At 51.5% G+C, this 57,671-nt stretch carries 56 protein-coding genes (1 of these 56 running past the window's edge); 30 read left to right on the forward strand and 26 right to left on the reverse strand.

Annotated elements, in window-relative coordinates; translation table 11 throughout:
• Positions 1 to 190: 190 nt before the first annotated feature.
• The 10 genes from xerC to CWO84_RS10690 all read right to left on the reverse strand — a co-directional run bounded on the left by xerC (position 191) and on the right by CWO84_RS10690 (position 9,186).
• Positions 191 to 1,084, reverse strand: coding sequence for a tyrosine recombinase XerC (gene xerC / locus CWO84_RS10645; RefSeq protein WP_033156984.1), 894 nt, complete (start codon positions 1,082 to 1,084; stop codon positions 191 to 193).
• Between the two features lie 5 nt (positions 1,085 to 1,089).
• Complete coding sequence (locus CWO84_RS10650; RefSeq protein ID WP_101052636.1) at positions 1,090 to 1,779, reverse strand: DUF484 family protein; 690 nt, start codon at positions 1,777 to 1,779, stop codon at positions 1,090 to 1,092.
• Positions 1,776 to 2,606, reverse strand: a complete 831-nt coding sequence (dapF, locus tag CWO84_RS10655) for a diaminopimelate epimerase (protein WP_323131740.1) — start codon at positions 2,604 to 2,606, stop codon at positions 1,776 to 1,778. Before dapF ends, CWO84_RS10650 begins: the two co-directional genes overlap by 4 nt.
• A gap of 2 nt (positions 2,607 to 2,608) precedes the next feature.
• The gene (gene lysA, locus CWO84_RS10660) at positions 2,609 to 3,859 is read right to left on the reverse strand and encodes a diaminopimelate decarboxylase (RefSeq protein ID WP_101052638.1); all 1,251 of its coding nucleotides are present in this window, start codon (positions 3,857 to 3,859) and stop codon (positions 2,609 to 2,611) included.
• A 3-nt stretch (positions 3,860 to 3,862) separates the two neighbouring features.
• A complete protein-coding gene (locus CWO84_RS10665; protein WP_084153286.1) occupies positions 3,863 to 3,988 on the reverse strand; it encodes a lipoprotein in 126 nt (41 codons plus the stop codon).
• Positions 3,989 to 4,129: 141 nt separating this feature from the next.
• A complete protein-coding gene (pilQ, locus tag CWO84_RS10670; protein WP_101052640.1) occupies positions 4,130 to 6,373 on the reverse strand; it encodes a type IV pilus secretin PilQ in 2,244 nt (747 codons plus the stop codon).
• Between the two features lie 2 nt (positions 6,374 to 6,375).
• Positions 6,376 to 6,933, reverse strand: coding sequence for a pilus assembly protein PilP (locus CWO84_RS10675; protein WP_101052641.1), 558 nt, complete (start codon positions 6,931 to 6,933; stop codon positions 6,376 to 6,378).
• Positions 6,930 to 7,556, reverse strand: coding sequence for a type 4a pilus biogenesis protein PilO (locus CWO84_RS10680; protein WP_033156771.1), 627 nt, complete (start codon positions 7,554 to 7,556; stop codon positions 6,930 to 6,932). The genes CWO84_RS10675 and CWO84_RS10680 overlap by 4 nt, the downstream gene beginning before the upstream one ends.
• A complete protein-coding gene (locus tag CWO84_RS10685; RefSeq protein ID WP_033156772.1) occupies positions 7,553 to 8,125 on the reverse strand; it encodes a PilN domain-containing protein in 573 nt (190 codons plus the stop codon). The genes CWO84_RS10680 and CWO84_RS10685 overlap by 4 nt, the downstream gene beginning before the upstream one ends.
• Positions 8,125 to 9,186, reverse strand: coding sequence for a pilus assembly protein PilM (locus tag CWO84_RS10690; RefSeq protein WP_020483743.1), 1,062 nt, complete (start codon positions 9,184 to 9,186; stop codon positions 8,125 to 8,127). The genes CWO84_RS10685 and CWO84_RS10690 overlap by 1 nt, the downstream gene beginning before the upstream one ends.
• A gap of 303 nt (positions 9,187 to 9,489) precedes the next feature.
• Between CWO84_RS10690 and CWO84_RS10695 the strand changes: the two genes are divergently transcribed.
• A complete protein-coding gene (locus tag CWO84_RS10695) occupies positions 9,490 to 11,760 on the forward strand; it encodes a penicillin-binding protein 1A (RefSeq protein ID WP_240618025.1) in 2,271 nt (756 codons plus the stop codon).
• A 71-nt stretch (positions 11,761 to 11,831) separates the two neighbouring features.
• Here the strand turns inward: CWO84_RS10695 and rpmE are convergent, their stop codons facing one another.
• The 3 genes from rpmE to nhaD form a co-directional block, all read right to left on the reverse strand.
• Positions 11,832 to 12,032, reverse strand: coding sequence for a 50S ribosomal protein L31 (gene rpmE / locus CWO84_RS10700; protein WP_081607938.1), 201 nt, complete (start codon positions 12,030 to 12,032; stop codon positions 11,832 to 11,834).
• A gap of 294 nt (positions 12,033 to 12,326) precedes the next feature.
• Complete coding sequence (locus CWO84_RS10705) at positions 12,327 to 13,634, reverse strand: MFS transporter (protein ID WP_101052645.1); 1,308 nt, start codon at positions 13,632 to 13,634, stop codon at positions 12,327 to 12,329.
• Positions 13,635 to 13,968: 334 nt separating this feature from the next.
• Positions 13,969 to 15,276, reverse strand: a complete 1,308-nt coding sequence (nhaD, locus tag CWO84_RS10710; RefSeq protein ID WP_240618034.1) for a sodium:proton antiporter NhaD — start codon at positions 15,274 to 15,276, stop codon at positions 13,969 to 13,971.
• 212 nt (positions 15,277 to 15,488) lie between these two features.
• Here nhaD and CWO84_RS10715 point away from each other — a divergent pair, with 212 nt between their 5' ends.
• Both CWO84_RS10715 and CWO84_RS10720 read left to right on the forward strand, forming a co-directional pair.
• Positions 15,489 to 17,141: a nitrite/sulfite reductase gene (locus CWO84_RS10715; RefSeq protein ID WP_101052648.1), complete on the forward strand. Its 1,653-nt coding sequence runs from the start codon at positions 15,489 to 15,491 to the stop codon at positions 17,139 to 17,141.
• Complete coding sequence (locus CWO84_RS10720; RefSeq protein ID WP_033156777.1) at positions 17,128 to 17,583, forward strand: DUF934 domain-containing protein; 456 nt, start codon at positions 17,128 to 17,130, stop codon at positions 17,581 to 17,583. Before CWO84_RS10715 ends, CWO84_RS10720 begins: the two co-directional genes overlap by 14 nt.
• A 110-nt stretch (positions 17,584 to 17,693) precedes the next feature.
• On the opposite strand, the gene CWO84_RS10725 is transcribed toward CWO84_RS10720, so the two are convergent.
• Positions 17,694 to 19,058, reverse strand: coding sequence for a S41 family peptidase (locus tag CWO84_RS10725; RefSeq protein ID WP_033156778.1), 1,365 nt, complete (start codon positions 19,056 to 19,058; stop codon positions 17,694 to 17,696).
• 37 nt (positions 19,059 to 19,095) lie between these two features.
• The gene (locus CWO84_RS10730; protein WP_101052650.1) at positions 19,096 to 20,328 is read right to left on the reverse strand and encodes a peptidoglycan DD-metalloendopeptidase family protein; all 1,233 of its coding nucleotides are present in this window, start codon (positions 20,326 to 20,328) and stop codon (positions 19,096 to 19,098) included.
• 369 nt (positions 20,329 to 20,697) lie between these two features.
• Between CWO84_RS10730 and CWO84_RS10735 the strand changes: the two genes are divergently transcribed.
• The 21 genes from CWO84_RS10735 to lpxC all read left to right on the forward strand — a co-directional run bounded on the left by CWO84_RS10735 (position 20,698) and on the right by lpxC (position 41,730).
• Positions 20,698 to 21,009 (forward strand): metalloregulator ArsR/SmtB family transcription factor, encoded by a 312-nt coding sequence (locus CWO84_RS10735; RefSeq protein ID WP_033156780.1) that lies wholly within the window; start codon positions 20,698 to 20,700, stop codon positions 21,007 to 21,009.
• Between the two features lie 35 nt (positions 21,010 to 21,044).
• Positions 21,045 to 21,479 (forward strand): rhodanese-like domain-containing protein, encoded by a 435-nt coding sequence (locus tag CWO84_RS10740; protein ID WP_033156781.1) that lies wholly within the window; start codon positions 21,045 to 21,047, stop codon positions 21,477 to 21,479.
• Between the two features lie 33 nt (positions 21,480 to 21,512).
• Entirely contained in the window at positions 21,513 to 21,986 is a 474-nt protein-coding gene (secB, locus tag CWO84_RS10745; RefSeq protein ID WP_033156782.1) for a protein-export chaperone SecB, read from the forward strand.
• A 5-nt stretch (positions 21,987 to 21,991) separates the two neighbouring features.
• Entirely contained in the window at positions 21,992 to 22,993 is a 1,002-nt protein-coding gene (gene gpsA / locus CWO84_RS10750) for an NAD(P)H-dependent glycerol-3-phosphate dehydrogenase (protein ID WP_033156783.1), read from the forward strand.
• A 393-nt stretch (positions 22,994 to 23,386) separates the two neighbouring features.
• Positions 23,387 to 23,854: a division/cell wall cluster transcriptional repressor MraZ gene (gene mraZ, locus CWO84_RS10755; protein ID WP_033156987.1), complete on the forward strand. Its 468-nt coding sequence runs from the start codon at positions 23,387 to 23,389 to the stop codon at positions 23,852 to 23,854.
• Between the two features lie 5 nt (positions 23,855 to 23,859).
• Positions 23,860 to 24,789, forward strand: a complete 930-nt coding sequence (gene rsmH, locus CWO84_RS10760) for a 16S rRNA (cytosine(1402)-N(4))-methyltransferase RsmH (protein ID WP_101052652.1) — start codon at positions 23,860 to 23,862, stop codon at positions 24,787 to 24,789.
• Positions 24,789 to 25,061, forward strand: a complete 273-nt coding sequence (gene ftsL, locus CWO84_RS10765) for a cell division protein FtsL (protein WP_101052653.1) — start codon at positions 24,789 to 24,791, stop codon at positions 25,059 to 25,061. The genes rsmH and ftsL overlap by 1 nt, the downstream gene beginning before the upstream one ends.
• Positions 25,062 to 26,789, forward strand: coding sequence for a penicillin-binding protein 2 (locus CWO84_RS10770; protein ID WP_033156785.1), 1,728 nt, complete (start codon positions 25,062 to 25,064; stop codon positions 26,787 to 26,789).
• Positions 26,786 to 28,246: a UDP-N-acetylmuramoyl-L-alanyl-D-glutamate--2,6-diaminopimelate ligase gene (locus CWO84_RS10775; protein WP_101052655.1), complete on the forward strand. Its 1,461-nt coding sequence runs from the start codon at positions 26,786 to 26,788 to the stop codon at positions 28,244 to 28,246. Before CWO84_RS10770 ends, CWO84_RS10775 begins: the two co-directional genes overlap by 4 nt.
• Complete coding sequence (murF, locus tag CWO84_RS10780) at positions 28,243 to 29,607, forward strand: UDP-N-acetylmuramoyl-tripeptide--D-alanyl-D-alanine ligase (RefSeq protein ID WP_101052657.1); 1,365 nt, start codon at positions 28,243 to 28,245, stop codon at positions 29,605 to 29,607. The genes CWO84_RS10775 and murF overlap by 4 nt, the downstream gene beginning before the upstream one ends.
• Entirely contained in the window at positions 29,607 to 30,689 is a 1,083-nt protein-coding gene (gene mraY, locus CWO84_RS10785; RefSeq protein ID WP_033156788.1) for a phospho-N-acetylmuramoyl-pentapeptide-transferase, read from the forward strand. The genes murF and mraY overlap by 1 nt, the downstream gene beginning before the upstream one ends.
• A 2-nt stretch (positions 30,690 to 30,691) precedes the next feature.
• Positions 30,692 to 32,062, forward strand: a complete 1,371-nt coding sequence (murD, locus tag CWO84_RS10790) for a UDP-N-acetylmuramoyl-L-alanine--D-glutamate ligase (protein ID WP_101052659.1) — start codon at positions 30,692 to 30,694, stop codon at positions 32,060 to 32,062.
• The gene (gene ftsW, locus CWO84_RS10795) at positions 32,056 to 33,222 is read left to right on the forward strand and encodes a putative lipid II flippase FtsW (protein WP_051669999.1); all 1,167 of its coding nucleotides are present in this window, start codon (positions 32,056 to 32,058) and stop codon (positions 33,220 to 33,222) included. The genes murD and ftsW overlap by 7 nt, the downstream gene beginning before the upstream one ends.
• Complete coding sequence (gene murG / locus CWO84_RS10800) at positions 33,219 to 34,283, forward strand: undecaprenyldiphospho-muramoylpentapeptide beta-N-acetylglucosaminyltransferase (protein WP_033156790.1); 1,065 nt, start codon at positions 33,219 to 33,221, stop codon at positions 34,281 to 34,283. Before ftsW ends, murG begins: the two co-directional genes overlap by 4 nt.
• Positions 34,280 to 35,707, forward strand: a complete 1,428-nt coding sequence (gene murC / locus CWO84_RS10805) for a UDP-N-acetylmuramate--L-alanine ligase (protein ID WP_051670001.1) — start codon at positions 34,280 to 34,282, stop codon at positions 35,705 to 35,707. Before murG ends, murC begins: the two co-directional genes overlap by 4 nt.
• Positions 35,707 to 36,585, forward strand: a complete 879-nt coding sequence (murB, locus tag CWO84_RS10810; RefSeq protein ID WP_033156791.1) for a UDP-N-acetylmuramate dehydrogenase — start codon at positions 35,707 to 35,709, stop codon at positions 36,583 to 36,585. Before murC ends, murB begins: the two co-directional genes overlap by 1 nt.
• On the forward strand, positions 36,582 to 37,532 hold the full coding sequence (locus CWO84_RS10815; protein WP_033156792.1) for a D-alanine--D-alanine ligase: 951 nt from the start codon (positions 36,582 to 36,584) through the stop codon (positions 37,530 to 37,532). Before murB ends, CWO84_RS10815 begins: the two co-directional genes overlap by 4 nt.
• Complete coding sequence (locus CWO84_RS10820) at positions 37,519 to 38,262, forward strand: cell division protein FtsQ/DivIB (RefSeq protein WP_084153290.1); 744 nt, start codon at positions 37,519 to 37,521, stop codon at positions 38,260 to 38,262. The genes CWO84_RS10815 and CWO84_RS10820 overlap by 14 nt, the downstream gene beginning before the upstream one ends.
• A 20-nt stretch (positions 38,263 to 38,282) precedes the next feature.
• A complete protein-coding gene (gene ftsA / locus CWO84_RS10825; RefSeq protein ID WP_020483769.1) occupies positions 38,283 to 39,509 on the forward strand; it encodes a cell division protein FtsA in 1,227 nt (408 codons plus the stop codon).
• A gap of 23 nt (positions 39,510 to 39,532) precedes the next feature.
• Positions 39,533 to 40,693: a cell division protein FtsZ gene (gene ftsZ / locus CWO84_RS10830; RefSeq protein WP_033156793.1), complete on the forward strand. Its 1,161-nt coding sequence runs from the start codon at positions 39,533 to 39,535 to the stop codon at positions 40,691 to 40,693.
• A 110-nt stretch (positions 40,694 to 40,803) separates the two neighbouring features.
• Positions 40,804 to 41,730: a UDP-3-O-acyl-N-acetylglucosamine deacetylase gene (gene lpxC, locus CWO84_RS10835; RefSeq protein WP_033156794.1), complete on the forward strand. Its 927-nt coding sequence runs from the start codon at positions 40,804 to 40,806 to the stop codon at positions 41,728 to 41,730.
• A 72-nt stretch (positions 41,731 to 41,802) separates the two neighbouring features.
• Here lpxC and CWO84_RS10840 read toward each other — a convergent pair whose 3' ends face one another.
• The 4 genes from CWO84_RS10840 to CWO84_RS10855 are packed head-to-tail and all read right to left on the reverse strand — an operon-like array spanning position 41,803 to position 45,741.
• Positions 41,803 to 42,267, reverse strand: a complete 465-nt coding sequence (locus CWO84_RS10840) for a DciA family protein (RefSeq protein ID WP_033156795.1) — start codon at positions 42,265 to 42,267, stop codon at positions 41,803 to 41,805.
• A complete protein-coding gene (locus CWO84_RS10845; RefSeq protein WP_051670003.1) occupies positions 42,264 to 43,907 on the reverse strand; it encodes a hypothetical protein in 1,644 nt (547 codons plus the stop codon). The genes CWO84_RS10840 and CWO84_RS10845 overlap by 4 nt, the downstream gene beginning before the upstream one ends.
• 25 nt (positions 43,908 to 43,932) lie before the next feature.
• Complete coding sequence (locus CWO84_RS10850; RefSeq protein ID WP_033156796.1) at positions 43,933 to 44,298, reverse strand: membrane protein; 366 nt, start codon at positions 44,296 to 44,298, stop codon at positions 43,933 to 43,935.
• A 3-nt stretch (positions 44,299 to 44,301) separates the two neighbouring features.
• The gene (locus CWO84_RS10855) at positions 44,302 to 45,741 is read right to left on the reverse strand and encodes a UbiA family prenyltransferase (RefSeq protein WP_101052661.1); all 1,440 of its coding nucleotides are present in this window, start codon (positions 45,739 to 45,741) and stop codon (positions 44,302 to 44,304) included.
• 290 nt (positions 45,742 to 46,031) lie between these two features.
• Between CWO84_RS10855 and CWO84_RS10860 the strand changes: the two genes are divergently transcribed.
• Together CWO84_RS10860 and CWO84_RS10865 are read left to right on the forward strand one after the other, a co-directional pair.
• Positions 46,032 to 46,787, forward strand: a complete 756-nt coding sequence (locus tag CWO84_RS10860; protein ID WP_240618026.1) for a pentapeptide repeat-containing protein — start codon at positions 46,032 to 46,034, stop codon at positions 46,785 to 46,787.
• Positions 46,788 to 46,800: 13 nt separating this feature from the next.
• The gene (locus CWO84_RS10865) at positions 46,801 to 48,198 is read left to right on the forward strand and encodes an amino acid permease (protein WP_101052663.1); all 1,398 of its coding nucleotides are present in this window, start codon (positions 46,801 to 46,803) and stop codon (positions 48,196 to 48,198) included.
• A gap of 403 nt (positions 48,199 to 48,601) precedes the next feature.
• Here the strand turns inward: CWO84_RS10865 and CWO84_RS24160 are convergent, their stop codons facing one another.
• The 7 genes from CWO84_RS24160 to speA all read right to left on the reverse strand — a co-directional run bounded on the left by CWO84_RS24160 (position 48,602) and on the right by speA (position 54,884).
• Complete coding sequence (locus CWO84_RS24160) at positions 48,602 to 48,964, reverse strand: hypothetical protein (protein ID WP_205800368.1); 363 nt, start codon at positions 48,962 to 48,964, stop codon at positions 48,602 to 48,604.
• A gap of 18 nt (positions 48,965 to 48,982) precedes the next feature.
• Complete coding sequence (locus CWO84_RS24165) at positions 48,983 to 49,297, reverse strand: hypothetical protein (protein WP_133120667.1); 315 nt, start codon at positions 49,295 to 49,297, stop codon at positions 48,983 to 48,985.
• On the reverse strand, positions 49,281 to 49,544 hold the full coding sequence (locus CWO84_RS10875; protein ID WP_101052665.1) for a hypothetical protein: 264 nt from the start codon (positions 49,542 to 49,544) through the stop codon (positions 49,281 to 49,283). Before CWO84_RS10875 ends, CWO84_RS24165 begins: the two co-directional genes overlap by 17 nt.
• A 566-nt stretch (positions 49,545 to 50,110) precedes the next feature.
• Complete coding sequence (locus tag CWO84_RS10885; RefSeq protein WP_101052667.1) at positions 50,111 to 51,430, reverse strand: UDP-glucose/GDP-mannose dehydrogenase family protein; 1,320 nt, start codon at positions 51,428 to 51,430, stop codon at positions 50,111 to 50,113.
• Between the two features lie 16 nt (positions 51,431 to 51,446).
• Complete coding sequence (locus CWO84_RS10890) at positions 51,447 to 52,313, reverse strand: NAD(P)-dependent oxidoreductase (RefSeq protein WP_101052669.1); 867 nt, start codon at positions 52,311 to 52,313, stop codon at positions 51,447 to 51,449.
• 71 nt (positions 52,314 to 52,384) lie between these two features.
• Complete coding sequence (locus CWO84_RS10895; protein WP_101052671.1) at positions 52,385 to 52,993, reverse strand: GDSL-type esterase/lipase family protein; 609 nt, start codon at positions 52,991 to 52,993, stop codon at positions 52,385 to 52,387.
• Positions 52,994 to 53,057: 64 nt separating this feature from the next.
• The gene (gene speA, locus CWO84_RS10900) at positions 53,058 to 54,884 is read right to left on the reverse strand and encodes a biosynthetic arginine decarboxylase (RefSeq protein WP_240618027.1); all 1,827 of its coding nucleotides are present in this window, start codon (positions 54,882 to 54,884) and stop codon (positions 53,058 to 53,060) included.
• An 83-nt stretch (positions 54,885 to 54,967) separates the two neighbouring features.
• Between speA and speE the strand changes: the two genes are divergently transcribed.
• The 4 genes from speE to CWO84_RS10920 all read left to right on the forward strand — a co-directional run.
• Entirely contained in the window at positions 54,968 to 55,813 is an 846-nt protein-coding gene (speE, locus tag CWO84_RS10905; RefSeq protein WP_033156805.1) for a polyamine aminopropyltransferase, read from the forward strand.
• A 252-nt stretch (positions 55,814 to 56,065) separates the two neighbouring features.
• Positions 56,066 to 56,980, forward strand: coding sequence for a GGDEF domain-containing protein (locus CWO84_RS10910; RefSeq protein ID WP_101052675.1), 915 nt, complete (start codon positions 56,066 to 56,068; stop codon positions 56,978 to 56,980).
• A gap of 163 nt (positions 56,981 to 57,143) precedes the next feature.
• Positions 57,144 to 57,581: an exosortase system-associated protein, TIGR04073 family gene (locus tag CWO84_RS10915; RefSeq protein WP_033156807.1), complete on the forward strand. Its 438-nt coding sequence runs from the start codon at positions 57,144 to 57,146 to the stop codon at positions 57,579 to 57,581.
• A 35-nt stretch (positions 57,582 to 57,616) separates the two neighbouring features.
• On the forward strand, positions 57,617 to 57,671 hold the beginning of the coding sequence (locus CWO84_RS10920; RefSeq protein WP_033156808.1) for an OmpA family protein. It continues 641 nt past the right edge of the window; only the first 55 of its 696 coding nucleotides appear in the window; its start codon is at positions 57,617 to 57,619; its stop codon lies beyond the right edge, outside the window.

Consider the following 57,671-nt stretch of genomic DNA (forward strand, 5'->3'; position numbering starts at 1 on the left):
TTTGTCAAATTTATTTTTAAGCCATTTCAAAAACCGAAACCAAAAAAACAAACCCGCCAATCAACAACCTCAAACCCGCCGAACCAAGTCGACCGCTTCACCGCTAAAACTTAAAAGCCAGAGCAGTGAAGAGCCGCTCATTCTAATCACCCATCATCCTCGCGTCAAGAACTTTTTTATTCAACAGCCTTCAACCCTTGCGCGAGCGCGGATGTGCTTGATCATAAACAGCCGCTAAATGTTGAAAATCCAGGTGCGTGTATATCTGAGTAGTCGATATATTGCTATGCCCTAACAACTCTTGCACAGCCCTAATATCTTTACTGGCTTCAAGCAAATGGCTTGCGAACGAATGCCTCAACATATGAGGATGAAGGTGCTCGGCTATTCCTTTTTTTTTGCCCCAACGATCCAATCTAAGTTGCACGCTTCTTTGAGATAATCGAAGCCCCTTCAGGGAAACAAACACTGCCTGCCACTCCCCCTCAGGCCGACTTGCCAGCCAAACCTTAAGCGCATCAAGTGCTTTACTACCAACCGGCAATTGCCTTTGCTTGCCGCCTTTACCAAACCGCACCCTCAAAAAGCCTTCGCTAAGATTGATGTCTGACAAATCAAGCATTACCAACTCGCTCAGTCGCAACCCAGATGAGTAAAACAATTCAAACATCGCCAAATCGCGGATTTCCAAAATCGAATCCGGCGTCGCATTTAACATCCCCACAACCTGATCGACATCCAAAACATGTGGCAACCTTTTTGAAACTTTGGGCGCTTGCACATGCTGGGCAGGGTTATGCTCCACTTGCTTGGCTTTGAGTAAAAATCGATAAAAACTGCGTAAAGCAGCGAGTTCGCGCTGAATCGTCTTGCTACCGATACCGTTTTTATGACGCCCGGCAATATAATTCCGTACATCACGATCCTGAACTTGCTGCCAAAACATGAGCTCTTGCCTAGAGCAAAAACTTTGAAAACGTTTTAAATCCCTTTGGTAGTTTGTTGACGTATGATCTGCAACGCGCTTTTCCGAAACCAAATAGCGAAAATACTGCAGCAATGCCTCATCCGCTTCGGTATGCATGACAATCAATCCGTTTGGTGTAGCAATGATATAAAACGAGTCCCGATAATCTCACTCATTTGAGTGAGAAATATGCTGCCCATACTATAGTGAAAGCGCGACTCATCGCGACTGCCGATCGCCAACAGCCCATCAAGCTGCGTAAACACCATAGGAATGATCGCACACGAGCGAACTTCCGCGGCCACGTCGCCAAACAAAAACCTCGCTTGCGCTAAGGTCGGCCGACCGCATTTCGGCTGGTTTGTGGTTAATTCATTGGAAAAATGCTTCAAGTTAGCATCATCAGCCCCAACGAATAAATTACTGATAGGCGAGAGCGGTTGTTCTTTAATGATTTTAATGGATACGAAATCAGTGAAAAAACATTCAGCCAACACCTCACTTAAATTTGCTACCGCGTCCTCCAGGGTATTTGCTTCCAACATGGCCAGAGTCAACTCATGCATGCGATTGAACGAAGCGTCATTTTCCCGGGCAATATCGATCAACGCGGTCAATTGATTTTCTTGCTCCTGATGCTTCGCCCGAAAAATTTCAAGTTGCTTGGATATTAGCGATATTGCATTACCACTGGGATGTGGGATATGCATCTTCTCCAGCAAATCCAAATGATTTTGGAAAAACTCGGGATGTTCTTGCAGATAGGCCTTAACGAGGGCTTCGGTCAATAAGACTTTTGGTTCACTGCTCATAACTTTATTTGTCCTTCGAATACCGTAGTCGCGGCCCCCGTCATCATGACAGGATGACCACTACCAAGCCAGCTAACGATTAATTCCCCGCCAGGCAGTTGAACCTGAACATCCTGCTCCAACAAACCTTGCTCGATACCGGCCACAACAGCAGCGCAAGCCCCGCTGCCACAAGCCAGCGTTTCGGCTGCGCCACGCTCGTAAACTCGCAACTTGATTTGTCGACGATTAACAATTTGCATGAAACCAATATTAGCTCGCTCCGGAAACAGCTCATGACTCTCCAACCTAGCGCCGATAGATGAAACTGGCGCGCTGATTACATCATCAACCTGGATAACCGCATGAGGATTCCCCATAGAAACAGCTGCGAATGCAACTTCTGTGTCCGCCAAAGTCACTTTATATAACGTGGACTGTTCGGAAACCTTTAGCGGTATTTGCTCAGGCTCCAGTGCGGGAACTCCCATGTCAACGGTGATCAAACCGCCCGCATCGAATCGAAGCGTCAGTTGTCTCGCGTCTGTATCAACAATAATTTCGTCTTTATTACTTAATCCTTTGTCGCGCACAAAGCGTGCGAAGCAACGCGCACCGTTTCCACATTGCGCAACCTCGCTACCGTCAGCATTGAAAATCCGGTATTTAAACTCGGCGTTATCGCTAACCGGCTTTTCCACCAATAACAATTGATCGCAGCCCACGCCAAAATGGCGATCCGCCAAAAATCGAATCTGTTCGGTCGTCAATTGTATTGGCTGGTTTATAGCGTCGATCACGACAAAATCATTGCCCAAGCCCTGCATTTTGGTGAAATTAATCATCATCGCTACTCAGGTAAAAGCTGCTCGCCAACCCATAGTTGCTCCAGAGTTTCTCGGGATCGAATAAGATGCGTTTTATCGCCATCCACCATTACCTCCGCCGCTCGTGGCCTCGAGTTATAGTTTGAACTCATCGTAAACCCGTAGGCTCCCGCTGAACGAACCGCCAATAAATCGCCTTGTTTCAACTTTAACGACCGCGCTTTACCCAGAAAGTCACCTGTCTCGCACACCGGCCCCACGATGTCCCAATCCAACTCGGACTGATCGCTTTCGGTATTCGCCGGAATGATTGCCTGCCACGCCCCGTATAAAGCCGGCCGGACTAGATCATTCATGGCCGCATCCACAATAGCAAAATTTTTATTCTCCGTTGGCTTGAGGTATTCCACTCTGGTTAACAATATTCCCGCATTGCCGACGATGGCGCGCCCCGGCTCTAATAGAATTTCAAAACTCCGTCCCGCTAAACGCTGCAGCAGAGCTGCAATATATTCAGAAGGTTGCGGCGGATGCTCATCGCGATAACAAATACCCAGCCCGCCCCCTAAATCGAGGTGGTGCAATTCAATACCTTCCTCTTGCAGTTCATCGACTAACGCCAACACCCTATCCAGCGCATCCAAAAACGGCACTGTTTCAGTTAGTTGGGAGCCAATATGGCAATCGATACCGACTATTTGGATATTCGGCATCTGCGCGGCACGCCGATACTCATGAATGGCTTGCTTGATATCGATCCCGAATTTATTTTCTTTCAACCCGGTGGAAATATAGGGATGCGTCTTGGCGTCAACATCCGGGTTGACCCGGAAAGACACGGGAGCAATAACACCCAGCTCACCGGCTAATCGGTTGATCCGATCAAGTTCGCCGCTGACTTCAACATTAAAACAGCGTATACCTATTTTCAACGCCGCTAAGATTTCGTCCTCGCGTTTACCGACACCGGAAAACACAATTTTGTCAGGACTGCCGCCCGCAGCTAGCACGCGCTGCATTTCGCCAAGCGACACGATGTCGAACCCAGACCCAAGTCGCGCCAGCACGTTGAGAATCGCAATATTTGAATTGGCTTTTACGGCATAACAAATAAGGTGCGGGTGCCCGGCAAAGCCTTGATCGAAGGCTTGCCAATGCCTCTCCAAGGTCGCGCGCGAATAGACATAGCAGGGAGTACCGTAGTTTTCGGCAATTTTGTCAACAGGAATGCTTTCGGCAAACAGCTCGTGTTGCCGATAATTAAAAAAATCCATGGCTTATTTATCTTGTTTCGGTACGTAAATTGGCGGCGGGCTATCCGGCATATATAAGGGCCCGGTTTGACCGCAGGCTTGCAGCAACAGCGCCCAAAGAACTAGAGTTAAAATTTTGTTTGTCGTCATGTTCGTAACGATTATCGGGTGAATGCGGAATATAGCATAGCCGACAGCTTAAAAGAACGAACGCAAGACAGCCAACCAATCTCGGCAAGCCACAAAAAAAGGGGCATGAAGCCCCTTTTTGTCGCTAGGCCAGACGAAGACTCACTTTATCGTCATCGACTCTTTCACCACTTTAGGCGTAATAAACACCAACAACTCTTTTTTGGTATCGTTTTTTACACTTTTCTTGAACATCCAGCCAATCACCGGTAAATCCGACACCCAAGGCACAGTATTGTAAGATTCCTGAACAGTCGACTCATAGATGCCGCCCAACACTACCGTCTCGCCATCTTCAACTTGAACTTTGGTTTTCAACTGCCGGGTATCGATAGGTACCGTTGCGTTACCGCCTGTAGCCAAAGGTGTTCCCGGCGAATCTTTTTTGATGTCGAGCAGCATGATAACACTGCCGCTTGGCGTAATCTGCGGCGTGACATTCAGCTCCAACACCGCATCGACCAGCTCCGTCACCGGACCAGTCGCCTGGCTTTGGGTTTGATACGGAATCTGCACACCTTGTTTGATTGAAGCTTGCACCATGTCGCTAGTCATTACCCGCGGATTGGACACCAACTCGCCTTTACCATCGTCTTGCAATGCACTGATCTCAAGGTTCAAAAGATAATCCGCTCCGCGTGCCAAGGTCAAGGCCAAAGCACCTCCGCTAGAAGCTGCCAATGCAGATCCCAAATCCGACAGAATTTGCGAATTTTCGCTAGTTTCCGCACCACTGGCCGTCATTCCGTATTGCGTTCCGCTATTTACGTCGGCTTTATGAGCCACCCCAAATTTGGTACCCAAGTTCTGCGCAAACGAAGTATCCGCTATGACGATTCGCGATTCGATCAACACTTGGCGCACAGGCACGTCCAATAGTTTGATCATTCTGCGTACATCTTCCATAGCCTTTGCCGTATCCTTGACAATCAGCGTATTGGTTCTGGCATCGACAATCGCCGTACCGCGTGGCGATAGCAATCGCATACTTGCTGGACCGCCACCTTGGCTATTCTGGCCGGAACCGGCCTGTTGCGACGCGACGGAACTACCACTACCACCGCCGCAACCACCACCTCCGCCACTGCTTGCACCTGCACCGGACTGACCACCTTGCGAGCTATTCCCCACCCCCATTAATACACCGCAAATCTCCCCTGCTTTTGCATAATTGATCTGAATATTTTCGGTTTTTAACGGTTCCAACTCTTCGAATATTTTTTTCGAATCCAGCTCCTCCTGCTCGATTTTCATGATCTCAGCAACCGGCGCCACCATCACCACATTGCCGTTCTGTCTTTTTGCCAAGCCTTTGGATTTTAAAATCAACTCCAAAGCCTGATCCCAAGGTACATCGTTTAATCTAAGCGTGACATTGCCCGCGACCGAATCAGCAGCAATGATATTCAGCTCGGTAAAGTCGGCCAGAATTTGCAACACCGAACGCACTTCGATATCTTGAAAATTCAATGACAACTTATTGCCGATATACGGGAATTTTTCTTTTTGCTGCGCTTCTTTTTCCGCCGGTGTCAACGGCCGAAACTCAACCGTCAATAAATTATCGGACTGATAGGACGAGTAATCGTAATTACCCTTGTTAGGTGTTATGACAATGTTGACGCTATCGCCTCTGGGAGAGGCTTCGATTTTTTGTACAGGTGTCGCAAAATCGGATACGTCAAAACTTTTAACTAAAGACTCCGGCAACTTGGTGTTTAGGAAACTTAAAACCACTTTACCGGCATTTTGTTTAGCGTCCACGACAGTATTTGCCGCAGATAAACCCAGTAGCAAACGTCCCTCACCGTTTGGCCCGCGTCGAAAATCAATACTTTTTATGTTTTGTTCCGGCAAAAATTTACTAATTACCGAATCCTTCGCGACAGGCGCTTGCTGCACGGCTCGGTTTACCGCAGCAACGGTCCCGCTGGACTTCAACACCACATAAAATTTATTACCCTCGATTTTGGTTTCATAAGGCACTTTTTCTACCAAATTGATAATAACCCGAGTCCGCCCTGAAGCCTCAACCACATATACCGTGCCTGCAGCACCTTGATTGATCGGAAAGCTTTTTTTTGCCAGATTACTTTTTACGCCGGCAAAGTCCAATGCGATTCTGGAAGGGTTATCGGTCTGGAAGATTTTCGGCTCCACTATCGGACCATCCATTTCCAGTTGCACTTGCACTTGGTTTCCGGCCAAGGTGGAAAACTCCAAGTTGTTTATCGCTCCATCATCGGCGTGCACCAGCGCAACATGCACAAAACAACTCAGCAACACTGAACACCAGAAACCGAAGCCGGCCACTTTCCATCCGTTTTTATTTTGTTTAATACTCATTTCTATAACCCTTTTTCATCGGCCAATGCTAGTGAAGACTGTTGTTCGCGCCAAGTGCCCGGTTTATCAGGTACGATTTCCATTAGCTCTATTTTGTCGTCAAGAATACGCAGTATCTTGCCGTAATTTTGCCCCATGTGATGCCCAACCTGTACGCGGTGGATAGTCCCATCTCTAGCTCTTACCAAACCCCAATAGCCTTTGTCGTTACGTAGCGTTCCAACCATGCGCAGACTGTCCAGAGGGTAGGCTTCCAACTCTTCCTTCCGGCGTTCTATATCAGGTCTAATACCGTTGATACCGGAGACGTCGACATTGCTATCGTCATCTTTTCTTTCAATTGACCTAAACGGATCCCTCAATCCATCGGGCTTGAATATAAACGATTCAACCACTTTAATTTCAGGCAAGGGTTCGATAGCAGACTTGGGACGAGCTTTTACCTCTTCAATATATTTGGTCAAATCGCTGACATCGTCGCCACCGCATCCGACCATCCCAACCAAAAGCAAACTCAACATCGGCAGGGTCGGAAACACTTTCACACCGACGCACCTCATTGTCCTCTCCTTTTCTTAGCAGCCGGTCCGCCGGCGGCTTGCGCTGTTTCGCCCTCGTTATAGGTTTTTATCGTTGCCGTCATGCTCATACCATCTTTGCCTTCTTTACCCATCGGCGTCATGACCACATCGTGCACCGTCACAATCCTGGGTAGGGAAGCTAAACCGCTGACAAATAATCCCAGCTCTTCATACTTCCCGACGACATGGATACCAATTGGTAATTCAGAATAAAACTCTCTGTTAATTTCGGTACTGGGTTGGAACAATTTAAACTCTAGGCCACTTGCCAATCCGGTTTGGGAAATATCAACCAACAAGCTGGCAACTTCAGCTTTGGTAGGCATCTGCTTCAGCATCTCACCTAGCGACGCTTCGATTTGATCCAGCTGATCGCGGTAATCCTGGAGATTGACAGCCTTTTTTTGCTTAACTTCAAACGCACTTTTCAAACTCTCTTCTTGTTTTTCAAGCACATCCAATTCATCCAACTGCGGCACCGTCACAAAGTAAATGCCAGCCGCCGCTGTTAATACCGCAAACATAAGAATGACGATGATTTTTAGTGGCGTTGGCCAGCTGCCCGCCGAATTAATGTCCCAATTGATTTCAGACAAATTCATTTGACGGCTCCTGGTTGAGGCTTATCGACCTTCTTACCTTGCTTGGCAGTTAGGGTGAAGTCATTCATCTGCCCATCCTTCTTACCCTCGCCCTTGATAACAGTCAGTACCGAGGTATTCATCCACGGCGAGTTATCGATAGCCCGCATATAAGCAGACACCCGCGCATTCGATTCCGCCTTCCCATCCAGCGTCAAAACCGCTCCTGCCTGGGCAAACTTCGTCAGGTAAATACCATCCGGCGTGGTTTTGGCCAATTCATCGAATAAATGCACCACCTCGGGACGGCTTTCCTGCAACTTTTGGATGACTTCAATTTTGGTCAATAACCGGTTTTTCTTATCTTCAATTTCTTTGATTTCTTGAATTCGCTTATCCAAGATGGCTATTTCGTTTTGTAGTAGCGTGTTTCTGCGGGTCTGATACTCTTTAATCCCTTCGATATACATATAGACCACGACCAAAATCAGTGCTGTCACCAAAATACCGGCACCAATACCCGCCACAAAATCCTGCTGCTTTTTTTTACGCAGCTCTTCTCGCCAGGGGAGTAAATTAATTCTTGCCATTAATCGAAACTCCTTAGCGCTAAACCGCACGCTATCATCATCGCAGGCGTATCGTTGCTCAGACTTTGCGGTTTGACCCGATTAGAAAGCGCCATATTGATAAATGGATTGGCAATGTAAGACGGGATGCCGAGGTCGCGTTCCACCAATTTGTCCAAACCCGCGATTGACGCGCAACCACCGGCAAGTACCAAGGCATCGACGCCGCGATTGGCGCTAGAGGAAACAAAGAATTGCAACGATCTGGCGATTTGCTGCAACATGGCTTTTTTGAAGGGCTCCAGCACATCCGTGACGTAATTGTCCGGCAAGCCGCCGTGCTTCTTGGCCAAACCGGCTTCTTCATACGACAGGCCATAGCGGCGCTGAATCTCTTCAGTTAGTTGTTTTCCGCCAAAGCCTTGCTCCCGGGTATAAACAGTTTTACCTTCATGCAGAATGTTCAGAGAGGTCATGGTTGCGCCAATATCGGCGATGGCGACAGTCATATTGCCGGCACCTTCCGGTAACTGATCCGCCAACAAGGAAAACGCATTTTCCATCGCGAAAGCTTCCACATCGACGACGACAGCCTTCAGGCCGGCATAGGCCAGCGCAGCCACCCTGTCTTCAATGTTTTCCCGTCGAGAAGCCGCCAGCAACACATCAACCATATCCGGGTTATTTTTGGTGATGCCCTGGACTTCGAAATCGAGATTGACTTCGTCCAGCGAATAAGGAATGTACTGATCCGCTTCTACCATGATCTGCTCCTCCATGTCCCTATCAGACAAGGAGGCGGGCATCGAAATGATTTTGGTCATCACCGACGAACCCGCAACCGCAACGCTCGCCTGCTTTGCCCGAGTACCGGATTGCTTGACCGCCGCTTTTATTACCGCGCCGATTTGCTCTATATTGGTGATGTTCTTATCGACTATCGCATCTTGAGGTAAGGGCGCCACCGAGTAACTTTCTACCCGGTAACGAGCACCGACCCGGCTCAATTCCAACAATTTAACCGCAGCTGTACTAATATCCACACCCAGCACAGCCGACGGATTCCTGCTCAACCAGCTCATGAATGAACCCTTTTTAGATCGAATATGATTGAATTTGGCTCAAGCATGCTCAGACGAGGTGCAGAACCCACATGGGTCAGAAGTATAGTAGGTTTTTTTAATTTCATCCTCTTAGATAAACCACTTTATAAGTAACTTTAGGTTGTTCCTATTATCAAAAGGGTTTATTTTGACCGGCAATTTGTATTTTAGCAGTGCGTTTGAATTTCAGTGCCCATTAAGAAAGCTCCCAAACCCAAGTCTCTGATCAAGACACTTTTTAAGTGGCTGGCCTTCTTCTTTTTCGCTTTTATCGGCACATTTATGATCGCCACTTATTTTTTCCTAATCGAACTCGATAAGGAACTGCCGGACATCGACCAGTTACAACATGTTCAATATCAAATGCCGTTGAACATCTACAGCCAAGACAATCTATTGATAGCTCAGTTTGGCGAGAAGCGCCGAATCCCGATCAACATTGAGCAAGTACCGCTGCAATTGATCAAGGCGTTTATCGCTGCGGAAGACGACCGCTTTTACAAACACAACGGCGTGGATTTCAAAGGCCTGCTGCGAGCGGTAAGCCAATTAGCCCTCACCGGCAAGAAGCGCCAAGGCGGCAGCACCATCACCATGCAAGTTGCCCGCAATTTCCTGCTGAGTAACGAAAGAACCTATTTACGTAAGCTCAAGGAGATCATTCTTGCCCTGAAAATAGAGCGGCAATATTCCAAAGATCAGATTATGGATCTTTATTTGAACAAAATTTATATGGGGCAACGTGCCTATGGCGTCGCAGCGGCCGCGCAAACCTATTATGGTAAAGATATTTCCGAGCTAGCCCTTCACCAGCAAGCGATGATTGCCGGCTTGCCGAAAGCGCCGTCCATTTACAATCCCATAGCCAATCCTCAGCGCGCTATAGAGCGACGGAACTACGTGTTGCGCCGAATGCTGGATTTAAACTATATAAGCCAGAGCGATTACGAAATTGCCGTGCAAGCAGTTGATAATGCGGAGATTCAGCCGATAAATGTCGAGCTACAGGCGCCATACATCGCGGAAATGGTTAGGCAAGAAGTTATGTCCAAGTATGGCGAGACAGCCTATACCTTGGGTTTGAAAATTTTCACCACCATCCCTAGTCAATTTCAGTTAGCAGCAGAAGACGCTTTGCAAAAAACCTTGCATGAATATGACGAGCGCCACGGCTATCGCGGTTTTCCACATAAAAATACACAAAAAGGCGGCGCTCAACTGACCGACAACGTTATCGGAGACACTCGGCAAGCCCTGATAACAGCAGTGGCCGATTCCGGGGTTACCGCAAGACTTTATGACAACACACAGATTGTCATCGCCTGGAAAAATATTGAATGGGCAAGACCTTATCCGGAAAAAAATATTGGCTCCGCCAAGGCTTTTCTTAAACCGAACGACATCATCTGGGTTAGAGAATTAGCAAAAGACGAATGGGCGCTGACGCAGATTCCGGGAGCTGAGGCTGCTTTCGTAGCACTCAATCCTAACAATGGCGCGATTCTGGCACTATGCGGCGGCTTTGATTTTTATCACAGCAAATATAACAGGGCTACACAGTCCAAACGCCAACCGGGCTCGGGATTCAAGCCTGTTATTTATACTGCCGCCCTGGAGAAAGGCTTCACCGCGGCCAGCATCATTAATGACGCGCCCATCGTAATCGAGGACCCTTCGCAAGAAAACGACTGGCGTCCGGAAAACTATAGCCGCCGCTTTCTGGGTCCGACATCATTGCGGGTTGCGCTCCGGGAATCGATCAATCTGGTCTCAGTGCGATTGCTGCAGGAAATCGGAATACCTCAGGCAATCGATACAGCCATGCGCTTTGGTTTCGATAAAGAACAATTACCCGGCACACTGTCTCTGGCCTTAGGTAGCGGCTACGCCTCACCGTTGCGCATGGCGTCGGCCTATGCCGTATTTGCCAATGGCGGCTTTTTGGTAAAACCCTACCTCATCGAACGCATCGAAGATCACAAAGGTAACCTGTTATTCCAGGCCAACCCACCCCTGGCGTGTGCCGATTGCCCCGACCAAGACCCGCCGCCACCAAACCGCGCGCCGCGCGCTATTTCAGCAAAAATCAATTTCCTGGCAAACAGCCTGCTAAGAGATGTTGTACAGCGCGGTACGGCAACTCAGGCCAAACAATTGGGCCGTAACGATTTGGCGGGTAAAACAGGCACCACGAACGAACAGAGAGACGCTTGGTTTAACGGTTTTGCTACCGATATAGTGGCCTCTGCATGGATAGGCTTCGATAATTCATTACCGCTTGGGCATGGCGAGACTGGCGGAAAAGCAGCCTTACCGATGTGGATTAAATTCATGAAAGCCGTACAACAAAACTTCCCGGAAAAACCATTAACCCAACCGAATGGGATAGTCCAGGCTTACATCAACCCAGCAGACGGGTTATTACTAGATCAAGAAGCGAGGGGAGGCATTTGGGAATATTTCAGCGAAGAAACCGTACCAACGGCAAAATCGGCACCAAAAACTGAAGAACCCGAAGAGGATGAATTATTTGCAGAAGAAGCGTTATTTTAAAACACTTCGTATAACTGGGAAGAATCTGGCCGCCAGTTGACCGACGGCCGAACAAGACTTCTCGAAAACTATTATTTTCCGAATTTTTTGCGGAATTTATCAACACGGCCCGATGTATCAACGACGCGTTGTTTACCGGTATAAAACGGATGGCAAGAAGAACACACCTCAATGTGTAAATCCGAGGCCAGCACAGAACCGGTTTGAAAAGTATTGCCGCACCCGCAAGTTACAGTAATTTGTTTATATTCTGGATGTATTTCTGGTTTCATAGCGCTCACATACCCGTTCCGGGCTACATACTTGATAGAGAACTGCTTATGATACGATCTCGACAGGCAATCTGCAACACAAAAACAGTGTTAAACACTAACTCAACGCCTCAGACCATCACCGCTAATCACCAGTCCGCATCAATAACATATTAAAACCCCAGCAGGCAGTGCCGGATTGAACCGGCATCACGAACAGGCGCTCAAAACAGGATAGCGCTTTTGAAAGCCTACTAAACATTTCGTGTATTTTGCTATCAAATCAGGGGGCTATCAATACTTTAGTCACAAGGACTATCGCTTGATGTTCTGCACGCGCCAAAGCAGCAGCAATAGCAGCAGCGGCGGCACCGCGGTCAGGCCAGTAGCCACAAACGCAGTAGCATAGGCTCCGGGTAACCCGTATATGGGCGTGAGCGTTTCGACCGCAACCCCGGAGAATCCTTTCAGGAATTTGCCAAGCAAGGCGTAAGTTGACGACAGCATGGCGTACTGAGTGGCGGTGTAGCCCAAACTGGTCAGGCTCGACATATAAATTACCAAGGCGACGCCCGCGAAGGCCTGGGCAAAAGCGTCGAGCGTCATGACTGCGGCGAAAATCGCTGTGTCAGCGTTGACGCTGAGCAAGGCGAATGCCGCCGTGCCAAATCCCTCGAACACAAGCCCTGCGATCAGCGTTGGCAACAGGCCGGACCGCACGGCACTGAGACCTGCCGAGGCAATACCGAAAAAGGTGGCAACCAGCCCGAACGAACCTCGCACCCAGGCCACCGTGTCCTTGGAAAACCCGAGATCATGATAATACGGGTTGTACATTGGCCCCATCACGAAATCAGGCAGGCGATACAGCGCCACCATCAGCAGCATAAGCAGCCCTGCAACCTTGTGATTGACGAAAAAGTCGATAAACGGGCCAATGATCGCATCGGCGAGGCCGCGCAAGGTCCATAGCGGAGACTTCTGGCGCCGCACCACATCAGCGCGGACTGGCTCAGAGGCACACAGGGTTGCCACGGTGCAAAGTGCCATCAACACCGCCATGGCAACATACGACATGCTCCACCCGACACGGGCCGCCGCAGCAATGATCAAGGCGTCGGTAATAATGAGAGCGACACGGTATCCGACCTGCGCCGCCGAAGTCATCAACCCCACGTCGGCGTCGTCGGACGCGGATTCGATTCGCCAAGCGTCGATGGCGATGTCCTGCGTGGCTGACGCGAAGGCCGTCAACAACGCGAAGGCACCAATAGCCGCCAGCCCGCCTGCTGTCCCGACAGCGGCCATACCCAGCAGACCGATGGCGATCAAAATTTGGCACAGCAGTATCCAACCGCGACGACGCCCCAGACGGCCCAGCAGCGGCACATCGATATGATCCACCAGCGGCGACCAGTAGACCTTAAAGGCGTAAGCAAAGCCAACCCAGGACATGAAACCGATGGCAACCAGGCTCGTGCCGTCATCCCGCAGCCAGTAGCCGAAGGTATTGGCTGTCAGCAGGAAGGGTAGGCCCGAGGCAAAGCCCAGCGCCAACATGACGGCCACCTTGGGCTGCTTGAGCTCATGAATCACTTCCAAAGCGGAGCGCTTGCGGCGCACAACGGGGGTTGATTGGGTTGCGGGCGACGGCTTCTCAGCCGAATTAGGGGGGATGTGCGTCGGCGTGCTCATGCAGGAATAGTAATTTAATCGAGTAAGGCCCTACACCCACCAGAGTAAAAAAGCCTATAACCAACAGATAATCCTGTCCATCGGCCAGCCAAACCGATACAGGCGAAGAAACCAACTAGAAAGGAAGTCCGGCTGAAACCGAGAAATACCACACTCAGAACACGCCACTGCGTAAAAGTAGAGAAAGCGCTACGCCAACTATTAATAGCCTTTGTCACGCGCCTTCCCTTACTTTATTGCAGTTCTATCAAAAATCGACGAGTTAACCGTTTATCAGATAGTGGGTAACGATACTCGCCGCATAGCCTGCAGCGATAACCGGCGTCCATTTTAAGTGACTGAAGAATGTGTATTTGTGATTGGATTGCCCCATCAACGCTACGCCTGCCGCAGAACCCACCGAGAACAATGAACCACCCACACCGGCAGTCAATGTCACCAACAACCATTGATACAAATCCATATCCAGATTCATATTCAGTACCGCGAACATCACCGGGATGTTATCAACTATTGCTGAAATTATACCAACCAGGATGTTGGCGGTGGTTTGCCCCAAACCGTCGTACATCGCGCCGGACAACAATTCCAGGTACCCGATATAACCTAAACCACCTACCGCGAAGACCACACCAAAGAAGAACAGCAACGTATCCCATTCAGCTTCCTTTACGCGATCAAATACATCAAGATGCACTGCATCAGCCGATGCGAAGCGCATCTTTATGTAGTAGATGAATAACATCAATATGGACAACCCTGCCATCATGCCCATGAACGGCGGCAAATGCAGAAATTGTTTGAAGCTGACGGCCAAACCGATGGTAACGCCGAACAAACCGCACACCACCCAACCACCGGGCTTCAATTCAACAGCAGCCTCGTTGGTTGCTTTTGGCTGACCACTTGGAATCGCTTGCGCCATGAAGAAGGCGGGCACGACGAAATTGACGACAGAGGGAATGAACAACTTGAAGAAATCGAAAAACTCAGCATAACCAGCTTGCCATACCATCAAGGTCGTGATGTCACCGAATGGGCAAAAGGCACCACCGGCGTTAGCGGCAATCACCAGGTTCACGAAACCGATTGAGACGAATTTTTCGTTATCCGCACCCACGGCCATCACCACGGCGCCGACCAACAGCGCAGAAGTCAGGTTGTCAGCTACCGAAGACAGGAAGAAGGTAATGATGCCGGTGATCCAGAACAATTGCTTGTAGCCAAATTGTTTACGAATCAACCAGGAGCGCAGCGCTTCAAACACATTACGTTCCGCCATGGTGTTGATATAGGTCATCGCCACCAGCAAGAACAACATCAACTCTGCGTACTCTTTCAAATCATGTTCGAAAGCTTTATGCAGTTCTTCACCGGAAACACCGGCCTCTTGAGCCAATATCTCCACATGCCCCCAAATCACGGCAGCGGCAAAAATAACCGGCTTGGATTTACGCAAATGCGTAAACGCTTCTGCCATCACAAATCCATAGGCCACCAAAAAGATCAGAACGGTATAAATGCCCCGCTCCGTTCCGGTTAAGCCGAGATTGTGAAACTCTTCAGCCATGGCGATTTCCGGCAAAAACAGCAAGCCGGCCAAAATTAACAGTAAGCGCAACAAGATAGCCCCCTTTATCCTCTATGTTTTAGTCATTATTGAAAGCGGAAAAAACTAACCGGGCATGTTATCACCATACAATATTCTTTGTCATTTAATCCCGGCCAGTATATTATTCAGATACCTAGCAAAATAGTATGTAAACTAAGCATCGCCCTTAAATGTATCAATATAACAAGCAAGATCAAACACTTATAGAAGAGCGCGTCAATGAGTTTCGCGGACAAACCCAACGTTTTTTAAACGGCGAACTCGGCCCGGACCAATTCAGAGCCTTGCGGCTGATGAATGGTTTGTACGTGCAAACACATGCCCCCATGCTCCGTGTTGCAGTGCCGTATGGATTGCTATCATCAAAGCAATTACGCAAACTGGCATCGGTAGCTCGCGACTATGATCGCGGCTATTGCCATTTCACCACCCGCCAAAACGTGCAATACAACTGGCCTGAACTTAGTCGAGTACCCGACCTGCTTGCCGAACTTGCGACGGTGCAAATGCACGCCCTTCAAACCAGCGGCAACTGCCTGAGAAATACCACCTCAGATCCCTTAGCGGGCATCTGCAAAGATGAGATCGAAGATCCACGACCCTACTGCGAAACCATTAGACAGTGGACGACGCTGCATCCGGAATTTGCTTATCTGCCGCGCAAATTCAAGATCGCCGTTAGCGGTTCGGCGCATGACCGCGCCGCCGTGCAATTCCACGACATCGGCGTCTACATAGTCAAAAACGATGCAGGCGAAATTGGCTTCAGAATTTTGGCCGGCGGCGGCCTGGGCAGAACTCCCATCATTGGTCAAACCGTTAGACCTTTTCTGGAAAAACAACACCTATTATCGTATCTGGAAGCGATCTTACGGGTCTACAACCTATTCGGCAGACGCGACAACAAGTATAAAGCGCGCATCAAAATCCTGGTCAAAGAAACCGGATTGGAGAAGTTTACCGCCATGGTCGAAAAGGAATGGCTGCGCATTAAGGAAGATATGATCCTGAGCAACGAACGCATTGAGGAAATCAAAGCGCAGTTTTTACCACCCGCTTACGATCCCAGCGCTGCGGATGACAACGCCCTGACCGCGCAGTTGGCCGACAACACCGATTTTGCAAAATGGTTTAAATACAATACCGTCGAACACAAAATCGCCGGCTATCGCGGCGTCTACGTTTCACTAAAAGCCCCGGATTCTCCTCCTGGCGACATGACTGATAAACAGCTTGAAGCGGTAGCCGATTTGGCTGACCAATTCAGCTTTGGCGAAATTAGAAGCACTCATAGACAGAATTTGGTCTTGGCTGACGTGAAACAAGCCGACCTGTTTACAGTATGGCAGCAACTAAACGCCATCAAATTGGCTACACCCAACATCGGCACCGTCACCGACATGATCTGTTGCCCGGGCCTGGATTTTTGCTCGCTGGCCAATGCCGGCTCTATTGGCGTAGCAAAGGAACTCAACGAAGCATTGGATGATTTGGATTACATACACGACATCGGCGACATCAAAATTAATATGTCTGGCTGCATGAACGGCTGCGCCCATCAAAGTGTCGGCCACATCGGCATTCTGGGCGTCGATAAACATGGTGAGGAGTGGTATCAAATCACCTTGGGCGGCTCTTCTGAAAACGAAGCAGCGATAGGCGAACGCCTGGGACCATCAGTTCCCAAAGACCAAATCACCTCGACCATCACAACGATATTAGACGTTTACATCAAGCAACGCCTTGAAGACGAAGCATTTTTAGAGACCGTCAAGCGTGTTGGCCTGGAACCATTCAAAGAAAGAGTTTATGCAAATCATTAAAGATCGACAGTTGGTAGAAAACACCTGGACTTTTGTTGCCGACGACAATCCGTTACCAGAAAATGGTGACATTACAGTCACATTAGCGCGTTGGCTGACAGATAAAGAACAACTACTCAAACGCTCCAGCCAAACCGGCGTTCGGCTCATTCCCAGCGATCAAATTGAACCGCTGACTAACGACTTAAGCAAAATTGGCGTGATAGAACTTAATTTTCCGATATTCGGCGATGGTAGGCTTTTTTCGCAAGCACGCTTACTAAGGAGCCGCGACGGCTATCAAGGGGAAATTAGAGCCGTCGGCGATTATCTGCCTGATCAGGTATTTTATTTGGCGCGGGTGGGCGTGAATGCGTTTGAGTTTTCTGACCCAAACCATATTCAAGAGGCTCTGGCAGCCATGAACAATTTCTCAGTACGCTATCAGGCATCGACAAACTAAGCCAAAACCGGCGACTTGTCTTAAGTACCTGACAAGAAACAAAAGCCACACAATAAAAAACCCGCTTGACGAATATCGTCAAGCGGGTTTTTCTTTGCCCTATATCTGAGCTACTTTTTCATAATGCTGATACCTTTCAGCAGATTCAACGCTTCATGCAAAGGATAGTCGCGAATTTCCGCTTCTGAAGATTCGTTGGTATCGCCATCTTTTTCAGACGGGTCTTTCGCATCATCTTTATCCTCTTCTTCGGATTTTTTCTCCGGCTTCGCGTTACCGTTAGTCAAGTGGTGCGTCAGATCGGCTTCTTTAATCGACTCGATCTTAGCTTTTTCCAATGATTCCAGCTTAACTCTCGCCAAAGTCACATCAGGCTCGATGCCCTGCGCCTGAATTGAGCGACCGGAAGGCGTGAAGTAGCGGGCTGTAGTCAATTTCACCGCCGCGCCATTGCTGGTCGGCAGAATGGTTTGCACCGAACCCTTCCCGAAAGATTTTTCACCCATGATGATGGCTCGTTTGTGATCTTGCAACGCACCAGCAACAATTTCGGATGCCGATGCCGAACCGCCATTAATCAACACCACAATCGGCGCACCATTAATAATGTCATCCGGTGTTGCACTAAAACGCATTTCTGAGTTTTTGATTCTGCCTTCGGTGTAAACGATCAAACCGGACTCGATAAACGCATCACTGACATCAACAGCAGCATTCAATACACCGCCGGGGTTATTACGCAAATCCAGCACAATACCTTTCAGTGGGCCTTCGTTTTCTTTTTTCAGCTCGTCGACCGCATCCAACAAACCTTGACCGGTACCGGATTGAAAACTACTGATCCTCAAGTAACCGTAATTTTTTTCCAGCAGTTTGTTTTTAACACTTTTGACTTTGATGATGTCGCGGGTCAAGGTAAATTTCAGCGGCGCTTCTTCGCCTTCCCGAACAACAGTCAACACGATGTCGCTACCTGGCTCGCCACGCATAATTTTGACTGCGTCGGCCAGAGTCATGCCTTTAACCGGCTTGTCATCCAGACGCACGATCAAATCGCCCGCCTTGATGCCGGCGCGCTGAGCAGGTGTATCATCAATCGGCGAAACGACTTTAACAAAGCCATTTTCCATACCCACCTCAATTCCCAAACCGCCGAACTGACCAGTGGTGCCTTCTTGCAACTCTTTATATTCTTCGCTAGCCAAATAAGCCGAGTGCGGATCAAGGCCGGACAACATACCGCGAATCGCATCTTCCAACAGTTTTTTGTCGGATACGGGTTCGACATAGTCCTGTTTGATACGCCCGAATATCTCGGTAAATGTCCGCAACTCATCAAACGGCAAAGCCTGTAAATCATCTACCTTGGTCGAAACAGGTGCTTCCTTTTCCGCCAGGACACTGCTGCACAAACTCAGCGTCGCACCCAAAATAAACCCGACCAATAAAATCACTATATTTCTGTTTTTTAGCATGTGTTTTAAAACTCCAACAACCTGTTCCTGTAAATGATTAACCCTTGCCCGGCTTACGGCACCATTGCTCGGGATCTATGGGCCGACCTTGTTTCCTGATGCCGAAGTACAATGCCGCATCAGCACGCCCCCCGCTACGTCCAACCGAAGCCAATGTCTCACCGGCTCTAACATGCTCTCCCACGCTTTTATGCAAACTTTGATTGAATGCATACAAACTCATATAACCCTTACCGTGATCAACAATGATCATCAAACCATAACCCCGCAACCAATCGGCGTAAACAACTCTCCCGGCATTGACCGCATGAATATCGGCACCTTCGCGAGCGCTAATCACCACGCCGTCCCAGGTTGTTTCGTAGCGGCGACGGCCGAAACGATCCGTTATCGCCCCTTGCACCGGCCAAGGCAGCTTTCCTTGCAACTCGGAAAAAGAAAGACCCGTCGGTTCGCGAACAGGATTGACTTCGGATTTTTTTGGCGGCTCGGGTTGTTCGACAGGCTTTTCGTGCTTATCAAGCACGCGCTCCGGTGCAACCGCAGGTTCATTATCATCAGTTTTCTGCAATGATGCTACCAAGGCTTGCAATTTTTTCTCGTCACGCATCAAGCCAGCCAGCAGGGCGCTTTTTGACGCATAATCTTGCTGAATGTCGGCAAGCAAGGCTTCTCGCTGTTTTTTCAGCGTCTGCATCGCCTCGGTTTCTTGTTGTTTCTTGTCGAGAGACACTTGCAATAACTGAGTTTCCGTGTCTTTTTGCGCCTCCAACTGCCGCAAAACCTTGAAATCCTCAGCCATGGCCTGAAGCTTTTGTAAGCGGGCCTTACTAATGTAATCGTAGTAAACCAACATGCGACTCGATAACGCCGGATTACGTTGGTTAAGGATAACTTTCAGCCCTTCCTTATCGCCACCCATCGCATAAACCGACTTAATCAGCCCCTCAAGCTCCTTCTCCTGACTACGCATGTCTTTTTGCGTGGCAACGCTTTTATTACGCACTTCCTGCAATGCCTGTACTTGCTGCCTGATTTCAGCTTTGATAGCTCGCAGACTATTCGCAAGCTCCCCGTATTGCCGCTCCAGCTTTTGCAACTGCTCTAACAACCGAGACTTTTCAACCCCCAGGCTTTTGACGTCATCGCCAACTTGCTGGATTTGCGATTGCACTTCTACCAAGCTGCGGGCTTTTACGGGATCGCCCTTAGCCGGCACTGCGCAGACAATCGCAATCCAAGCGATCAAAAAATATTGGTAAACATGCATCGATTAGGCAACCGGCAATAACCATCCAATCATTGACGCGGAGAGCAGCAATAACGGCTTTGCTGGACTGACCATTTGTTACGGACTCCAAACATTAGTTTTGCGGACGTTAAGGCAGATAAAATTTGGCCTAGTCAAAAAACGAGCCAACCCAAGCAGCTCCGAGCTATTTTCCCAAGCCTCTAGCCGAGGGTATTGAACAATAAAGCCCACTCTGTTAGATTTGCTCACCTTTTATTGCGTTAGCGCAAGCGATTAAACCCACTTGCGCCGTAGCGACATTATACCAGCACAAGGATGTCGTCATAGCTCGAAAAGTGCCATTGCTCTCTCACTGCTCTTAACTTTTGCCACGATCATCGTTATTAAATGGAAGACAAAAACGATACCATCCTCTACGACGACAACGATATTAATCGGGCCGCGCGCTGCTTGAAAGCGATGTCTCATCCGTTGCGCCTGAAAATCCTTTGCGTACTCGGCAATAACTCGATTAGCGTACAAGAGATCGTTGAGCAAGTTGGCACGAGTCAAAGCAATATTTCCCAGCACTTGGCAATACTGCGAGACAAGGGCATTCTCGATTACAAAAAAGAAGCCAATCGGGTTTACTATTTTATCGACGATGAGCGTGTAACACACCTGATTCAAATGATGCGCAGCGTTTTTTGCGGCACGTAAACAGCATTCAATAACCACTAAAATAAACCCACGCGATGGACCAATATATAGAATTTGCCACCAATCACTATTTGCTAGCATTCTCGCTGGTATGCGTTATTTTTTTGCTAATCCAGGATTTGCTCGCGAACTCATTCAATAAGTACGAAAGCATTTCTCCGTTGATTGCAGTCACCAAAATGAACAGTGACGATGTCGTTGTGCTTGACGTGCGAGAAACCAACGAGTTCGCCAAAAGCCACATCGAAAACGCGATCAACATTCCCTTAGGCAAAGTAGAAGAACAACTGGGCTCTCTGGAAAAGCATAAAAATCATCCTATGATCGTGACCTGCCAGACTGGCGCCCGCTCGGTAGCCGCTTGCAAAACACTGACCAAAGCAGGATTTGAGCATGTATTCAATATGACGGGCGGAATGCAATCCTGGGAAGATAACAAGCTCCCCATCAAAGTCAGCAGTAAACACTAAAGATTAATCAACCAACCCTAACAAGTAATCATCATGGCCGAAATCAACGCATCCAGCGAAAAGCAGTTCGCGATTCAAAAGATCTATACCAAAGACATTTCTTTTGAAACCCCCAATGCTCCAAAAATATTCACGCAAAAGTGGGAACCCGCGCTGGATCTTAATCTCGGCACGCACGTTCAACCCATCGAAAACTCGATGTACGAAGTATCGCTGACATTAACTGTCACCGTAAAAATTGCCGACACAACGGCCTATTTAGTTGAAGTCAATCAATCCGGAATTTTTTCAATAGCCGGTTTCAGCGAACAAGAAATGGGACCAATGTTGGGTAGCTTTTGCCCCAACGTCTTGTTCCCTTATGCGAGAGAGGTCATTTCCGACCTAGTGAATAAAGGCGGTTTTCCACAGTTAATCTTGGCGCCGGTCAATTTCGACGCATTGTATATGCAGCACCTGCAACAAGCGCAAACCCAACAGGAAACTGAAGCTAAAACGCTAAATTAAGCGGAATGCCACCATCTATCAGTATCCTTGGTGCCGGCTCATGGGGAACCGCTTTAGCGGTACAGGCAGCCAGAAATGGCTGCAATACCCTGTTGTGGGGCCATAATCCCAAACACATAGCCGCATTAAAGCAAACCGGCGAAAATGCACGCTATTTACCCGGCATCCATTTTCCAGAAAAACTGCAATTCACCGACAATCTTGCGGAAGCCGTGGGGTTTAGCGCGGTATTGCTTATTTCGGTCCCCAGCCACGCCTTTAGGGACTTATTGACGCAAATCAAGCCCACGCTCAGTGAAAGCTCCCGCATCGCATGGGCCACCAAGGGTTTCGATTCCCAAAACGGCGCCTTGTTAAGCGAGGTGGCGACGCAAATACTGGGGGCGAATATCGAATGCGCCGCACTCTCCGGCCCCACATTTGCCCAAGAAGTAGCTGCCGACCTACCAACCGCACTCACCATCGCCTCTAACTCGGAAGGCTTCGCCACCCAACTTAGCGAACGATTGCACAACCAGCGATTTAGGATCTACACCAGCAACGATATTATTGGCGTTCAGGTAGGCGGAGCCTGCAAAAATGTTTTGGCAATCGCGGCAGGCATAGCCGACGGCCTTGGCTTTGGCGCTAACACACGGGCAGCACTAATCACTCGCGGTCTAACGGAAATTATGAGACTAGGCATCAAGCTTGGCGGCCAAGCCGACACTTTTATGGGCCTAGCCGGTCTGGGCGACCTGATTTTGACTTGTACCGACAATCAATCCAGAAACCGCCGCTTTGGCTTGGCATTAGGCCAAGGCAAAGACCAAAGATACGCATTAAGCGAAATCAATCAGGAAGTCGAAGGCGTATCCGCAGCCCGAGAAGCGCACCGTTTATCGCAAAAATACGGTGTCGAAATGCCAATCACCGAACAAGTTTACAAAGTCTTATTCGAACAACTCTCCCCCAAACAAGCCGTCCAAAACCTGCTGACACGCGATCAAAAGCCGGAAAGTTTGTAAATTTCGTCTGAAATAGCCCAACGAACTCAATCTAAGGGCTCTACCACTATTTATTCCAAACCACAGCCGCCAATCTTTTGCTCAGAAAAACCAGCCTTACCGCTAACCGTCCAAACAGCTTGCTACAGCAAACCGCGTGCAAAAAGTGAGAATTAGCACCTAATAATTGCAATTCACATCAAAAACCATCATTAACTTTTTGATACAAATCATTTTTACTCGAAACCCTCGCATATACCGCCTAATACGCACCAATCCTGCGTAAGTCCTTGTAGAAAAAGAAAGAATTTAATTTAAATGCCTCTTGACTAAGCACCCGTTGAAAACTATAGTGGTGCAAAAGTGATGTAAAGTGGTCAGAAATGGATTTTTTTGGAATTTTTGAGGTTCATCTTGTTTCGAGGCATAAGTTCAATCAGTTTGGATGCGAAAGGGCGCATTGCAATTCCTACCCGCTATCGGGAGGAGTTACAGGAGTCCTGCGACCGCCAAATGGTTGTGACCGTTGCAGTTGACGACAAATGCGTCGGCGAACCGGGTTGCCTATGGCTATACCCGTTACCGGAATGGGAAAAGCTTGAACAAACCATCAGCAAACTACCAACATTAAACAAAATGGCCGGCAAGTTACGACGTTTTGTGATCGGCAATGCCTCGGAATGTGAAATGGATAACCAAGGGCGCCTGCTGCTTCCGGAAACCCTTCGGGAGTTTGCCGGTATGGAAAAACACATCATGCTAGTTGGTCAGCTCAACAAATTTGAAATATGGAATGAAGCGGCCTGGAAGGCCAAAGAACAGGAATGGATGGACGGTAACGACACAGAGGGCCTTGAAGAACTTGGCTCGCTGTCGTTTTGACGGAGATGACCGCCCATCAGACGGTTTTGTACGAAGAGGCCTTAGAGCAGCTCGACATAAAACCGAACGGTATTTATCTGGACTGCACCTTCGGGCGTGGCGGACACAGCAGCGGCATTCTGAAAGCACTGAATAGCTCCGGCAGATTGCTGGCGCTTGACAGAGACATGGATGCGATTGCTAGCAACGAAGCCAAGCGCTTGCTGGAAGACAGCCGTTTTAGTTTGCATCACGCCAGTTTTTTGGAACTGAGCGCCATTATTGAACAACAAGGCCATAAGGGTAAAGTCGACGGCATTCTGATGGACCTGGGCGTATCGTCCCCGCAACTAGACAATGCGGAGCGTGGCTTCAGTTTTTTGCGTGACGGTCCTTTGGACATGCGCATGGATAGCAATCACGGCCTGTCGGCTGCAGAGTATTTGGCGCAAGTCGACGAAAAAGAATTGGTTCGCGTATTGTTTGAATATGGCGAAGAGCGTTTTGCCAGGCGAATTGCCAACGCGGTTATCTGTCAACGCCAACAGCAGCCGGTGCAGACAACCTTACAGCTGGCAAAACTGATCGAAAACAGTGTGCCGTTTCGCGACAAGCACAAACATCCTGCAACCCGCAGTTTTCAGGCGATCAGGATAGAGATTAACCAAGAACTCGAACAGATTAAAACCGGATTGAAACAAGCCGTGGACGTATTGGCACCGAGCGGACGTTTAGTCGTGATCGCCTTTCACTCATTGGAAGACCGCATCGTCAAACGCTTCATTCGCGACCAAGCCGGCCCGAAAACCAATCCCGGCAAGCTGCCGATCAAAGAGCAAGACATTGAACAAGGTCAGTTACGCAAAATAGGCAAGTCGATAAGGGCACAACAACAGGAATTGCAACAAAACCCACGCGCACGTAGCGCGGTCATGCGAGTTGGGGAGAAACGTTGATGGCGATTGCAAAAAATATCCTGCTGACACTGTTGGCGGCGATGCTGATGATCTCCGGCATTGCCGTGATTTACAGCAAATACCAATCGCGCCTGCTGTTTATCGACATCCAGAAAAAAGAAAAAGAGCTCGACGATTACGAAGTGGAATGGGGCCGATTACAACTCGAATTGACCACGCTGACCGAAGAAAACCGGGTTGAAATCGAAGCAAGAACGCGGCTGATGCTGACTTTGCCGGCCCAAGACAAAATTATTTATATAAAGCCGTAAATGCGAATTGCCTCCGGCGCGGGCACGATACCGCGCCACAATACAGATTTTGTGATCCGCCGCAGAGTGCTGCTGTCGGCAATGTTGTTGGCCATGCTCGGATTGGTTGCGCGCGCGGTTTACCTGCAAATTCTCGATAAAGAATTTCTGCAGGACAAAGGCGATATGCAGCACGTCGGGGTGGTATCAGTATCGGCTTATCGTGGGCAGATCAAGGATCGCAACGGTGAGCCTTTGGCGATTAGTACCCCGGTACAATCGATTTGGGTCAATCCGCGCCAACTAAGGGATGCGGAACAGGACAAATTAACACCGATGGCAAAAATCCTCGGTTTCCCGGAAAAGGAACTGCGGTCGCTGTTAAAAAAGGAAAAAGACGCCAATAAGCGTTTCGTCTATTTGCGCCGGCAGATTAACCCGGATATAGCCGAAAAGGTCAAAGCACTGGAAATTACCGGTGTGTATTTCGAGCGGGAGTTCAAGCGTTACTATCCAGCCGGCGCGGTATCGGGCCATTTATTGGGCTTTACCAATATCGACGACATCGGCCAGGAAGGCATAGAACACGGCTACGAGCACATTCTACGCGGCCAGCCCGGCAAAAAGCGCGTGATCAAGGACGGCAAGGGGCAGATCATCAAGGACGTAGAAAATATTGAGGAAGCCATCCCGGGCCGCGACCTGGTGTTGACTATCGATGAACGCCTGCAATACCTGGCTTATCGGGAATTGCAGAATGCAATGATCCAGAACAAAGCACATTCGGCATCCTTGGTGGTACTGGATGCCAAGAACGGTGATGTATTGGCGACGGTCAGCCAACCGGCTTTCAATCCCAACAACCGTAAGGAATTGAGCAGTAACCGCTACCGCAACCGGGCCATGGTGGACAGCTTCGAACCCGGCTCGACGGTCAAACCCTTCGTGGTAGCGGCGGCACTGGATGGTGGCTATATCAAACCCAACGTATTGATAGAAACCCATGGTGTCTATCACTTGGGTCGTAACGTCGTTAAGGACGTGCATAACTACGGCACAATGGATTTGACCCACGTACTGCAAAAATCCAGCAATATCGCGGTCACGCAAATCGCGATGAGCATGCCGCCGGAGTATTTTTGGGGCGTATACAGCAGGCTGGGGTTCGGCACCTCCGCCGGTGTTGGTTTTCCGGGAGAAGCCAGCGGCTCTTTGCTGGATTATCAGGGCTGGCACGAATTCGACCAGGCGATTTTATCGTTCGGTTACGGGGTTTCCACCTCGATTTTACAATTGGCCAGAGCGTATACCGCTTTGGCGGACGACGGCATCATTCATTCCGTGACTTTACTCAAGCGCGATGAAGATCCCGATGCCCAACGGATTTTCAAACCCGAAACCGCCAGAAAGGTCCGAGAAATGCTGGAGCACGTGATCAGCAAAGAAGGCACGGCATACCAGGCCAGAGTCGAGGGTTATCGAGTAGCGGGTAAAACCGGTACCGTGAAAAAGGCCGGGGCCGGCGGTTACAGCGAAGACAAATATTTATCGGTATTTGTGGGCATGGCCCCGGCCAGCAACCCGCGCTTCATTATCGCGATTGTGGTAGACGAACCTACCACCGGCCAATATTACGGCGGCCTGGTGGCGGCACCGGCTTTCTCGAAAGTGATGGCGGGCGCATTACGAGTATACGGCGTTGAGCCGGACGGCATGGACAACATGCATTTATTGTTGAGCAAACAATGAAGCTAGCCCAATTGCTACACGGAATGACCGTAAATCCGCCGGATTTGGCAATCAGCGGATTGTGTTTGGACAGCCGAAACATCCAAGCCGGCGACGCATTCATTGCGTTGAACGGTGCCGTCCAGCATGGTATTGCGTATGCGGAACAAGCTGTTGTCAACGGCGCGGTCGCGGTAATTTACGATCCAAGCGGCGCGGAGACGCAGATCGTCAGCAAAGTAACAGTACCAAGCGTGGCAATAAGCGATTTAGCGCAAAAGTTGGGCGAAATCGCCGCAAGATTTTACGGCAACCCGTCGCAACTATTGGATGTGATCGGTGTAACAGGCACCAATGGCAAGACCACCTGCAGCCAATTAATTGCACAGGCTTTGCCGGCTTGCGGCGTGATAGGCACACTGGGTTGGGGCGATGTCGGCAATTTGCAGCCGACCGCCAACACCACGCCGGATGCATTGGCCGTGCAGCGGATGCTGCACGAATTTGTAAAGCACGATAAGCGTAACGCGGCCATGGAAGTGTCCTCACACGGCTTACACCAAGGCCGGGTTAACGGGGTTAGCTTTAAAGGCGCGGTTTTTACCAATTTGAGCAGGGACCACTTGGATTATCACGGCAGTATGGCGGAATACCTGCAAGCCAAACTGACGTTATTTAAAACACCGGGCCTGCAGTTTGCCGTGGTCAACCTGGACGACGCCAGCAGCGCCGAGGTATTGCAAAGCCTGCCGGACGCCGTGCAAAGCTGGACCTATAGCGCGACCGGCCAACGCGGAACTGCTAAGGAAGCCGTAAGTGCCGAGCAAGTAAAACATAGCGCCGCCGGCATCGAATTCGATGTGGTCTGGCGCGAGCAAAGACGCCGGGCAACGACAACGCTGGTTGGCGGCTTTAACCTGGATAACGTGCTAGCCGTGCTTTGTGTGCTGCTGGCGACCGGCAGCGACTTCGACGCCGCCGTCGCGCAACTGGCCAAATTAAACGCCATTGCCGGCCGCATGGAAAAATTCGGCGGCAACGGCAAACCCACGATTTTTGTGGATTATGCGCATAGCCCGGACGCGCTGGAAAAAGTGCTGAAAGCCGCCAAAGGCGCGAACCGACTGAGAGTCGTATTCGGCTGCGGCGGCGACCGGGACAAGGGCAAGCGTCCGCAGATGGGCAAAATTGCCGAAACCTGGGCGGACCAAGTCATCGTCACCGACGACAATCCGCGCAGCGAAGCATCGGCAGCGATTATTAAAGACATTTTGAGCGGCTGCCAAAGCCAAAAAATAACGGTCATTAACGATAGAACCACGGCCATAAACACAGTGATACGACAAGCAGACCCAGACGATTGCGTGGTGATAGCCGGCAAGGGCCACGAGGACTACCAAGAAATCGGCGGCGTAAAGCAGCCGTTCAGCGATAGCGCTGTCGTCAAGCAAGCACTGGCCGCGTGGAGCAAACCATGAAGCTGCAACTCAGCGAAATAGCCCAAGCCGTCAACGGCAAGCTAATCGGGGAAGACAAAGAAATTCGCGCCACCGGCATCGATACCCGCACCTTACAAGCCGGCGCGCTATACATCGCGATAAACGGCAAGAATTTCGACGGCCACAGCTTTATCGATAAAGCCGAGCAAGCCGGTGCGGCAGCGCTGTTACTCGAGCGAGCCGCGCCATCCACTTTAGCGCAAATCATCGTCGCAGACACCCATCTGGCACTGGCGGAACTGGCCGGATACTGGCGCAAAACCTTGTCGGTCAAAGTAGCCGGCGTCACCGGCAGCAACGGCAAAACCACGGTCAAGGAAATGATTGCGGCGATTTTCGCCACCCAAGGCCATACCTTATCGACTCAAGGCAATCTGAACAACGACATCGGCGTGCCGCTGACGCTGCTGAAACTGGATGACTCTCATCGCTACGCGGTGATTGAAATGGGCGCCAACCACCCTGGCGAAATTGCTTATACCAGCCGTTATGCGCAAGCCGATGTCAGCGTCATCACCAATATTGGCGCCGCCCATATCGAAGGTTTCGGCAGCATCGAAGGCGTCGCCAAAACCAAGGGCGAAATCGTCGAAAGCCTCGGTGAAGACGGCGTGGCGGTATTAAATCGCGACGACGTTTTTTACAATTTCTTGCTGACCATGGCCGGCAACCATCGCAGCGTATCCTTCGGCTTGCACCCCGCAGCCGACGTCACGGCGTTAAATATTGCCACAGCTTTGGACGCACAAGGCTTTAATACATATTTCGAATTAAAAACGGCGACCGACACCTTACCAATCCGCTTGCATCTGGCCGGCGCTCACAATGTGAAAAACGCTTTGGCCGCAGCGGCAGTTGCACTGCAATTCGGCATTAGCCTGACAGACATTAAACAAGGCCTGGAACAACTCCAGCCCGTCACCGGCCGCATGCAACCCTTAACAGGCCGTAAGGGCAATATCATCATCGACGATACCTATAACGCTAACCCCAACTCCTTGAAAGCCGCGCTGGACGTACTGACCGATTGCGGCAGCGAAGCGTGGGTAGCATTGGGCGCTTTCGGCGAGCTCGGCCCGGACAGCCCGGCGATACACCGGGAAATGGGCGAATTAATCAAAGCAAAATCAGTGAAGCGTTTGTTCGCGACCGGCGCATTGGCAAAACATGCCGTTGAAGCCTTTGGCGACGGCGGCCAGTTTTTCGACGATCAGGAACAATTAATAGACACACTGACAACAGCCGTCACAGGTAAGGAAACCCTATTGGTTAAAGGCTCGCGCGCCCAGAAAATGGAAAACGTGGTGGCGGCGATGGTCAACAATTTCAGAGCAGCCTAATGTTACTTTTACTCGCGGATTATTTAAGCAATATCGACAGCGGCTTCAGGGTGCTACATTACCTGACCTTTCGCGCCATCTTGGGCGTGCTGACCGCGCTCATTATTTCCCTGATGGTCGGCCCGGCCATGATCGAAAAATTGACTCGTAAAAAAATCGGCCAAAGCGTGCGCGACGACGGCCCGCAAAGCCATTTTTCCAAATCCGGCACACCAACCATGGGCGGCGCGATGATTCTGTTCGCCGTAGCGATCAGCACCCTGCTCTGCGCGGATTTGAGCAATCGTTATGTCTGGGTGGTGTTGCTGGTAACACTAGCACATGGCGTAATCGGCTTTATCGACGACTATAAAAAAGTCCTGCTCGGTAATAGCGACGGCCTATCCGCCCGCGCCAAATACTTCTGGCAATCGCTAGTGGCACTGAGCGCCGCCTTGTATTTGTACAACACCGCTCAAGTAGCGGCGGAAACCCAATTCATCGTGCCGTTTTTCAAGAACGTCACCGTGGACATCGGCTGGGGCTACGTCGTACTGACCTATTTCGTCATCGTCGGCTCCAGCAATGCCGTCAACTTGACTGACGGCCTGGATGGTCTGGCCATCATGCCGACCGTGATGATCGCCGCCGCCTTGGCGATTTTTGCGTATTTATCCGGCCACGTTAATTTCTCGCAATACCTGGCTATCCCGCACATCCCCAAAGCCGGCGAGTTGGTGGTGTTCTGCGCGGCCCTGGTCGGTTCCGGCTTGGGCTTTTTGTGGTTCAACACTTATCCTGCCATGGTGTTCATGGGCGACGTCGGGGCGCTAGCTTTAGGGGCGGCACTGGGCATCGTAGCGGTGTTGGTTAGACAAGAAATCGTGCTGGTGATTATGGGCGGGATTTTCGTGATGGAAACCATCTCGGTGATTATCCAGGTTGCCTCCTTCAAAACCCGTAAAAAGCGGGTGTTTCTGATGGCGCCGATTCACCATCATTACGAATTGAAAGGCTGGCCGGAGCCGCGCATCATCGTGCGTTTCTGGATTATCTCGGTCATCTTGGTGTTGATCGGTCTGGCCACTTTGAAACTGAGATAAGCATGAACACCACCGCCCTACTCAGCAATCTGGAAACTCATTTCAACTTAAATCCGGATAACGCTCGCCTATTGATCGTCGGTCTGGGCGCTACCGGGTATTCGGCTGCGCAATTTTTGCAAAAGACCCCGATTAAATTCGCCGTAATCGATAGCCGAAAAAATCCGCCGCTGATCGATAATTTGCGCGAACAAATGCCGGACGTACCGGTATTTTCCGGCGGTTTCGACCAGTCCGCACTGGATGTCGCCACTCATTTGCTGGTCAGTCCTGGCGTATCTTTACACGAAGCGGCCATCCAAAAGGCCGTGCAGGCGGGCGTCACCGTACTAAGCGACATCGACTTATTCGCTTGCGCCACCGACAAACCGGTTATCGCCATCACCGGCTCCAACGGTAAAAGCACGGTTACCACCATGCTGGGCGAAATGGCTAACGCCGCCGGCGTCAAAACCGCCATCGGCGGCAACCTCGGCACACCTGCACTGGATTTGCTGCAACAGGACGCCGAACTCTACGTATTGGAATTGTCCAGCTTCCAGCTGGAACGCACCACGGCTTTGAACGCAAAAGTCGCCACGGTGTTAAACGTCAGTCCGGATCATCTGGATCGCCACGACGGCATGGCCGGTTATGCGGCGGAAAAGCAACGGGTGTTCCGGGGCGACGGAGTGATGATCTTGAATACCGACGACCCGATGGTCATGGCCATGCGCGATCCCACCCGGCAAACATTGACCTTTTCCACCCAAACTCAAGCCGATTTTTATCTGCGTCGCGGCGAAATCGATACTTTAATGCAAGGCGAACAAGCCTTGATGGCAGCCAGCAAATTGCGCCTGGAAGGTAGCCACAACATCGCCAATGCGTTGGCGGCGCTGGCCCTAGGCACGGCTGCCGGTCTAAGCATCACCAAAATGTGCGATGCGCTCAGAAAATTCAAAGGCCTGCCGCACCGCATGCAAAAAGTCGCGGAAAAAGGCGGCATCAATTGGGTTAACGATTCCAAAGCCACCAACATCGGTGCGTGTATCGCCGCGCTAAACGGCTACGAGCATAAAGTTGTTTTAATTGCCGGCGGCGAAACTAAAGGCGCAGACATGACTGAACTAGTGCCTGCCGTCACCGAAAAAACCAAGGCCGTGGTCCTGATAGGCAAAGATGCACCATTGATCGCACAAGCTTTGAATAACTGTGTGCCTGTCCATTTCGCCGGCAACATGAAAGAAGCGGTCACCATCGCCGCCAGTTTGGCCAGCGAAGGCGACAGCGTGCTGCTGTCACCGGCCTGCGCCAGCCTGGATCAATACCGCAGCTATGTTGACCGCGGCAATAAGTTCGCCGAAGCCGTGATGAGCCTGCCCTTATGTTGAAACCGACGCCCAAGCCCCGCGCGCAAAACCGCCTGCACGTCGACCCGGTGTTGATGTTGGCGTGCTTCAGCCTGCTGGGCATCGGTTTTATGCTGGTCACGTCGTCCTCTTTGCATTTGGGCGTCAAAATGGCCGACGACATTTCCCACTATCCCTTCAAGCAACTCATTCATATTGCTTTTGGCTTGGGCTTTTCCGCGATTATTTTGAACATACCGATGCAAAGCTGGGAAAGAATGGGACAAACCCTGTTCATCGCCGGCCTGGCCTTGCTGCTGGTGGTATTGATTCCCGGCGTCGGCATCAGGGTTAACGGCAGTATCCGCTGGCTATCGATTCTGGGTTTGCGGATCCAGGTATCGGAGGTCGTGAAATTCATCTCGGTGATTTATATGGCCGGTTACGTCACCCGTCATGCCGACCACGTCCGCCGCTCCGCGTTCGGCTTGGTCAAGCCGTTGATGCTGTTTTCGGTGGCTTGCGTACTGTTATTGCTCGAGCCTGACTTCGGCTCGGCGGTGGTGATTCTGATCATTGCCATGGGCATGATGTTTCTGGGCGGCGCCAGAATTTCTCAATTCATTATTTTATTGGGTTTGGTCGCCAGTTTAGCGGTGATCTTGGTCATTGAATCGCCCTATCGATTGGCGCGGGTCACCAGCTTCATGGACCCGTGGGCCGATGCCAGAGATACCGGCTTTCAGCTCACCCAGGCTTTGATTTCTTTCGGTCGCGGCGAATTTTTCGGCGTTGGCTTGGGCAACGGTCTGCAAAAACTGTTTTACCTGCCGGAAGCGCATACCGACTTTTTGTTCTCCGTACTGGGTGAAGAGTTGGGCCTACTCGGCGTGTTGCTGATCATCGGCCTATTCGCCGCCCTGGTCGTGCGCGCCTTTGCGATTGGCGAGCAAGCAGAGCAAGCCGGTCTAAAATTTTCCGCCTTGGCGGCTTACGGCTTAGGTATCTGGTTTGGCTTTCAATCCTTCGTGAACATGGGCGTCAACATGGGCATGCTGCCCACTAAAGGCTTAACCCTGCCGCTGATGAGTTACGGCGGCGGTAGTATGATCGTGATGTGCGGCGCGATGGCGGTATTGTTTCGGATTCACTACGAAGTCACCGAACACAATAAAAGCAATGTGAAGGGGAAACACGCATGAGCGGCCGCATCGTCATCATGGCAGGCGGCACCGGCGGACACGTGTTTCCGGCACTAGCGGTCGCCCAGGAAATGCGCGCCCGTGGCTGGCAAGTCAGCTGGCTGGGCACCGAGAAAGGCTTGGAGAGCTGGGTGGTGCCCGCCAACAACATAGACATCGATTGGCTGGCGGTAGCGGGTATGCGCGGTAAGGGATTGTTCTCCAAACTTGCAGCCGGTTTTAAATTGATTCAAGCCTGTCTGCAGGCGCGGCGCATACTGAAACAGCGACAACCCGACGTGGTTTTGGGCATGGGCGGCTTTGTGGCCGGGCCAGGCGGGCTGATGGCGAAATGGTTGGGCATTCCGTTGGTGATTCACGAACAAAACAGGGTTCCGGGCACCACTAACCGTTTACTGGTGAAACTGGCCGCCCGCAAAGTGCTGGAAGCATTCCCGGACAGCTTCGCCAAATCTGTAAAAGCGATCTGCACCGGCAACCCGTTAAGAGATGCATTCATCGGTCTGCCGGAAAAATCCGAATGGCATCCACAAGCCGGACGCAATTTAAGGATTTTGATCCTGGGTGGTAGCCAGGGCGCCAAGGTACTGAACGACACCGTCCCGGCGGCATTGGCGGGGCTGACCAATCTGGATGTGAAACACCAAACAGGTAGCGTTATGCAAGCCGAAGTCGCCGAACGCTATCGTGCTTTAGGCTTAAACGCCGAAGCCGTGGCTTTTATCGAGGATATGGCCGGCACCTACCAATGGGCCGATTTGATAATTTGCCGGGCCGGCGCGATGACAGTCAGCGAAGTAGCGGCCTGCGGTTTACCGGCGATTTTCGTGCCCTTGCTGCACGCCATCGACGATCATCAAACTGCCAACGCCAAATATTTAACCGAAGCTGGCGCCGCATTGTTGCTGCCGCAACCCGAATTAAACGCAGACAATCTGCGTAAAACCCTAGAACGAGCCATGACATCATTGACATCCATGAGCCGGGCCGCCAAAGCCAAGGCCAGACTCGCCGCCACTCAGACCGTGGCTGATATTTGCGTTGCGGAGGCTGCCGTATGAACCGCCCCCACATCGAAAACCAAGCACTGGGCGACATCGACAAAATCCATTTCGTGGGCATCGGCGGCACCGGCATGAGCGGTATCGCCGAAGTGCTATCCAACCTGGGCTATACCGTGTCCGGCTCCGATATTAAAGGCTCGGCGGTTACCGACCGCCTGCAAGCGATGGGCGTCAAGGTTTATTTTGGCCATCACGCCGACAACGTGACCGATGTCGATGTGGTCGTCACCTCCACCGCTGTCGATAGAACCAACCCGGAAATCGTCACCGCCTACGAAAACCGCATCCCGGTAATTCCGCGTGCGGAAATGTTGGCGGAATTGATGCGCTTCAGATTCGGCATCGCGGTGGCCGGCACGCACGGCAAAACCACTACCACCAGCCTGACCACGATGATGCTGGCCGAGGGCGGCTTGGATCCCACCTTCGTAATCGGCGGCCGTTTGAATAGCGCCGGCGCCAACGCCAAATTGGGTTTGGGTAAATATTTGGTGGCTGAGGCCGACGAAAGCGATGCGTCGTTCTTATTCCTGCAGCCAATGATGGCCATTGTCACCAACATCGACCAAGACCATATGGAGACCTATGGTGGCAGCTACAGCAAACTCAAGGACACTTTCCTGAAATTCCTGCATCAATTGCCGTTCTACGGTTTGGCGGTGATGTGCATCGACGATCCGGGCGTCTGCGACGTGCTGCCTAATGTATCCAAGCCGGTGAAGACCTACGGCGTCAGCAGTTACGCCGACGTACGCGCTGTGGATATTCGCCAGGACGGCTTACGCACTCATTTCACGGTATTGCGCTGGGGTGATTTACCGCCCTTGCAAGTCACGCTGAACCTACCCGGCTGGCACAACATGCTGAACGCCTTGGCGGCCACGACTATCGCCACCGCCCTGGGTGTGGACGATGCGGCTATTGTAAAGAGTCTGGCCGAATTCAAAGGTGTGGGCAGGCGTTTTCAAATCAACGGCGACGTGGATTTCCAAGGCGGCAAGCTGACCTTGGTCGACGATTACGGCCACCATCCGCGCGAACTAGCCGCCACACTGGAAGCCTTGCGTCAAGCCTGGCCAACCCGCCGCAAAGTCGTGGTGTTTCAACCACACCGCTACACCCGCACCCGCGACTTGTTCGAAGATTTCGTCGAAGTATTGTCTAGTGTCGATGTGCTGATTTTGTTGGATGTGTATTCGGCCGGCGAAGCGCCGATTACCGGTGCCGACGGCAAAGCCTTGAGCCGCTCGATCAGGGTGCGCGGCCAGGTTGACCCGGTGTTCGTGCAAAACCGCGAAGATTTGGCGACCATCCTGGCCGGCATCGTCGAAAAAGACGACGTGGTATTGACCATGGGCGCCGGCAACGTCGGCCAGATCGCCGCCGAATTGCCGCAACAATTGGCCGAGGCCCTAAAGTGATGGTGGCTAGAGGCACTTTATTAAATAACGAACCGCTGGCGAAATATACCAGCTGGCGGGTCGGCGGTCCGGCCCAGCACCTGTACATCCCGGAAAACAAGGCCGACCTGATCGAATTTATCGCCAGCCTGCCGGCCGGCGAACCGTTGTACTGGATGGGTTTGGGCAGCAATTTACTGGTGCGCGACGGCGGCATTCGCGGCACGGTGATCAACACTCGCGGTCGCCTGAAAGAAATGTATCTGGCCGATTCCGAACGGGTATACGTGGAAGCCGGCGTACCTTGCGCCCATGTCGCCCGTTTTTGCGCGGATTTGGGCCTGACCGGCGCCGAATTTCTGGCTGGCATCCCCGGCACGATGGGCGGCGCGCTGAAAATGAATGCCGGCGCGTTTGGCGGCGAGACCTGGAGCATTGTGGAACGGGTGGAAATGATCAACCCGCGTGGTGAAGTCATTCTGCGCGACCATCACGAATTTGAAGTGGCCTACCGCTCAGTCAAAGGACTGGCCGACGAATGGTTTTTGTCTGCTCAGTTGAAGTTGAGCAAAGGCAACAGCGAAGCCAGCCAACAACACATCAAAGCGCTGTTGGAAAAACGTAACGCCTCGCAACCGACCAATAAGCCGACTTGCGGCTCGGTATTCAAGAATCCGCCCGGCGATTACGCGGCGCGCTTGATCGAAGCCTGCGGCCTGAAAGGCTTTGCCATCGGCGGCGCGGTGGTGTCGGAAAAACACGCCAATTTTATCGAAAATCGTGGCAACGCCAGCTCGGAAGATATAGAAGCCTTGATCGAACATATTCAAACCCAAGTACAAACGCAGTTCGGCATCAGTCTGCAAACTGAAGTCTGCCGGGTAGGTGAAAAAGCATGAAGCCATTACGCATCAAAAATGCCGCCGATTTCGGCAAAGTCGCCGTGCTGTTGGGCGGCTCCGCTGCCGAGCGCGAAATATCCTTGAACAGCGGCAATGCGGTGTATCAAGCCTTGAAAGCACAAGGCATCGACGCCGTCGCGATAGACGTGACCGCCAGCCCCATTGATGCCTTGGCGAGTGTTAACGCCGACAGAGTGTTCAACGTCATCCACGGCCGCGGCGGCGAAGACGGTGTGTTGCAAGCAGTATTGCAAGTCATGGGCTTGCCCTACACCGGTTCCGGCGTCATGGCGTCAGCATTGAGCATGGACAAATTGCGCACCAAGCTGTGCTGGCAAGGTTTGGGCTTGAGCACACCGCTGTGGTTTGTGCTGAAAAGCGCTGCCGATATTGACGCCTGCATCACCAAACTGGGTTTTCCGGTGATCGTCAAGCCGGCTCAGGAAGGCTCCAGCATTGGCATGAGCAAAGCCACGAACCGCGATGAACTGGCGGCCGCATTAGAACTCGCCGGCCAATTCCATTGCGACGTTTATGCCGAGCAATGGGTACTAGGCCAGGAGTACACCGTCGGTGTGCTGGACGGCGAAGCGCTGCCGGCCATCCGCTTGGAAACGCCGAATACCTTTTACGATTTCGACGCCAAATATCGGGCCAACACCACGAAATACCATTGTCCCTGCGGCTTGAGCGCGGAGCGCGAACAACAATTGCAAGCGCTTGCGGTACAAGCCTGCCAGGCCTTGAACGTAAAAGGCTGGGCGCGGGTGGATGTGTTTATCGACAGCAATGGCCAATCGCAACTGATCGAAGTAAATACCGTACCTGGCATGACCGACCACAGTTTGGTGCCGATGGCGGCGAAAGCGGTCGGCATCAGTTTCGAGGAATTAGTCTGGCGGATTTTGGAAACCAGCATGGCGGGTGCAGGTGAGCCGGTTTAGTGTGATTTTAATGACCGCGCTGTTGATCGGCGGCGGCTGGTGGGCTTGGCAGCAATTCGGCGCCAGCGCACTGAGCAGCAAGCCGATCCGCTACGTCAAGATTGAAGGCGCGTTCCAATACACCAGCAAAGATCGGCTGAAAGAAGTATTGGCGCCGCAAATGAAACAGGGCTATTACCAGGCCGACATGAACGCGATTCATCAAGCGATCAAAGCGCTGCCCTTGGTGGATAAGGTTGACGTAAAGCGGGTGTGGCCGGATGCGGTGCATATCAAAATCAGCGAGCAAAAGCCGGTGGTGCGCTGGGGCAAATCGGCGCTGCTGAACAAGCAAGGCGATTTGTTGGTGCCGGACAATATCGACGAATTTAAAAATTTACCGCTGATTACCGGCCCGGACGGCCAGGAAAAGAAACTGCTGGAGATCATGAAAGGCGTCTACATCGTGCTGAAGGATAAATCGATGCAGCTTGCGGAATTTCATGTCAACGAACGGCGGGCCTGGCGGATTAAGTTAGCCAGCGGCATGGAAATGCAATTGGGGAGAAAAGCGCCGCTGGAAAATATGCAACGCTTTTTAAAAACCATGGATTTATTGGGCGAGGAACAGCTGGCGCAAATAGCCAGCGTGGATACCCGATACCCGAACGGCTTTGCAGTGACCTGGAAACCGGAAGTCACTAACATCGATTGGAAAGCAATCGTGGAAAAAAATAAAAACCTGATTTAAACGCTTACTGAGCATAAACAATGGCCAAAAAGACAGATCGAAATTTATTAGTGGGGCTGGATATAGGCACGTCGAAAGTCGCTGCTATCGTTGGTGAATACCGCGGTGGCGACGAGATCGAAGTGATCGGCATCGGCACCGCGCCGTCCAAGGGCTTGAAAAAAGGCATCGTGGTCAATCTGGAATCGACCGTGCATTCCATCCAGCGGGCGATTGAGGAAGCCGAATTGATGGCGGGTTGCCAGATCAAATCGGTATTTGCGGGTATCGCCGGCAGCCATATTAAAAGCCTGAATTCACATGGCATCGTGGCGATCAAGGAAAAGGAAGTGACCCAACACGACATCGATAGAGTGATCGATTCGGCGCGGGCGGTGGCGATTCCGGCGGATCAGAAAATCCTGCACATCCTGCCGCAGGAGTTTGTGATCGACCAGCAAGAAGGCATCAAGGAGCCCATCGGCATGTCCGGCATTCGTTTGGAAGCCAAGGTGCATATGGTCACCAGCAGCGTCAGTGCCGAACAAAACATCGTCAAATGTATCCGTAAATGCGGGCTGGACGTGGACGACATCGTGTTGGAGCAACTGGCCTCCTGCGCGGCGGTATTGACTGACGATGAAAAAGATCTGGGCGTCTGCCTGATCGACATCGGCGGCGGCACCACCGATATTGCGATTTTCTCGGAAGGCGCGATCAAGCACACGGCGGTGATTCCCATTGCCGGTGATCAGGTCACCAACGACATCGCCGTGGCGTTGCGCACACCGACCAAAAACGCGGAGGAAATCAAACGCCAATATGCTTGCGCGTTGACGCAATTGGCGGACCCGCAACAAACCATCGCGGTGCCCAGCATCGGCGACCGCGAGCCGCGCAAGATCTCGGCGCAGAATCTGGCTGAGATCGTCGAGCCGCGTTATGAAGAATTGATGTTGTTGGTGCAAGCAGAGTTAAGAAGAAGTGGCTATGAAGATTTAATTGCCGCCGGCATGGTGATCACCGGCGGCAGTTCGCAAGTGAGAGGGTTGGTCGAATTGGCGGAGGAAATCTTCCATATGCCGGTTCGCATGGGGGTGCCGCTGCATGTATCCGGATTGACCGATGTAGCGGAAAACCCGATTTATTCGACCGCGGTGGGTTTGTTGCTGTACGGCAAGGACCATCACGGCCGGGCGTTAGGCATGAACGATGATGGCGCGGATCTGTTGTCAAAAATCAAAAGCTGGTTTCAAGGAAATTTTTAATTTTTTGTCTGGAGGGTGTGAAAATGAAATATGAATTATTGGATAGTAGCGGCACCGCGGTTATCAAAGTCATCGGCGTCGGTGGCGGTGGCGGTAATGCGGTTAACCACATGGTGGAAGACGGTATCGACGGCGTGCAATTTATCTGCGCCAACACCGATGCCCAAGCCCTGCGGGAAATGAACGTAGAGTCCATCGTGCAATTGGGTGTTGAACTCACCAAAGGCCTGGGAGCGGGCACTCGCCCTGAAGTCGGTAGAGCCGCAGCGGAAGAAAATCGTGACCGCATCCGCGAAGTCATTGCCGGCGCCGACATGGTGTTTCTGACCGCAGGCATGGGTGGCGGTACCGGTACCGGTGCCATCGCGGTATTTGCCGAAGTGGCGAAAGAACTGGGTGTATTGACAGTCGCTGTCGTATCCAAACCTTTTGATTTTGAAGGTTCCAAGAAAAAAGGCGTGGCCGATGCCGGTTTACGCGAACTGGAAAAACTGGTCGATTCCTTGATCATCATTCCTAACCAAAAACTGCTGCCGACTTTGGGCAACAATAAATCGCTGGTAGAAGCATTCCGCGCCGCTAACGACGTGTTGCGCGACGCGGTACAAGGTATCACCGAGCTGATTACTCACCCTGGCTTGATGAACGTCGACTTTGCCGACGTCAAGACTGTGATGTCCAATATGGGCAGCGCCATCATGGGCACCGGCGTCGCCAGCGGAGAAAATCGCGCCCGTTTAGCGGCGGAAAAAGCCATTGCCTGCCCATTGTTGGACGACAACAATCTGCAAGGCGCGCGCGGCATTTTGGTGAACGTCACCTCCAACGGCGACTTGGGTTTGAACGAGTTCGACGAAATCGGCAGCATCATGCACGCCTTCGCTTCCGAAGACGCCGACATGAAAATCGGTATGGCAGTTAATCCAGCCATGGGCCAGGAAATTAAAGTCACCGTCGTCGCCACCGGTATGGGTGAAAAAGCCAAGCAAGCGGCTTCGCCTATCAGTCTGGTGAAAAAAGTCGCGGCCGGCGAGATCAATTACGATCAATTGGACAAACCGACCATCGTCCGCCAGCAAAAACAGGAATCGACTCGGGAATCCCGCTTCGGCGCGCAACCTAGAAACGACGTCGATTTGGATTACTTGGATGTACCGGCTTTCTTGAGACGTCAAGCAGACTGAGGTCCGCTTGCGACGAGTCCTTATGAGGCTGCACAACCAAGTTCGGGGGGAGCTATCGCATAATCTGTGATAGACTCCCCGGCTTTGTTTTACCTATTTGTCGGCATTTCATGATTAAACAGCGTACTTTAAAAAACACCATCAGAGCCACCGGCGTTGGTTTGCATACCGGCGATAAAGTGTATCTGACCCTGCACCCCTCCGAGCCCGATACCGGCATCCGTTTTCGCCGCGTGGATTTGGAAACCCCGGTGATGATAGCCGCGCGCCCTGAAAATGTCGGCGAAACCAAGCTGTCCACGACTTTGGTCCGCGACGGCGTTAAGGTGTCCACCGTCGAACATTTGCTGTCAGCTTTGGCCGGTTTGGGCATAGACAATGCGATTGTCGATGTCAGCGCCGCCGAAGTGCCTATCATGGACGGCAGTGCCGGACCGTTTGTGTTTCTGTTGCAATCGGCCGGCGTGGTCGAGCAGGACGTACCCAAACAATATATCCGTATCAAACGCGCAATCCGCGTCGAAGACGGCGACAAGTGGGCCGCGTTCGAACCGTTCGAGGGTTTTAAAGTGACCTTTACCATCGATTTCGAACATCCGGCGTTTTCCGAGCATTTGAAAACCGCGGTGATGGATTTCTCTTCGACGACCTTCGTTAAAGAAGTCAGCCGGGCCCGTACTTTCGGCTTTATGAAGGACATCGAGTTTTTACGCGAGAACAATCTGGCGCTGGGCGGCAGTCTGGATAACGCCATTGTGGTGGACGACGATAAAGTGTTGAACGAAGACGGTCTGCGTTATGCCGACGAATTCGTGAAACACAAAATTCTCGACGCCATCGGCGACTTGTATTTGTTGGGTTACAGCCTGATTGGCGAATACCAGGGTTTTAAATCCGGCCACGCGCTGAACAACAAGTTGCTGCTGAGCCTGATGAACGACAAAGACGCCTGGGAAATGGTGACTTTCGAAAATGCCGAGGACGCACCGATTTCCTTTATGCATTCCGCGCAAACATCAGCACGCGCGACAGGCTAATCCCGCATCACACAGACATTAAGCTGTGCCGTGGCCGGTCAACTTGATCGGCCACAATCCTGCCAAAACCTACTAATCTTCCCGCAAGCGTTTCGCCAACGTAGCACCCAAACGCGCCAAAGCCGCCGCCAAAACATCCTGCTCATCCGCCTGTTTAAACTGCTGTGCAATCAAACCGACATTTTCCGCTGACGGCAAGCGCGGTGTGCGTTTTGGCCGAATCGGCTCGCCTGTCGGCGGCACAATCCGTACTTGCAAGCGGACAATATAGGGATGCCCCGCATCATGCAATTTGTCTAAAATCGCTCGATTGAAAAACCGAATTTGCGATGCCCAGCTGGCCGAATCGCAGTACAAGAGTATCTGCGCACCTGACGCCACGCAATGTTGAGCATGCGGAGCAATCTCAGACGGTAACGCCGTCCTGACAATGGTCAGCAAGGCCTGTTGCGCGTTAATTTTGGCCATACACAGATTCAACTGCTTGTTGTCAAAATCCAGCGCGGTCTTAAGCACATTTTTGCGATAACGAGTCATTGCAAATTCATTTGCTCTGAGCCGGCTTTTGGATATTCCAGAATCAGGCCCTGTTGATCGTTTTTAATAATATGCCAGCCATTTGCCACTATTTGCCGTTCATCAACGGCTGACAAAGGCAAATTTTCAGATTCCACACCGAATCGGCCCGGAAATAAACCGACGCGAATTGGTCGGCTGCCGGCTTGCTGTTTTATGTCACTGACAGCTTCGAGCACTGACATATACCCATCACCTGCGGACATGAACGCTCGCATTTCACCACCCTTTGTCCCTGCGGCAATGGCTTCAATCTGGCGGACTCGTGCGCCGCACTCTATCCGAAACACATGCGCCCAGTTCGATACCAAGTAAGTATCTGCCTGATTGCCGCACAAATAGGCTTTTCCAATTGAAAATGCCTGCGCCAATTTCGGGTAGTCGTTATCGCTGTTGCGGAAACTCTCCGAATTGACCGCATAGCTAGCATGGAAAAACACCAAGCAAACAGAAATCGCCAATTTGGCCTGCTTCCAGGCAATAATAGCGGGCTGCCTGCCATGATCAGCCAACAGCGCAAACATTCCAGCCCATAAAAAAGGCGAATATTGCAGGGTGTGGCGAAGATTAATCACCTCGCCCCATTGATAGCGGGTACGGGCAGCAACGACCACACAGGACCCCATGACCAGATAAATAGTTGAAATAGCCAAGGTTTTTTTACCGAAAGTCGGTAGATTGGACCAGCGGTATTTATAATCCGCGTAGGCAGCGGCGATAATCAAAACCCCGAATCCCAGTAAACCAGGCAGCGACCAAGCCACATACCGGGCACATTCGCTACAAGCCGTTGCATCCTTTAGCAAAGCCTCGATATAGGTGCGTAAATTCTCGACAAAACCTATCGTGCTTGGCCCCATCACATAGGGATTCAGCGACCCAAACATCACTATATTTCTGAGCAGCAGCGGCGCTACGACCACGGCCATGCCAAACATCGCCGCAACAGCGCGCAGCAAAACAACGCGCCGTTCCCCAGCGGCACTGCTTAACCAGCAATAACAAAAATAACAAATAACACTAGCCAGCAGCGCTAAATGCGCATTTCTGATTGCGTAAGCCATACCGGCAAGCAAACCAGCGAAGATAAAGCCGACGATGGACCGCGAGTTAAGCGTCAACCCTATAACAACCACCGCTAACCATAAACCGAATACATCGGTCAGCCCCATCAGCGAATGCTTGAGCACACCGGGTGATAATGCTGCTAATCCGGCCAGCAGCAAAGCATAAAGTGGTCCAAGGCTCTGCCGAAAACTGAAAAATAATAACCACGGCAATGTAATGGCGGAAAAATGCGCCAAACCTATCGCGGCATCTTTCGCATCGATACCGAAACTGGAAACGGCCGCCAGAACGACAGCAAAACCCACGGGAAACAAACGATTCTCGACCTGATCCTGATCTCCCGGCGCCAAGCCATACGGAGTAATCAGCAAGCTGCCTGAATTGAGAAAATTTCTGGCTTGTTCGATATAGCTGGCGCTGTCAGGCGTAAACGGAAAACTCGGCGACCTATAGTGCAAATGCACCATCACCAGTAGCGATATCACAGACAGAATGAATAATTGATGTAACAGTGCTCTAAGTTGCCAAGTCATACTTGTTAGTTATCTCGGAACAGAATCAGGAATTGGCCACGAGCCAAACGCCCTCGCAAATCAGCAAAATGCCCAAGACGCGGAAAGCGGTGACCGTCTCGCCGAGCAGCATGCCGATCAGCACGGTTAACGCAAAGCCCAAGCCTACCAAGGGATAGGCTTTACTGACATCCCATGATGCCAACACCTTCAACCAAACTATCGCACCCACGCCGTACAAGGTAAAACCGGCAAACACAAATTTGTTGGTAAATACGATCCAAGGCAGGCGTGGTGTCAGCGGCCCGGCCATCGCCTGCTTGACATCCACACTGGACATGCCGAGTTTCAGCATAAACTGCGCGGCGACAGACAGGACGATGCTAAAAATAGCGATCAGTAGAATTTGCATGGCTTATTCCCAATGTGAAAAATGAGCGGCTAATGTGGCGAACAGCATCAACAGAACTGTGATCCGGCTACCGAAGTCGCGAACCGCAAACACCAGCGGGTCATCGTGCATTTCCCCGCGAGCGGTTTTAATCCACAGGCGTGCTAACCAATAAATCAGGCCTATCGCCACAAACCATAACAGCTGCGGATTTAGGTAACGTATCTGAGTCTCCGCCGAGGTAATAAATAAACCAAACACCACCACCGCGCACAACGCGGAACTGACACCCAAGGGCCAGAGCACGACCAGATCCACCGCCCGATAATCGCGGCCGTGTGTGGTTTCCCGGCCTTTTTGTTGCAAAGCAACCAGTTCGGAACAACGCTTGACTAAAGCCAGACTGAAAAAGATAAACACCGAAAAAGCCAACAGCCAGGAACTGGTCGCTACCGACGCGGCCACGGAACCGGCAATAATCCTGAGCGTATACAGCAGAGATAGCACCATTACATCGATCAATACATAGGATTTCAATAGCCATGTATACGTAGTGGTGACGAATAAATACAACAGCAACATGCCCAAAAAGGCCTGCGACACGGCGAGCGCTAACACCAGGCCGGTCAGCAATAGCCCGCAAGCGGCTGCCAGACCTTTCAAAATGGGCAATTCAGCGCTGGCAAACGGCCTAAATTTCTTACGCGGATGATTACGGTCGCTGTCCAGGTCCCACAAATCGTTACCCATATACGTGGCGGACGCGGCCAAGGAAAACCCGAAGAAGCCCAGTACAACGGTACCCAACTTATCCAAATCATCAAACGAAAAAGCCGTTAGCAGCGGCACGAATATCAACAGGTTTTTCAGCCATTGATGCACCCGCAGCGCGCGCAACCACAACCGGATTTGGTTCAGGTTGGCAGTAAATTCCTGTTCTATCGGTGTATGTTCCCGCACGAATTTCGCGACCGGCTTTGAGGTATTAACCAGGATTGCGGCCTGTGCGGCTCGCCAAATCGGCAAATCGGCCTTGCTGTCACCCGCATAGACAAAATTCGGCCCCACTGCCTCGCGGATGGCCTCCAGCTTGTTGACACCTTTAAGATTATGGTTCTCATCGCTGCCTAACACTTTATCGAACAAATCCAGATGCTTGGCAACCGCATCGGCTATATCGGTATGTGCTGCGGTGGCGAGCACCAACTGCCTGCCCTTCCGTTTTTCCGCGCGCAAATACTCCAGCAAATCAGTCCGATAAGGCAAACTCTCGACATCAAGCGACGATGCTTGCGCCACGCGCGCTTTAAACGCCGCTCGCCCCTTCGCTAACCAAAACGGTAATTTGAATATAGCGTGCGGCTGCCGTTTACAGACCTGTAATACCGATTCGACCAAGGTGTCGGTGGGCGTCAGCGTGCCATCCAAATCAACGACAAGCGCGGCTAGCGAAGTTTCTGTCATGTTATGTTTCTTTTAGAGTGATTGGTGCAACGCTGAAAAAATCGAAAATATCTGGCTCATCGAAGGCATTGTAATGTAACAGCAATTCCGCAAGCTACGTTTAACTGGGCCCGCGCGGCCACCCACAACCTCCCTTGGCTGCGTCCCGCGTAATCCCCAGAAAATTCCAAGTACAATCCGGGCAGCATTTTTCTCGTTGAGTCTGTCTGTGACCCTGTTACTATCAACGACAATACGGTCCTGCCAAGCGGATTATCCGAATCAACAATCACAATATTGCGGAGGTTTTAATGACAAACTTATCGATCAAAATATTTCTAGCGCTATTTCTGGCGAGTCAAAGCATAGCCCATGCCGCCGATCTCACCCGCGCCCAAGTCGAGCAAATGCTGGCCAAGGCCGACAAGCAACACCCCGCCGACCTGCGCCGTAAGGACCTAACCGACCTGGACTTGTCGAATCTGGATTTTCGCAATGCCGATTTATGGGGCGCCGATCTAAGACGCTCCAATCTGAATAAAAGCAATCTGCAAGGCCTCACGCTGGATTTGACGGTGATGACCAATATCAAGCTCAGCGCCGCTAATCTAGCCAACACCAGCATCTTCGGCGTCAGCCTGATGCACGCCGACCTGAGCAACGCCGATATGAGCGGCAGCCGGGTGGTGGCGATCATGGACGGCGCCAATTTAAGCCACGCCAATCTCAGCAACGTGCAATGGGCGGCAGACATGAAGAATCAATCGATGGGCCTGATGCGCGCCAGCTTGAAAGGCGCCAATTTGACCGGTGCCAATCTCAGCAACGCCCAGCTTGGCCGGGCCATGTTAAAACACGCCAAACTGAATAACGCCAACTTACAAAACGCCGATCTGTATTCCGCCGAAATGGACGGCGCCAATCTGACCGGTGCCAATCTGACCAACGCCAATTTCTCGCAAGCCAAATTGCACGACGCGATTTTTACCGAGGCCGTGACGACCGGCACCCGCTTCGACGGCGCCCAAAACCTGCCTGATTCCGTCAAGCCCACCTCATCCAAATAATCGAGACCACTTCATGCAAATCCCCAAGCAATTACTGCAACGTAAATCCGTCGAAGCTTTGACCGATGTCCAGCACGGCTTAAAGCAAACGCTGACGGCCAAGGACTTGACCATCCTGGGCATAGGCGCGGTCATCGGCGCCGGCATCTTCGTCTTGACCGGCATCGCCGCCGCCAAATATGCCGGTCCTGCCATCGTGGTATCGTTCATTTTAGCCGGCATCGCCTGCGGCCTGGCAGCCATGTGTTACAGCGAACTGGCGGCGATGATTCCGGTTTCCGGCAGTGCCTACAGTTACGCTTACGCGACGATGGGCGAACTGATGGCCTGGATCATAGGCTGGGATTTAATCCTGGAGTACGCTCTGGCCAGCAGCACGGTGGCAATAGGCTGGGCCGGTTATCTCACCAGCTTTCTGGAAAATTTTGGCGTACATTTACCCACTTATCTCACCACCGCTTATCTGGCCAACCCCGCGGCCGGCTTCATCAATCTACCGGCGGTAGCAATCATTTTATTGCTGACCGGCCTGCTGGTAATCGGCATCCGCCAATCAGCCATCTTCAATTTCGTCATGGTACTGATCAAATTGTCGGTGATCATCGTATTCATCGTCGCCGGCTCCCAACACATAGAAACAGGAGAAAATTGGTCCAACTTCATGCCATTCGGGTTTGGCGGCGTCTTGACCGGGGCCGGGGTAATTTTCTTTGCCTACATCGGCTTCGACGCCGTTTCCACCGCCGCCCAGGAAGCCATCAACCCGCAGCGCGACGTACCCATCGGCATCATCGGCTCTCTAGCCGTCTGCACCTTGCTGTACATTCTGGTCGCCGGTGTATTGACCGGCATCATTTCCTACACCGAACTCAACGTCCCAGCACCCATTGCGCTGGCGGTCGATCATGTCGGTATGGGCTGGCTGTCACCGATCATTAAAATAGCCGCCATCGCCGGTTTGACTTCGGTGATGTTGGTGTTGTTGATGGGCCAGAGCCGGATTTTCTTCTCAATGGCAAAGGATCAATTGTTACCGCCGCTATTCGCGCAGGTGCATCCGAAATACCAAACACCGCATTTATCGACCATCCTAGTCGGCGTCGCGGTCTCCTTACTCGCCGGTTTCATGCCTATCGAGAAGCTTGGCGAGCTAGTGAGTATCGGCACCCTGTTCGCGTTCGTACTGGTCTGCGGCGGCGTCTGGATCTTGCGCAACAGCCATCCGGAAATGCAGCGCCATTTCAAATGCCCGGCCGTGCCCTATGTGCCGATTGGCGGGATTTTGGTGTGTTTGAGTTTGATGGCGGGTTTGCCGATTGATACGTGGATTCGGTTATTCGTTTGGCTGGTGATTGGGTTTTTGATTTATTTTGGGTATGGGGTGAAGCATAGTCAGTTGCGGTCTTCTTAGCTTTGGATGGCGTCATGCCCGCCGGGATGCGGGCATCCAGAGCCATGGATAGCGGGCTTAAATCTCCAAATTAATGTGTCGCTGGCGCGACGGCTGATTTTAATGTCGAGTCTCGGCCCGACGGCCGAGATACTTTCTTTTGCGTGGCCAAAAGAAAGTATCCAAAGAAAAGGCCACCCGGATGCCGCTCATTCCCTGCGCTCCTCGCTTTTGAACGGGGTTGCCAAAAGGGGCTTCCTGCCCCTTCGGCAACGCGATGCATCCCTGCATCGCCCCTACGGGCTGTTCCGTCCAAAAGCTCCGGTGCTCGGCGCGGCATACGGGAGAAAACCGTCGCGGATAACGAGAGGTTTAATTTACACATAAGTCCGATTACGCCGTGCTAATCGGACCTACAAGTTCCTCATTCCAGCTTGTCGGCTTGAAGTACGGAGCGAACAAACTTTGAGCAATCTCCTAAAGCGCCACCATTTTGAGCGATCGAAACGTTATAGTTTTTTGCTGCAACAACTTTTCCTTCAGAAAAAATAACAACTGCAAACTCATCCGAACCCTCGCCTGTTCTGCAAAAATGCCAAGCCTCTTTTTGTCCGGCGAACTCAGTGCGAGCAGGTAAACCCATTATTCGCGAAACATTTTCCTTTGACATTCCAGAATTGAGCATTGCAATCTTTTCAACTGCCTGTCGAGTTGGTTGTTGCGCACGAATACAACCAACCAATATTAGGGCTATTAATGGAATCGCCAAAACCGACGAGAAATGCATGAAAAACACCCTCAATATCTAACCTAAAGCTGCTGAATGGTCGCCGCCCTGCCAACCCGTATTTGATATTTTTACGGTGTCAGAATAATTGCAATTTTCACAGTGGAGCCTGAATTGCAAGGTAAATCCCTTAGCAGATTTTGACTTAATTTCTGGCAAATCATCGTAGCTGTTTTTCTCCGATTCTTCGCAAATCCTATAATCAAGCAACCTCATAATCTTCCTGCCCTCACATTTCGGGCAGAAAAAATAAAAGTAGTCAGTTCTATCAGTCGCACCAGCTAACTTTCCGCCCTGAACATCTTGACTGCCATGCCTAAATTGCTTTGCCATAACGTTTTTTTGATTGGTTGATCTCAATGGGCATAATATCATTTACGTTAATGTCTCCATCATCATTCGTCTTATAAGTGCCGCAGATACTGTTATCCAAGTCAAGCCAAATGAATAAGGCCGTAAGGCGCAATTCGTAGGGCGTCAATAGGCGCAGCCGTATTGCGCCGTATGTTGGCCTTAAATCATTCGGATCGGCTCGGGATGACGGGATTGCGCCCGTCACCTCTGCCACACCACCGGACATGCGGTTTTCCGCATCCGGCGGTTGAATCCAACAGCCTAAGCTGTTGAGAGTTCTGATGGCACAACTAAACCATAACGCCGCAACGTGCCATTGCCCAGGACTTTGTGTAGGACAATGCTTTTCGCAATACCCCACGCTCCGCCTGTACGATTGACCTCGTTTGATAGCTTGGTCTAATGTTACCGCTGGCGCGGATAGTCTGCATTCCCACGCGGCGCGTGGGAACGAGGGAAAACTTCGTAAAGAATAAGCTGCGATTGGGGCGAGGGGGCTCCCGTATGCCGCGCCGAGCACCGGAGCTTTCGGCGGGATCAGCCCGCAGGGGCGTCGCATGGATGCGGCGCGTTGACGAAGAGGCAGGAAGCCCCTTTCGTCTACCCCCGGCGAAAGCTTCGGAGCGCAGGAGATAAGCGGCGTCCGGGTGGCCTTTTCTTTGGATACTTTCTTTTGGCCAAGCAAAAGAAAGTATCGCGGTCGTCGATCCGCGAACCGACATTAAATCAAGCCGTCGCGCCAGCGACACCAAAATCTCCTCACCCCGCCCCTCTCCAGCAAGAGAGGGAGTATTACCTTCCGATCGCGTAATACTGCAACCCAAACTGCTTAACCAACCTAGGCTCATACATATTCCGCCCATCGAATATCACCTTGTCTTTCAACAAGCGACCCAAATCATCGAAATCCGGGCTGCGGAACTGTTTCCATTCGGTGACGATGATCAACGCATCGACATCGCTTAAGGTGTCTGCCTGTTTCGCGCAATACACCAATCCGGCTTTATCGCCGTAGATCCGATGCGCTTCTTCCATTGCTTCCGGGTCGTAGGCTCGCACTGTGGCACCGGCATCAATCAAGGCTTCCAGCAATACCCGGCTGGGGGCTTCGCGCATGTCGTCGGTGTTGGGTTTAAACGCCAGGCCCCACAACGCAAAGGTTTTGCCTTTAACGCCGTTGGGATAATGCGTGGAAACTTTTTCAAACAGACGGTGCTTTTGCCGGTCATTGACGTTTTCCACCGCGCTGAGCAATTCGGCTTGATAGCCGTAATCGCGGGCGGTGCGTTCCAGGGCTTTCACGTCTTTCGGGAAGCAGGAGCCGCCATAGCCGCAGCCGGGATAAATAAAGCTATAACCGATACGACTGTCGGAGCCTATGCCGTGGCGGACGTTTTCGATGTCGGCACCCAGTCTTTCCGCCAGATTGGCCAGCTCGTTCATAAAGCTGATTTTGGTCGCCAGCATGGCGTTGGCGGCGTATTTAGTCAGCTCGGCGGAACGGATGTCCATCGTGATCACCCGCTCCCGGCTGCGGTTGAACGGCGCGTACAGCGCTTTCAGCAATTCGGCAGTTCTGGGGTTGTCGGTGCCGATGATGATACGGTCCGGCTTCATGAAATCGTCCAACGCCGAGCCTTCTTTCAAAAACTCGGGATTGGAGACGACGTCAAACTCCAATTCCTGACTGCGCTCGGCCAATACATCCTTGATGGCCTGTTTGACCTTGTCGGCAGTGCCGACCGGCACGGTAGATTTATCGACGACGATTTTGTAATCGCTCATGTGTTCGGCGATGCTTTTCGCCACCGCCAACACGTATTTCAAATCGGCTGAGCCGTCTTCGTCCGGCGGCGTACCCACCGCGATGAATTGAAACAAACCAAAGTCCACGGCTTCTTTCACGTCGGTGGTAAAGCTCAAACGTCCTGCTGCAACATTATCCTTGACCATCTCGTCCAGACCCGGTTCGTAAATCGGGATGACGCCTTGTTTGAGTTGGTCGATTTTGCGCTGGTCAACATCCATGCACAGCACTTGATTGCCCACTTCGGCCAGACAGGCGCCCGTCACCAAACCCACATATCCACTGCCAAACACCGTAATTTTCATCGTTACACCTTGTAAACTAATTGGAAGTTCGTTTCTGTTTTAATCGATACAACGCGGAAATATCCTCGTCGCCATAACCCTTGGCCATCAGTTTGGCATAATCCGCCAGTGTGGCGATGGTTAGCGGACAACCTACACCGGCATGCTGCGCCATATGCTGGGCTATTTTTAAGTCTTTATGATGAAGCGCCAGTTTAAATCCTGGCGGGAATTGGTGTTGCGTCATGGTCTTGCCGCGATGCTGTAAAAACCAGTTACCCGCCGCCCCGCCGCTGACGACCTCGATGACTTTGTCCATCGGCAAACCTTGCGCTTCCGCAAACGCCAAAGCTTCGGTCACCGCTTGGTTAATCCCCGCACACATAATCTGGTTCACTGCCTTGCAGGCTTGCCCGGCACCGACATCGCCCAGATGTTCGATACGTGCGGTCATGGCCGCCAACACGGGCCGAACCAGCTCCAAGGTTTGCGCACTGCCACCGACCATCATGGCCAACGTGCCTTTGTTGGCGCCTTCCACGCCGCCGGACACTGGCGCATCCAGAAATGCGGCATTCTTCTCCGCAAGTTTTTGCGCCGCGACAATCGCTGTTTCACTGCTGACCGTGGACATATCCACCACCACACTACCAGGGCGAACGGTTTTAGCGACTGCATCCACCACCGTCAATACGTCTTTGTCCGCCGACACACAGATCAACACGACATCGACTTGACCGGCCAGTTGTTCGATAGTCTCGCAAGCCTGGACTTGCAATTCCGCCGCCAATGCCTCGGCTCTACTAAAGGTCCGGTTGTAAATCGCGGTTAAGTGGCAGGCCTTGGCAAGATTACGCGCCATGCCCTGGCCCATTGCCCCCAATCCGATCAAGCCTACCCGCATGTTATATCCCCCGAAATATTGTCTGGACCATTATAGCGTCTTAGTTGGGTCCTAACAGACCGTGCGGGCGATTATAACGCTCCGTGTTTTTGTAATAACGCGACAACATTTTCCGCCAAAAGCCGATACCCCCTATCATTAGGATGGACGGTATCCGACTTAAGCTCGTTATTTGCCAGAATCTTAGGCAAACTATCCAGATCGCTCGGCACGCCTTCAGATGCAGCCAGCTCTTCATAAATTTTCGCGCTATGTAAAAACACGATCCCAAACGCCGGCACACCGAAGATCACTACCGGGATATTGCGTTGCCGGGCTTCGGCTATCATGGCTTTAAGATTGTCCCGGGTCTGATCGGCGGCGAGTTGTTGCAGAATATCGTTGCCGCCGTGTATCAAAATTAATAGATCGGGCCTGTATTCATCCAGCAATGCCGGTAAGCGCTGCCGGCCTGCACTGCTGATCTCTCCAGGAACGCCTTCATTAATGACCTCGCGGCCGGTCAGTTGCGTGAGTATGCTGGGGTAATCATGCTGGGCCGAAGCACCGGTTCCATAAGTCAAGCTATCGCCAAAGGCCAGAATGACGGCGTTATCCGGCAGCTTGCTTAAGGCTGGCTTTGGTTTATTACAAGCCATACCACCGAATAGCAATGCTACAACCATCAGAACTATTTTCATGCACGCCCTCGATCCTTTAAGCGCCTGGGGCGCAGCACCCTTATCTATCCTTCTATCGCCTTAGCTATTTTTCCAGGTAGGTATAAGCATTCAATCCGGCCAACAGTTCCTGCTCGAAAGCCTGCTTTTGCGCAGCCGTTAATCCGCTGACGCCCAACTTTTGCCGGTAGGCGGTTTTTAACGCTTCGGTATTGATATGCACATAATCCAGCAGTTCGCTGACATCCTCGCCTTCCATGAAGTCGCCGAAAATATAGCCTTGCTCGTCCAGCTGCACGTTAATCGAATGCGTATCACCGAATAGATTGTGCATATCACCCAAAATTTCCTGATACGCGCCGACCATGAAAAAGCCGATCAGATAGTCCTGATCTTCGGGAATGGTATGCAGCGGCATGGTGTTGGCGATGTTCTGATGATCGACGTATTGATCGATACGGCCATCGGAATCGCAGGTTAAGTCTTGCAGGACCGCACGCCGGTTGGGTTGCTGCTGCAGATTATGAATGGGCATAATCGGGAAAATCTGATCGATACCCCAGATGTCCGGCATCGATTGAAACAAGGAGAAATTGCAGAATACCTTGTCCGCCAGTTTTTCATCCAGCTCCTGCAAAATTTCCCGATGATGGTGGTTATCCAGATTCAGCTCGCGCTGAATTTGCTGACACAAACTGACATAGTGCTTTTCGGCTTCGGCCAGATCGGTCAAAGACAAATCGCCTTGCACGAACTGGGCACGGGCTTCAGCCATGTTGAATTGGGCATTGTGATAAGCCTCGGCGATATTTTGCCCGCTAATCGCCACCGCCGTCGCCGCGCCTTGCAGGCTTTCAACTTCGGTAACATTAGTAATCAACACCGCATGATGCGCGGTGATGGCCCGGCCGGATTCGGTGATGATATTGGGCTGCGGCAAATCGTGTTGCTGCGCCATTTCCGCAAAGGCGCGGACGATGTTTTCCGCGTACTCGTTGACGCTGTAGTTGATCGAACATTCCCGCCGCGAACCGCTGCCGTCGTAGTCCACACCCAAACCGCCACCGGCATCGACCGTGGTAATGTTGGCACCCAATTGATGCAATTGCAGGTAAAACTGGCCGGCTTCTTTTAAGGCCAGTTTGATGTCGTGGATATTGGCGATTTGTGAACCCATATGAAAGTGCATCAACTGCAAACAGTGCAGCATGTCCACTTGTTGCAAACGGGCAATCAGTTGCAACACTTCACTGGCGTGCAAACCAAACTTGGATTTCTCGCCGCCGCTGTTCTGCCATTTGCCGGCGCTGATGGTCGATAAACGCACCCGCAAACCGATCAACGGTGTGACTTGTAGCTTAGCGGCTTCTTCGATGATCATCTCCAGCTCGGAGGGCTTTTCGATGACGATGAATACCGACAAGCCCATTAACTGGCCCATCAAAGCCATGCGGATATAAGCCCGGTCCTTGTAACCGTTGCAGACGATGGTACCGCCAGGTTTGGCCAGTCCTAAAATCGCCAATAACTCCGGTTTGCTGCCGGCTTCCAGGCCGATATGCTCGGCGGCAACAATGCTTTCCACCACATTGCCTTGCTGATTAACCTTGATCGGATAGACCGGCGTGTAATGGCCGCTGTAATGGTTCGCGGCTCTGGCTTGGTCGAAGGCCTGCTGCAGCTGACGGATGCGGTCGCACAAAATATCGGTAAACCGCACCAGCACCGGGAAGTTCAAGCCCTTGCCCCGCAAGGCCTGGGCAATGTCGAACAGATCGATTTCGGTCGCGCAATCGGCTTGCGGCTTCACGCAGACATGGCCCTGGTCGTTAATTGAAAAATAACCGTTACCCCATTGCTGGATAGCGTAAAGCTGCTTGGATTGTTCAATCGACCAGGGTTGTGTCGGCACGCGCGGTATCCTAACTGTCATAAAGAGGTAGAAATTCTAAAGTATAATGATGAACGTTATATGACTTTTTACAGGACTTTCCCATGCTCGACGATCAATGGTTTAGCGAAGCCCAAGAGCCTTCCGGTTCGGCCTTCTCGTTAAAAATCAAACGCAAACTGCACGAGGAGCAATCCGAATTTCAGTTTCTGGAAATCTACGAAACCGAACAGTTCGGCAATCTGATGGTAATCGACGGCTGCACCATGGTCTCGACTCGGGATAATTTCTTTTATCACGAGATGATCAGCCACCCGGTGTTGTTCACCCATCCCAACCCGAAAAATGTGTTGATCATCGGCGGCGGCGACTGCGGTACTTTACGGGAAGTGCTGAAGCATCCTGGCGTCGAAAAAGCCGTGCAAATCGACATCGACGAGCGCGTCACCCGCTTGGCGGAAATCTATTTCCCGGAACTGTGCGAATCCAACAACGATCCGCGCGCCGACCTGAAATTCATCGACGGTATTAAATGGGTGAAAGAGGCCGCGCCGAATAGCGTGGACATCATCATCGTCGACAGCACCGATCCGGTCGGCCCGGCCGAGGGCTTGTTCTGCGCTGATTTTTACAAGGATTGCTATAAAGCTTTAAGCGAGAACGGCATCGTGGTGCAACAAAGCGAATCAGCCCTGCTGCATATGAAAATTCTCAAGGAAATGCGCGAGGAAATGAAAGCGGGGGGATTTGCAAACTTCCAAACGGTCTTCTTCCCGCAATGCATTTATCCATCAGGCTGGTGGAGCGCAACGATGGCCAGCAAAACCGATTTGTCGAAGTTCCGCGAGCAGGACGCGGTCAACAAGGGTTTTGAGACTGTTTATTACAACAGCGACATCCACAAAGCCAGTCTGGCAATGCCGGAGTTTTTCAAAAAAGCCTTCGCTTAACCATTGCTCGAGCCGAAGCCACGCGCTTCGGCTCTGCTGAGCAGTTCTTAGCGCGCCACGCTGAACATGGCCTCAAATCGTTTGGCCACGTGCTCACATCCCTTGCTAGCTATCCGGCTATCTGCGACACTGAGGCCTTGTAGGAGGTTTCTTACAGCGCGCCTGACTGGCAAGATAGTCTCGCAACTGCCCGAGTAACGCCCCAAAAGCATATTTCATTACCTAAGCCAGGAGATGATTAGGACTCGCCCGATGACCACGCCTCCCGACAAAACTCAGTTAATCTTGTCCAACACCTTGATCGGCAAATTATCCGAAAACAGTCGTGACACTTCGGAGCTTGAGCCGTATTTGGTGGTGTTATCCGGTAGCGATCAAGGCAAGCAATACAAATTGCACCATCATCAGCATGTGTTGGGCCGCGAACCGGCCGTGGATATTCTGATTCCCGATCCTAAGGTCTCCCGGCGCCACGGCCGGCTCTGGGTACAAAACCGGCATATCCTGCTGGAAGACTTAAACTCCACCAACGGCACCTACGTCAACGGCAAGCGGGTCGCAAAACATAAACTCGAATTACTCGACAGAATCCTATTGGGCGACACTTACTTAAAAATCGATTACAAACGCGCCAACGAAGCTAAATCCGAACAGGCGCTATACGCGGCGGCGAATCTGGATGCGATGACCAACATTCTGAACCGCAACGCCTTCATGCTGCGCGCGCAACAGGAATTGTCTTTTTGTAAACGCAACGAAACCCGATTAACGGTGATGATGTGCGACGCCGACCATTTCAAGCGCACCAACGACAATTTCGGCCATCTCGCCGGCGATCAGGTCCTTAAAGAACTGGCGAAAATCCTGAATGCGGAAATGCGCCAGGAGGATTTCCTGGCCCGCTACGGCGGCGAAGAATTCATCATGTTGTTGCGTGACATTTCCAGCGATGCCGCAACCACCTTGGCGGAGCGCATCAGACTGACGGTGATGCAACATACGTTTCAATACCAAAGCCAGCCCATACCTACCACCCTGTCGATTGGCGTCTGCTCGTGCCGAATAATGGCCGACACCTCCCTGGAAGCCATTATTCAAGCAGCCGACGACGCCCTTTACCGCGCCAAGAAAAACGGCCGAAATCGCGTAGAAATCGACGCCCGATAACTTTAGCTTGCCAGCCGGCCAATACAAACACCTGGCTTCATAAGGTATTTGCATTTATCCGCGCCGTGCGTTACTGTCCAACTTCCAGTGTTTTCGGCGTTCTGCTGCTATGCTTAGGCATGCTACGTAGAATTAAATTTGTAACACCACGGGAGTATCTAACATGAATAAAAATAAATTCCTCACCACCTGTTTGCTGTCAGGTGCATTATTGGCCAGCCAAATGGCAAATGCGGACGAAAACCATCCGGGTTATCTGGCAGGTTTCACTTCCAGAGTTAGCCAAGGCTTTGCTAACACCACCTTCAGTTTTATTGAAATCCCTAAAAACGTGGTCAACATCACTCACGACCAAAACATTCTGCTGGGTTCAAGTTGGGGTCTGCTGCGTGGCGTAGCTCACACCGTCAGCCGCACTGTAATAGGCGTAGCGGAGCTGATTGCCTCGCCGATTCCCACCGATGAATTTATCTCTCCGCCCTACGTCTGGGATCGTTTTAGCGAAGATACCCGTTACTTCGGTCTGCATTACCCCGGCTACTGGACTCATTTCGGCCCGCTGGATCACGGCTATACCGACACGCTGGATCATGGCAAGTAACGCGGACGATACCGCTCGATATTGAGGATAAGATCATGACAAAAAAATACGTATACATCCCGCTTGCCGTTATGGCTTTGTCGCTGGCCG

This window comes from Methylomonas sp. Kb3, from assembly GCF_002834115.1.
Taxonomy (GTDB): domain Bacteria; phylum Pseudomonadota; class Gammaproteobacteria; order Methylococcales; family Methylomonadaceae; genus Methylomonas; species Methylomonas defluvii.

Bases quoted from the DNA above. Each gene is read 5' to 3' on its own strand.
- xerC (WP_033156984.1), bottom strand. From the start codon at position 1,084: ATGCATACCGAAGCGGATGAGGCATTGCTGCAGTATTTTCGCTATTTG.
- CWO84_RS10650 (WP_101052636.1), bottom strand. From the start codon at position 1,779: ATGAGCAGTGAACCAAAAGTCTTATTGACCGAAGCCCTCGTTAAGGCC.
- dapF (WP_323131740.1), bottom strand. From the start codon at position 2,606: ATGATGATTAATTTCACCAAAATGCAGGGCTTGGGCAATGATTTTGTC.
- lysA (WP_101052638.1), bottom strand. From the start codon at position 3,859: ATGGATTTTTTTAATTATCGGCAACACGAGCTGTTTGCCGAAAGCATT.
- CWO84_RS10665 (WP_084153286.1), bottom strand. From the start codon at position 3,988: ATGACGACAAACAAAATTTTAACTCTAGTTCTTTGGGCGCTGTTGCTG.
- pilQ (WP_101052640.1), bottom strand. From the start codon at position 6,373: ATGAGTATTAAACAAAATAAAAACGGATGGAAAGTGGCCGGCTTCGGT.
- CWO84_RS10675 (WP_101052641.1), bottom strand. From the start codon at position 6,933: ATGAGGTGCGTCGGTGTGAAAGTGTTTCCGACCCTGCCGATGTTGAGT.
- CWO84_RS10680 (WP_033156771.1), bottom strand. From the start codon at position 7,556: ATGAATTTGTCTGAAATCAATTGGGACATTAATTCGGCGGGCAGCTGG.
- CWO84_RS10685 (WP_033156772.1), bottom strand. From the start codon at position 8,125: ATGGCAAGAATTAATTTACTCCCCTGGCGAGAAGAGCTGCGTAAAAAA.
- CWO84_RS10690 (WP_020483743.1), bottom strand. From the start codon at position 9,186: ATGAGCTGGTTGAGCAGGAATCCGTCGGCTGTGCTGGGTGTGGATATT.
- CWO84_RS10695 (WP_240618025.1), top strand. From the start codon at position 9,490: ATGATCGCCACTTATTTTTTCCTAATCGAACTCGATAAGGAACTGCCG.
- rpmE (WP_081607938.1), bottom strand. From the start codon at position 12,032: ATGAAACCAGAAATACATCCAGAATATAAACAAATTACTGTAACTTGC.
- nhaD (WP_240618034.1), bottom strand. From the start codon at position 15,276: ATGGCTGAAGAGTTTCACAATCTCGGCTTAACCGGAACGGAGCGGGGC.
- CWO84_RS10715 (WP_101052648.1), top strand. From the start codon at position 15,489: ATGTATCAATATAACAAGCAAGATCAAACACTTATAGAAGAGCGCGTC.
- CWO84_RS10720 (WP_033156777.1), top strand. From the start codon at position 17,128: ATGCAAATCATTAAAGATCGACAGTTGGTAGAAAACACCTGGACTTTT.
- CWO84_RS10725 (WP_033156778.1), bottom strand. From the start codon at position 19,058: ATGCTAAAAAACAGAAATATAGTGATTTTATTGGTCGGGTTTATTTTG.
- CWO84_RS10730 (WP_101052650.1), bottom strand. From the start codon at position 20,328: ATGCATGTTTACCAATATTTTTTGATCGCTTGGATTGCGATTGTCTGC.
- CWO84_RS10735 (WP_033156780.1), top strand. From the start codon at position 20,698: ATGGAAGACAAAAACGATACCATCCTCTACGACGACAACGATATTAAT.
- CWO84_RS10740 (WP_033156781.1), top strand. From the start codon at position 21,045: ATGGACCAATATATAGAATTTGCCACCAATCACTATTTGCTAGCATTC.
- secB (WP_033156782.1), top strand. From the start codon at position 21,513: ATGGCCGAAATCAACGCATCCAGCGAAAAGCAGTTCGCGATTCAAAAG.
- gpsA (WP_033156783.1), top strand. From the start codon at position 21,992: ATGCCACCATCTATCAGTATCCTTGGTGCCGGCTCATGGGGAACCGCT.
- rsmH (WP_101052652.1), top strand. From the start codon at position 23,860: ATGACCGCCCATCAGACGGTTTTGTACGAAGAGGCCTTAGAGCAGCTC.
- ftsL (WP_101052653.1), top strand. From the start codon at position 24,789: ATGGCGATTGCAAAAAATATCCTGCTGACACTGTTGGCGGCGATGCTG.
- CWO84_RS10770 (WP_033156785.1), top strand. From the start codon at position 25,062: ATGCGAATTGCCTCCGGCGCGGGCACGATACCGCGCCACAATACAGAT.
- CWO84_RS10775 (WP_101052655.1), top strand. From the start codon at position 26,786: ATGAAGCTAGCCCAATTGCTACACGGAATGACCGTAAATCCGCCGGAT.
- murF (WP_101052657.1), top strand. From the start codon at position 28,243: ATGAAGCTGCAACTCAGCGAAATAGCCCAAGCCGTCAACGGCAAGCTA.
- mraY (WP_033156788.1), top strand. From the start codon at position 29,607: ATGTTACTTTTACTCGCGGATTATTTAAGCAATATCGACAGCGGCTTC.
- murD (WP_101052659.1), top strand. From the start codon at position 30,692: ATGAACACCACCGCCCTACTCAGCAATCTGGAAACTCATTTCAACTTA.
- ftsW (WP_051669999.1), top strand. From the start codon at position 32,056: ATGTTGAAACCGACGCCCAAGCCCCGCGCGCAAAACCGCCTGCACGTC.
- murG (WP_033156790.1), top strand. From the start codon at position 33,219: ATGAGCGGCCGCATCGTCATCATGGCAGGCGGCACCGGCGGACACGTG.
- murC (WP_051670001.1), top strand. From the start codon at position 34,280: ATGAACCGCCCCCACATCGAAAACCAAGCACTGGGCGACATCGACAAA.
- murB (WP_033156791.1), top strand. From the start codon at position 35,707: ATGGTGGCTAGAGGCACTTTATTAAATAACGAACCGCTGGCGAAATAT.
- CWO84_RS10815 (WP_033156792.1), top strand. From the start codon at position 36,582: ATGAAGCCATTACGCATCAAAAATGCCGCCGATTTCGGCAAAGTCGCC.
- ftsA (WP_020483769.1), top strand. From the start codon at position 38,283: ATGGCCAAAAAGACAGATCGAAATTTATTAGTGGGGCTGGATATAGGC.
- ftsZ (WP_033156793.1), top strand. From the start codon at position 39,533: ATGAAATATGAATTATTGGATAGTAGCGGCACCGCGGTTATCAAAGTC.
- lpxC (WP_033156794.1), top strand. From the start codon at position 40,804: ATGATTAAACAGCGTACTTTAAAAAACACCATCAGAGCCACCGGCGTT.
- CWO84_RS10840 (WP_033156795.1), bottom strand. From the start codon at position 42,267: ATGACTCGTTATCGCAAAAATGTGCTTAAGACCGCGCTGGATTTTGAC.
- CWO84_RS10845 (WP_051670003.1), bottom strand. From the start codon at position 43,907: ATGACTTGGCAACTTAGAGCACTGTTACATCAATTATTCATTCTGTCT.
- CWO84_RS10850 (WP_033156796.1), bottom strand. From the start codon at position 44,298: ATGCAAATTCTACTGATCGCTATTTTTAGCATCGTCCTGTCTGTCGCC.
- CWO84_RS10855 (WP_101052661.1), bottom strand. From the start codon at position 45,741: ATGACAGAAACTTCGCTAGCCGCGCTTGTCGTTGATTTGGATGGCACG.
- CWO84_RS10860 (WP_240618026.1), top strand. From the start codon at position 46,032: ATGACAAACTTATCGATCAAAATATTTCTAGCGCTATTTCTGGCGAGT.
- CWO84_RS10865 (WP_101052663.1), top strand. From the start codon at position 46,801: ATGCAAATCCCCAAGCAATTACTGCAACGTAAATCCGTCGAAGCTTTG.
- CWO84_RS24160 (WP_205800368.1), bottom strand. From the start codon at position 48,964: ATGCATTTCTCGTCGGTTTTGGCGATTCCATTAATAGCCCTAATATTG.
- CWO84_RS24165 (WP_133120667.1), bottom strand. From the start codon at position 49,297: ATGGCAAAGCAATTTAGGCATGGCAGTCAAGATGTTCAGGGCGGAAAG.
- CWO84_RS10875 (WP_101052665.1), bottom strand. From the start codon at position 49,544: ATGTCCGGTGGTGTGGCAGAGGTGACGGGCGCAATCCCGTCATCCCGA.
- CWO84_RS10885 (WP_101052667.1), bottom strand. From the start codon at position 51,430: ATGAAAATTACGGTGTTTGGCAGTGGATATGTGGGTTTGGTGACGGGC.
- CWO84_RS10890 (WP_101052669.1), bottom strand. From the start codon at position 52,313: ATGCGGGTAGGCTTGATCGGATTGGGGGCAATGGGCCAGGGCATGGCG.
- CWO84_RS10895 (WP_101052671.1), bottom strand. From the start codon at position 52,993: ATGAAAATAGTTCTGATGGTTGTAGCATTGCTATTCGGTGGTATGGCT.
- speE (WP_033156805.1), top strand. From the start codon at position 54,968: ATGCTCGACGATCAATGGTTTAGCGAAGCCCAAGAGCCTTCCGGTTCG.
- CWO84_RS10910 (WP_101052675.1), top strand. From the start codon at position 56,066: ATGACCACGCCTCCCGACAAAACTCAGTTAATCTTGTCCAACACCTTG.
- CWO84_RS10915 (WP_033156807.1), top strand. From the start codon at position 57,144: ATGAATAAAAATAAATTCCTCACCACCTGTTTGCTGTCAGGTGCATTA.